The 57304-nt window shown below is 72.2% G+C and carries 45 protein-coding genes and 1 pseudogene (1 of these 46 only partly in view); 21 read left to right on the top strand and 25 right to left on the bottom strand.

Annotation, left to right across the window (positions count from 1 at the left end; genetic code table 11):
• Positions 1-38 precede the first annotated feature (38 nt).
• The 4 genes from ABZU32_RS08655 to ABZU32_RS08640 are packed head-to-tail and all read left to right on the top strand — an operon-like array spanning position 39 to position 4660.
• Positions 39-1025, top strand: coding sequence for an aldo/keto reductase (locus ABZU32_RS08655; protein WP_354919048.1), 987 nt, complete (start codon positions 39-41; stop codon positions 1023-1025).
• Between the two features lie 41 nt (positions 1026-1066).
• The gene (locus ABZU32_RS08650) at positions 1067-2419 is read left to right on the top strand and encodes an MFS transporter (RefSeq protein WP_354919045.1); all 1353 of its coding nucleotides are present in this window, start codon (positions 1067-1069) and stop codon (positions 2417-2419) included.
• Positions 2420-2453: 34 nt separating this feature from the next.
• A complete protein-coding gene (locus ABZU32_RS08645) occupies positions 2454-4085 on the top strand; it encodes a long-chain-fatty-acid--CoA ligase (protein WP_354919043.1) in 1632 nt (543 codons plus the stop codon).
• A 53-nt stretch (positions 4086-4138) separates the two neighbouring features.
• Positions 4139-4660 (top strand): RidA family protein, encoded by a 522-nt coding sequence (locus tag ABZU32_RS08640; protein ID WP_354919040.1) that lies wholly within the window; start codon positions 4139-4141, stop codon positions 4658-4660.
• A 230-nt stretch (positions 4661-4890) separates the two neighbouring features.
• Here the strand turns inward: ABZU32_RS08640 and ABZU32_RS08635 are convergent, their stop codons facing one another.
• From ABZU32_RS08635 to ABZU32_RS08625, 3 genes are all read right to left on the bottom strand, one after another.
• Entirely contained in the window at positions 4891-6060 is a 1170-nt protein-coding gene (locus ABZU32_RS08635) for a class I SAM-dependent methyltransferase (protein WP_354919037.1), read from the bottom strand.
• 97 nt (positions 6061-6157) lie between these two features.
• Positions 6158-7126 (bottom strand): formyltransferase family protein, encoded by a 969-nt coding sequence (locus ABZU32_RS08630; protein WP_354919034.1) that lies wholly within the window; start codon positions 7124-7126, stop codon positions 6158-6160.
• A complete protein-coding gene (locus ABZU32_RS08625; RefSeq protein ID WP_354919030.1) occupies positions 7123-7998 on the bottom strand; it encodes a ThiF family adenylyltransferase in 876 nt (291 codons plus the stop codon). The genes ABZU32_RS08630 and ABZU32_RS08625 overlap by 4 nt, the downstream gene beginning before the upstream one ends.
• Positions 7999-8346: 348 nt before the next feature.
• Here ABZU32_RS08625 and ABZU32_RS08620 point away from each other — a divergent pair, with 348 nt between their 5' ends.
• Together ABZU32_RS08620 and ABZU32_RS08615 are read left to right on the top strand one after the other, a co-directional pair.
• The gene (locus ABZU32_RS08620) at positions 8347-9558 is read left to right on the top strand and encodes a CapA family protein (RefSeq protein ID WP_354919027.1); all 1212 of its coding nucleotides are present in this window, start codon (positions 8347-8349) and stop codon (positions 9556-9558) included.
• Between the two features lie 49 nt (positions 9559-9607).
• The gene (locus ABZU32_RS08615) at positions 9608-10372 is read left to right on the top strand and encodes a helix-turn-helix domain-containing protein (RefSeq protein ID WP_354919025.1); all 765 of its coding nucleotides are present in this window, start codon (positions 9608-9610) and stop codon (positions 10370-10372) included.
• A gap of 89 nt (positions 10373-10461) precedes the next feature.
• On the opposite strand, the gene ABZU32_RS08610 is transcribed toward ABZU32_RS08615, so the two are convergent.
• Complete coding sequence (locus ABZU32_RS08610) at positions 10462-11760, bottom strand: right-handed parallel beta-helix repeat-containing protein (RefSeq protein ID WP_354919022.1); 1299 nt, start codon at positions 11758-11760, stop codon at positions 10462-10464.
• Positions 11761-12105: 345 nt separating this feature from the next.
• On the opposite strand from ABZU32_RS08610, the gene ABZU32_RS08605 reads away from it, so the two are divergent.
• The 3 genes from ABZU32_RS08605 to ABZU32_RS08595 all read left to right on the top strand — a co-directional run bounded on the left by ABZU32_RS08605 (position 12106) and on the right by ABZU32_RS08595 (position 15339).
• On the top strand, positions 12106-12774 hold the full coding sequence (locus ABZU32_RS08605; RefSeq protein ID WP_354846277.1) for a lytic polysaccharide monooxygenase: 669 nt from the start codon (positions 12106-12108) through the stop codon (positions 12772-12774).
• Positions 12775-13195: 421 nt separating this feature from the next.
• Positions 13196-14962 (top strand): SpoIIE family protein phosphatase, encoded by a 1767-nt coding sequence (locus tag ABZU32_RS08600; RefSeq protein ID WP_354919019.1) that lies wholly within the window; start codon positions 13196-13198, stop codon positions 14960-14962.
• Positions 14962-15339, top strand: coding sequence for an anti-sigma factor antagonist (locus tag ABZU32_RS08595; RefSeq protein ID WP_354919016.1), 378 nt, complete (start codon positions 14962-14964; stop codon positions 15337-15339). Before ABZU32_RS08600 ends, ABZU32_RS08595 begins: the two co-directional genes overlap by 1 nt.
• 138 nt (positions 15340-15477) lie before the next feature.
• Here ABZU32_RS08595 and ABZU32_RS08590 read toward each other — a convergent pair whose 3' ends face one another.
• The 3 genes from ABZU32_RS08590 to ABZU32_RS08580 form a co-directional block, all read right to left on the bottom strand.
• The gene (locus ABZU32_RS08590; protein ID WP_354919013.1) at positions 15478-16227 is read right to left on the bottom strand and encodes a lysophospholipid acyltransferase family protein; all 750 of its coding nucleotides are present in this window, start codon (positions 16225-16227) and stop codon (positions 15478-15480) included.
• Between the two features lie 102 nt (positions 16228-16329).
• Positions 16330-18069 (bottom strand): thiamine pyrophosphate-binding protein, encoded by a 1740-nt coding sequence (locus ABZU32_RS08585; protein WP_354919010.1) that lies wholly within the window; start codon positions 18067-18069, stop codon positions 16330-16332.
• The gene (locus ABZU32_RS08580; RefSeq protein ID WP_354919007.1) at positions 18066-18839 is read right to left on the bottom strand and encodes a cyclase family protein; all 774 of its coding nucleotides are present in this window, start codon (positions 18837-18839) and stop codon (positions 18066-18068) included. Before ABZU32_RS08580 ends, ABZU32_RS08585 begins: the two co-directional genes overlap by 4 nt.
• Positions 18840-19002: 163 nt before the next feature.
• On the opposite strand from ABZU32_RS08580, the gene dhaK reads away from it, so the two are divergent.
• The 3 genes from dhaK to dhaM are packed head-to-tail and all read left to right on the top strand — an operon-like array spanning position 19003 to position 21132.
• Complete coding sequence (gene dhaK / locus ABZU32_RS08575) at positions 19003-19995, top strand: dihydroxyacetone kinase subunit DhaK (protein ID WP_354846260.1); 993 nt, start codon at positions 19003-19005, stop codon at positions 19993-19995.
• 3 nt (positions 19996-19998) lie between these two features.
• Positions 19999-20736, top strand: a complete 738-nt coding sequence (locus tag ABZU32_RS08570; RefSeq protein WP_354919004.1) for a DAK2 domain-containing protein — start codon at positions 19999-20001, stop codon at positions 20734-20736.
• Between the two features lie 3 nt (positions 20737-20739).
• The gene (dhaM, locus tag ABZU32_RS08565) at positions 20740-21132 is read left to right on the top strand and encodes a dihydroxyacetone kinase phosphoryl donor subunit DhaM (protein ID WP_354919002.1); all 393 of its coding nucleotides are present in this window, start codon (positions 20740-20742) and stop codon (positions 21130-21132) included.
• A 79-nt stretch (positions 21133-21211) separates the two neighbouring features.
• Here dhaM and ABZU32_RS08560 read toward each other — a convergent pair whose 3' ends face one another.
• Positions 21212-21565 (bottom strand): DoxX family protein, encoded by a 354-nt coding sequence (locus ABZU32_RS08560; protein ID WP_354846252.1) that lies wholly within the window; start codon positions 21563-21565, stop codon positions 21212-21214.
• A 96-nt stretch (positions 21566-21661) separates the two neighbouring features.
• Here ABZU32_RS08560 and ABZU32_RS08555 point away from each other — a divergent pair, with 96 nt between their 5' ends.
• Together ABZU32_RS08555 and ABZU32_RS08550 are read left to right on the top strand one after the other, a co-directional pair.
• Positions 21662-22009 carry a helix-turn-helix domain-containing protein gene (locus ABZU32_RS08555; RefSeq protein ID WP_354918999.1) on the top strand — a complete coding sequence of 116 codons (348 nt, stop codon included), beginning with the start codon at positions 21662-21664 and terminating at the stop codon, positions 22007-22009.
• Positions 22010-22858: 849 nt separating this feature from the next.
• Positions 22859-24706: a beta-ketoacyl synthase N-terminal-like domain-containing protein gene (locus ABZU32_RS08550; RefSeq protein WP_354918997.1), complete on the top strand. Its 1848-nt coding sequence runs from the start codon at positions 22859-22861 to the stop codon at positions 24704-24706.
• Positions 24707-24863: 157 nt separating this feature from the next.
• Here ABZU32_RS08550 and ABZU32_RS08545 read toward each other — a convergent pair whose 3' ends face one another.
• The 3 genes from ABZU32_RS08545 to ABZU32_RS08535 form a co-directional block, all read right to left on the bottom strand.
• A complete protein-coding gene (locus ABZU32_RS08545; protein WP_354918994.1) occupies positions 24864-26789 on the bottom strand; it encodes an acyclic terpene utilization AtuA family protein in 1926 nt (641 codons plus the stop codon).
• A 131-nt stretch (positions 26790-26920) separates the two neighbouring features.
• Positions 26921-29152, bottom strand: a complete 2232-nt coding sequence (gene katG, locus ABZU32_RS08540) for a catalase/peroxidase HPI (protein WP_354918991.1) — start codon at positions 29150-29152, stop codon at positions 26921-26923.
• A 35-nt stretch (positions 29153-29187) separates the two neighbouring features.
• Positions 29188-29592, bottom strand: coding sequence for a Fur family transcriptional regulator (locus tag ABZU32_RS08535; protein WP_354846515.1), 405 nt, complete (start codon positions 29590-29592; stop codon positions 29188-29190).
• Positions 29593-29934: 342 nt separating this feature from the next.
• Here ABZU32_RS08535 and ABZU32_RS08530 point away from each other — a divergent pair, with 342 nt between their 5' ends.
• Positions 29935-30660: a GntR family transcriptional regulator gene (locus ABZU32_RS08530; protein WP_354846239.1), complete on the top strand. Its 726-nt coding sequence runs from the start codon at positions 29935-29937 to the stop codon at positions 30658-30660.
• A gap of 116 nt (positions 30661-30776) precedes the next feature.
• On the opposite strand, the gene ABZU32_RS08525 is transcribed toward ABZU32_RS08530, so the two are convergent.
• From ABZU32_RS08525 to ABZU32_RS08515, 3 genes are all read right to left on the bottom strand, one after another.
• Positions 30777-32489: an AMP-binding protein gene (locus ABZU32_RS08525; RefSeq protein WP_354918988.1), complete on the bottom strand. Its 1713-nt coding sequence runs from the start codon at positions 32487-32489 to the stop codon at positions 30777-30779.
• 353 nt (positions 32490-32842) lie between these two features.
• The gene (locus ABZU32_RS08520; protein WP_354846512.1) at positions 32843-33511 is read right to left on the bottom strand and encodes a pyridoxamine 5'-phosphate oxidase family protein; all 669 of its coding nucleotides are present in this window, start codon (positions 33509-33511) and stop codon (positions 32843-32845) included.
• Between the two features lie 156 nt (positions 33512-33667).
• Complete coding sequence (locus tag ABZU32_RS08515) at positions 33668-33922, bottom strand: Smr/MutS family protein (protein WP_354846233.1); 255 nt, start codon at positions 33920-33922, stop codon at positions 33668-33670.
• Between the two features lie 291 nt (positions 33923-34213).
• On the opposite strand from ABZU32_RS08515, the gene ABZU32_RS08510 reads away from it, so the two are divergent.
• Positions 34214-37600 (top strand): S8 family serine peptidase, encoded by a 3387-nt coding sequence (locus ABZU32_RS08510; RefSeq protein ID WP_354918986.1) that lies wholly within the window; start codon positions 34214-34216, stop codon positions 37598-37600.
• Positions 37601-37719: 119 nt separating this feature from the next.
• Here ABZU32_RS08510 and ABZU32_RS08505 read toward each other — a convergent pair whose 3' ends face one another.
• The 3 genes from ABZU32_RS08505 to ABZU32_RS08495 form a co-directional block, all read right to left on the bottom strand.
• Positions 37720-38391, bottom strand: coding sequence for a lytic polysaccharide monooxygenase auxiliary activity family 9 protein (locus ABZU32_RS08505; protein WP_354918983.1), 672 nt, complete (start codon positions 38389-38391; stop codon positions 37720-37722).
• Positions 38392-38600: 209 nt separating this feature from the next.
• Entirely contained in the window at positions 38601-39905 is a 1305-nt protein-coding gene (locus ABZU32_RS08500; protein WP_354918980.1) for an aspartate aminotransferase family protein, read from the bottom strand.
• Between the two features lie 131 nt (positions 39906-40036).
• Positions 40037-40519 (bottom strand): anthrone oxygenase family protein, encoded by a 483-nt coding sequence (locus tag ABZU32_RS08495; protein WP_354918978.1) that lies wholly within the window; start codon positions 40517-40519, stop codon positions 40037-40039.
• Positions 40520-40733: 214 nt separating this feature from the next.
• Between ABZU32_RS08495 and ABZU32_RS08490 the strand changes: the two genes are divergently transcribed.
• A complete protein-coding gene (locus ABZU32_RS08490; RefSeq protein WP_354918975.1) occupies positions 40734-41909 on the top strand; it encodes a histidine kinase in 1176 nt (391 codons plus the stop codon).
• 52 nt (positions 41910-41961) lie between these two features.
• Complete coding sequence (locus ABZU32_RS08485; RefSeq protein WP_354918972.1) at positions 41962-42624, top strand: response regulator transcription factor; 663 nt, start codon at positions 41962-41964, stop codon at positions 42622-42624.
• Positions 42625-42720: 96 nt separating this feature from the next.
• Here the strand turns inward: ABZU32_RS08485 and ABZU32_RS08480 are convergent, their stop codons facing one another.
• Positions 42721-43206, bottom strand: coding sequence for a GNAT family N-acetyltransferase (locus ABZU32_RS08480; RefSeq protein WP_354918969.1), 486 nt, complete (start codon positions 43204-43206; stop codon positions 42721-42723).
• Between the two features lie 410 nt (positions 43207-43616).
• Between ABZU32_RS08480 and ABZU32_RS08475 the strand changes: the two genes are divergently transcribed.
• Positions 43617-45995, top strand: coding sequence for a PHB depolymerase family esterase (locus ABZU32_RS08475; RefSeq protein ID WP_354918966.1), 2379 nt, complete (start codon positions 43617-43619; stop codon positions 45993-45995).
• 293 nt (positions 45996-46288) lie between these two features.
• Here ABZU32_RS08475 and ABZU32_RS08470 read toward each other — a convergent pair whose 3' ends face one another.
• Both ABZU32_RS08470 and ABZU32_RS08465 read right to left on the bottom strand, forming a co-directional pair.
• A complete protein-coding gene (locus ABZU32_RS08470) occupies positions 46289-46957 on the bottom strand; it encodes a hypothetical protein (protein ID WP_354918963.1) in 669 nt (222 codons plus the stop codon).
• Positions 46958-47086: 129 nt separating this feature from the next.
• Positions 47087-47851, bottom strand: coding sequence for a MerR family transcriptional regulator (locus ABZU32_RS08465; protein ID WP_354918961.1), 765 nt, complete (start codon positions 47849-47851; stop codon positions 47087-47089).
• 158 nt (positions 47852-48009) lie between these two features.
• Between ABZU32_RS08465 and ABZU32_RS08460 the strand changes: the two are divergent.
• Positions 48010-49185 (top strand): annotated as a pseudogene (locus tag ABZU32_RS08460) (amidohydrolase family protein); the annotation flags it as partial.
• A 465-nt stretch (positions 49186-49650) separates the two neighbouring features.
• Here the strand turns inward: ABZU32_RS08460 and ABZU32_RS08455 are convergent.
• Positions 49651-51066, bottom strand: coding sequence for a PLP-dependent aminotransferase family protein (locus ABZU32_RS08455; protein ID WP_354918958.1), 1416 nt, complete (start codon positions 51064-51066; stop codon positions 49651-49653).
• 47 nt (positions 51067-51113) lie between these two features.
• On the opposite strand from ABZU32_RS08455, the gene ABZU32_RS08450 reads away from it, so the two are divergent.
• On the top strand, positions 51114-52283 hold the full coding sequence (locus tag ABZU32_RS08450) for an MFS transporter (protein ID WP_354918954.1): 1170 nt from the start codon (positions 51114-51116) through the stop codon (positions 52281-52283).
• 85 nt (positions 52284-52368) lie between these two features.
• On the opposite strand, the gene ABZU32_RS08445 is transcribed toward ABZU32_RS08450, so the two are convergent.
• From ABZU32_RS08445 to ABZU32_RS08430, 4 genes are all read right to left on the bottom strand, one after another.
• Complete coding sequence (locus ABZU32_RS08445) at positions 52369-53310, bottom strand: aldo/keto reductase (RefSeq protein WP_354918951.1); 942 nt, start codon at positions 53308-53310, stop codon at positions 52369-52371.
• Between the two features lie 49 nt (positions 53311-53359).
• Positions 53360-53701: a helix-turn-helix domain-containing protein gene (locus ABZU32_RS08440; RefSeq protein ID WP_354918948.1), complete on the bottom strand. Its 342-nt coding sequence runs from the start codon at positions 53699-53701 to the stop codon at positions 53360-53362.
• A gap of 165 nt (positions 53702-53866) precedes the next feature.
• Positions 53867-56758, bottom strand: coding sequence for a glycoside hydrolase N-terminal domain-containing protein (locus ABZU32_RS08435; protein WP_354918945.1), 2892 nt, complete (start codon positions 56756-56758; stop codon positions 53867-53869).
• A 426-nt stretch (positions 56759-57184) separates the two neighbouring features.
• Positions 57185-57304, bottom strand: partial view of a helix-turn-helix transcriptional regulator gene (locus ABZU32_RS08430; RefSeq protein WP_354918942.1) — the 3' portion only. 99 nt of this gene lie beyond the right edge of the window; the window shows 120 of its 219 coding nt (coding positions 100-219); its start codon lies off the right edge, out of view; its stop codon occupies positions 57185-57187.

Genomic DNA, 57304 nt, shown 5'->3' with positions numbered 1-57304 from the left:
GGCCGGAGAAACACCCGGCGGACCACAAGGAGAAACCGATGGAACACCGGAAGCTCGGGGAATTGGACGTGTCCGCGATCGGCCTCGGCTGCATGGGAATGTCGCAGTCGTACGGCCCCTATGACGACGAGGAGTCCATCGCCACCATCCGGGCGGCGCTCGACCTCGGCATCACCCTGCTCGACACCTCGGACATGTACGGATACGGCAACGGCCACAACGAGTCGCTGGTCGGCCGGGCCATCGCCGGCCGGCGCGACCAGGCGGTCGTGGCCACCAAGTTCGGCATCAAGGGCTGGACCGGCGACGGGAGTTTCGTCCTGGACTCCAGCCCCGAGTACGCCCGCGAGGCGTGCGAGGCCTCGCTGCGCAGGCTCGGCGTGGACGTCATCGACCTGTACTTCCTGCACCGCCGCGACCGCGAGATGCCCATCGAGGAGATCGTGGGCGGGATGGCCGAGCTGGTCACCGCGGGCAAGGTGCGCTACATCGGGCTGTCGGAGGTCAGCACCGACACCCTTCTGCGCGCGCACGCGACCCATCCGATCACGGCGCTGGAGAGCGAGTACTCGCTGTTCGAGCGGTACGTGGAGAAGGACGTGCTGCCAGCCTGCCGCGAGCACGGCATCGGCCTGATGGCGTTCTCCCCGCTCGGGCGCGGCTTCCTCACCGGCACCGTGCGCGACATGGGCGCGCTGTCGCAGGACGACTACCGGCACACCGACCCCCGGTTCAAGGGCGCCAACCTCGCCCGCAACCTCGCGCTGGTGGACCGTGTGCAGAGCATCGCGGCGGAGCTGGAGATGACCCCCTCCCAGATCGCCCTGGCCTGGATGCTCGCCCAGGACGAGCACATCGCGCCCATCCCCGGCACCAAGCGGGTCACCTACCTGCGGGAGAACGTCGCCGCGGCGCAGGTGCGGCTCACGCCGGAGCAGGTGGGCCTGCTCGAGAGCGCCGTCCCCGCCGGTTCGGTGTCCGGCGAGCGCTACCCCGAGGGGATCATGCGCACGGTCGACGCGTGAGCTTCCCGCCGCACCGAGTCCACCCGCCACCGGAGGGCGACATGTCCGTTCCACCCGCCGGGTCCGAGGAGATCGAGACCCGGACCGTACGCAAACTCGTCCGCAGGCTCATCCCCCTGATGATCGTGCTCTATTTCCTGAACTTCCTCGACCGGGTGAACATGAGCTACGCCGCGCTCGACATGAACGCCGAGCTCGGGCTGACCGCGTCGATGTTCGGCCTGGCCGCCGGCGTCTTCTTCATCGGGTACGTGCTGTTCGAGGTGCCCAGCAACATCGCGATGCTCAAGTTCGGGGCCCGGGTCTGGATCGCCCGCATCGCCGTCACCTGGGGCCTGTGCAGCGCCGCCCTGGCCTTCGCCCAGGGCCCCGGCAGCCTGTACGCGCTGCGCGCGCTGCTCGGCGTCGCCGAGGCGGGCCTGTACCCCGGGCTGCTGCTCTACGTCGCCCTGTGGTTCCCGGCCCGCCGTCGGGCGCAGATGCTGTCGATGTTCCTGCTCGGCATCCCGCTGTCGTCGGTGCTCGGGGCGCCGCTGTCCACGGCGATCATGCAGTACGGCGACGGCCTGTTCGGCATGTCCGGATGGCGCCTGCTGTTCCTGGCCGAAGGCATCCCGTCGGTGATCGTCGGCGTGTGGGCGTTCTTCTGGCTCACCAGCCGCCCGCAGGAGGCCCGCTGGCTGGCCGACGACGAGCGCGAGTGGCTGGTCGGGACGCTGGAGGCCGAGAATCAGGCGCCGCCCCACCAGAAGGGGGCGCTGGGCCGGACGGTGCGCAACCCGCGCGTGCTGCTGCTCGGCGTGGTGCTGTTCGGCCAGGCGTTCGGGCTGTGGGCGCTGACCTACTTCCTGCCACAGATGATCAAGGGGCTCGAGACGGCCTTCGGCACGAGGTTCTCCTACCTGCAGGTGGGCCTGGTCACGGCCATCCCCTTCGCCGTGGCCACGGTGGGCTTCGTGTGGTGGGCGCGCCACTCCGACCGGACGGGCGAGCGGCGCCTGCACTGCGCCGTGCCTCTGCTGCTGGGCGCCGTCGCCGTGGTCGCGTGCGTGCTGGCGAGCAACCCGTACGTGCTGGTCGCCGGCATCGCGCTCGGGCTGACCGGCATGCTCAGCTCCACCGTCGCCTTCTGGCAGCTGCCCGCCCGGGTCGTCGCGGGGACGGGCGTGGCGGCCGCGGGCGCGATCGCCCTGATCAACTGCATCGGCGCGGCGAGCGGCTACCTGGGCCCCCACCTGTTCGGCCTGCTGAAGGACTGGACGGGCTCGTTCGGCGCCGGCCTGTACGTCGTGGCCGGCTTCATGATCCTCTCCGCGGTGACGGTGCTGCTGGTGGTCCCGGCGCGCCACGGCGCCCCGGAGACGGCCGAACCGTCGCGCGCGGTCGTCGCGTGACGGGCACATCTCGACCCACAGGGAGAAAGATCGCATGCGAAGCGGGATGATGGAATCTCCGCTCACCATTCCCGGGATGGTCACCTCGCGCGCCGAGCGGCTGTTCGCGAGGCGGCCGGTGGTCACCCGGTCACGGGCCGGCGTCACCCGCCTCACCTGGGGTGACGTGGTGGCCCGTGCCCGCCGGCTGGCGGGGGCGCTCGCCGCGCTCGGGGTCGGCCCGGGCGACCGGGTGGCGACCTTCGCCGGTGGCACGCACCGGCACGTGGAGGCCTACCTCGCCGCCACCTCGATGGGGGCGGTGCTGCACACGGTCAACGTCCACCTGCCGGCCGAGCACGTCGCCTACATCGTCGACCACGCCGACGACACGCTCGTGCTGTGCGAGGCGGGCCTGCTGCCCGCCTGGGAGGAGGCGGAGTCCCGGCTCACGCGCCGCCGCCCGGTCGTCGTGCTGCCCGACGGGGACGGCGACGAGCCGCCCGCCGGCGGGCGGCTGGGCTACGAGCGGCTGCTGGCCGAGGCCGACCCGCTGAAGGCCTGGCCGGAGGTGGAGGAGGCCGCGGCGGCGCACGTCAGCTACACCACCGGCACCACCGGACGCCCGAAGGGCGTGGTCTTCAGCCATCGCAGCACGGTGCTGCAGAGTTTCTGCGCCGGGCTCGCCGACGCCGAGAGCCTGTCGTCCGGCGACACGCTGCTCGCCCTGGTGCCCCTCTCTCTGAGCCAGGTGGGGTTGCCGTTCAGCGCGGCCATGCACGGCTGCGGCCTGCTGCTGCCCGGAGGCGACCTGACCCCGGCCGGGGTGTGCGAGCTGATCGAGCGCGAGAGGCCGACGGTGTCGGTCGGGTTCGGCGCCGCCCTCACCGGCCTGCTGGACCACTGGCGCCGCCACCGGCCCGACCTGTCCTCGCTGCGGCGCATGGTGTGCGGCGGCTCCCCCGTGCCGCGCGCGGTCTCGCGCGCCTTCGAGGAGGAGGTCGGCGTCCCGATCGTGCAGGTGTTCGGCATGACCGAGACCAGCGGGCACGGCAGCTTCAGCCGGCCGCCCGCCGAGGCCGGGGAGCGGCCCTCGGAGGAGACCCGCGCCTACTACGCGGTCTCGCAGGGCAGGCCGCTGGCCATGGTCGACATGCGCATCGCCGACGACACCGGGGGCGAGGTGCCGTGGGACGGCGCGTCCATGGGCGAGCTGCAGGTGCGCGGGCCATGGGTGGTGCGCGAGTACTTCCGCGACGGGTCGCCGCCGGACAAGTTCCAGCAGGGCTGGCTGCGGACCGGCGACGCGGCCCGCATCGACGAGCTCGGCTACATCCGCATCGTCGACCGGATGAAGGACCTCATCCGGGCCAACGGCGAGTGGATCTCGACGGTCGAGCTGGAGGAGCACCTCATGGCGCACCCGGCGGTCGCCGACGCCGCCGTGGTGGGGGTGCCCGACGCCGAGTCGGGTGAGCGCCCGCTCGCCTGTGTGGTCCTGCGTGAGGGCGACGGCGCGCGGCCCGCCCCCGAGGAGTTCGCCGCCCACCTCGCCGGCCGGGTCCCGCCGTCGTGGCTGCCGACCGTGCGCGTCGTCACCGAACTGCCCAGGACCGGCGTCGGGAAGGTCGACAAGCGGGCCCTGCGGGAGCGTTTCGGCGCCGCGCGCCCCGCCCCCGAGGCCTGACCGCCGCGGGCGTCGCCCTTCGCCCGCCGACAAGAAGAGAGAGAACCGATCACATGAACGTCCGGAATATTTACGGCCCGGCCGTCAGCAGCCAGGAAGTTCGCGCCCGCTTGGCCGCCCAGGGCAGGTCGCTGCCCAAGCCCTGGCAGCTCCCCAACCAGATCAAGATCGCTCCGAGCCTCGTCCGCGTGCTCGGAAAACGGGTCCTGGTGTCCGGGCACGTCCCCATCGGCGAGGACGGCACGGTGGCCGGGCCGTCGGGCAAGGTCGGCTCCGAGGTCGACCTCGCCACCGCGCAGGAGTCGGCCAGGCTCACGCTGCTGGGCATCTTCGCCGACCTCGAACGGGAGCTCGGCGACCTCGACCGCGTCGGGGCGTGGTGCCGCCTGAACTGCATGGTCAACGCCTCCCCGGACTTCATCGACTTCCCCGCCGTGTTCAACCCGGCCTCGCAGCTCCTCCTCGACGCCTTCGGCGACGAGGTGGGCGGGCACTCTCGGGTGGCCGTCGGCGTCGCGGGCCTGCCGTGGAACATGCCCGTGGAGATCGAGGCGGAGCTGGAGCTCCGCGGCTGAGAGTGGCCGGCCACCGGCCGCGCCACCGGCGAGGGAGGAAAGAAGGCCGCGGTGGTCGCGTCCCCACGAGGACGGGACCGCCGCGGCCCCTCACGTCCGGCCCGGCTCACGCTCCGGCCCGGCTAAGAACCCACCGGTCTCACGCAGGGTTCGGCGCGCGTCCGGCCGGGCTCAGGGCCGGCCGAGCCAAGCGTCGGCCGGGCTGAGCGTCGGCCCGGGCGCCGCCGCCGTCAGAAGGTGTTGTCCGGACGGGTGGCGATGAGGATGCGGTGCATGGGCGCGTCGATCAGGGCCACCCGCCTCAGCCCCGCCGACTCCAGCCACCGGTCGTAGCGGCTCAGGCGGTAGGCGTCGCCGCCGCCGGTCGCCAGCATCGAGGCCGCGAAGAGCCGGGCGAACCGGTCCTGCTCGGACTCGCCCCGGCCGGTGTCGTCCACGATGTGGTCGGCGATGCAGATCAGCCCGCGCTCCGACAGGGAGCCGGCGGCGGTGGCGGTGAGCTTCGCGGCGCTCTCCGGCGTCTGCAGGTGGAAGATGTTGGCGAAGAACACCAGGTCGAAGCCGGCGCCCCAGGCGTCGGCCCAGAAGTCGCCGACCATGCCGCTGAAGCGGCCGTCGACGCCCAGCCGCCGCGCCTGTGCGCGGGCCAGCTCGATGATGCGCGGCGCGTCCACGCCGGTCACATGCCAGTTCTCCCGCCGGCGGAGCATGAGCTGGCCGTACAGGCCGCTGCCGCAGCCGACGTCGAGCACCCGCGCGGGGACGCTCGCGTCCCATCCGGAGGCGTCGAGCCAGTCGTGCAGCCGGGCGACGATCGGCGGAGCCCAGAAGTTGATGCCCAGGGCCAGCGACTCGTAGTCGGCCTCGGAGATCTGGTTGGCGCGGTCGTGACCGGCGGCGTCGCGCGAGCCGTGCCGCACGGCCTCGGCCAGGCTCCGCCACGCCGGCCAGGCGACCGCCCGGTCGTAGTCCATCTTCCCGGTCAGGCTGTAGACCCCGCCGGGCAGGACGGACGGGAGCATCCGCTCGCCGAGCACGTAGCGGGTGATGCCGTCCGGCGGCACGACGGCGTCGACCATCGCGTAGGCGTGCAGGGCGTCCAGCATGATGCGCGTGGCGCGTTCGTCGGTCTTGAGCGTCTCGGCGACCTCGACCGCGGAGGCCGCGCCCTTCGCCAGCTCGGCGAACATGCCGAGGTCGTGGGCGGCCTCGATCACGCCGGGCGCCCACAGGCCGATGAGGTGCTCGTACAGCCGGTGCGCGGCCTGGATCCGCCGGTCCTCGTCGGTGTCGCCGTCCAGCCGGGTGTGGTCCACCAGTGGCTGGACGCCGACCTCCGAACCGGGTGTCGGCGCCCGGTCAGGGCGCGCGGCCATCGCTTCGGAAAACCCATAAGACATGAGTACTCATTTCTCGGGGATGGATGATCGGTTCCCGCGGCGGGCGTGCCGGCGCGCCTGGCACCGGCACGCGCGCCGGCCGCCCGGTCTCGGGTGGTCAGGCGGAGGGGCGCGGCGCGAACCGCGTGCTGACGGAGGTGTGCGAGCGCGGCAGGTGGCCGAGTTGCTCCTCGCCCTCCACCTCGATCGACCACAGCCGCAGCCACCCGTCCTTCGCCGCGATGAACACATCGTCGTTCTCGTGGCGCACGGTCCCGGGGGTGACGGAGGCGGGGTAGCGCGTCCCCACCGCCTCCATGGACAGCACGACCATCACCTCGCCGTCCTCGGTGAGGACGTAGGCTCCCGGGCGGCGGTAGCCGGCCCGGACGGTGCGCAGGATGGTCTCGGTGTCCTGGGTGAAGTCGAGCCAGTGGTCCTGGTCGCCGGGTTTGCTGAAGTAGGTGCGCTCCCCCGGGTCCTGCGGAGTGAGGGGCAGCCGTCCCGCGGCCAGGCGCGGGATCAGCTCGCGCAGCAGCGCCACGTTGGCCACCGTGTGCGACTCCCTGATCTCCAGGGCCGTCTCGGTGCCGCTGAGCATGATGGGTTTGGCGGCGATGACCGGTCCCCCGTCGATCTGGGTGGTCATGGCGATGGCCGTGACACCGCTGCGGGTCTCCCCGGTGCGCGCCATCCAGAAGAACGGCGCCCAGCCGGCGTACTTGGGCAGCGGGCTCGGGTGGAAGTTGACCGAGGTGATGCGGGGCACGCCCAGCAGGTCCGCCTTCAGGATCTGCTGGTAGTTGCCCACGATGATGTAGTCGGGCTTCAGGGCCGCGATGGCGGCGACGCTGCCGGGGTCGTTGACGTTCGCCGGGCGCATCGGCGGGATGCCCCATCCGCGCCCCTGGGCGTCGAGGTCGACCTGGTCCTCCTCACCCAGGAAGTACGGGCAGAGCCGGCCTCGCGGGCTGGTCACCACCCCCACGAGCTCGACCAGGGGATGCTCGGCCAGGATGGACAGGAACGGCGCCCCGAGCTTCGAGTTGACCTCCGACATCAGGACGACGCGGACGGGGAGGCTCACCTCTCCCACCACTTGCCCGGCACCATGCGGGCCGTCCAGTTCTTGGAGTCGAAGATCGCGTAGCCGGGCTGCACGGGCAGCGGGGCCACCCCCGGCAGCTCCATGATCTCCATGGCCAGCCGCTCGACGAGGATGCCCTCGGCCATGGGCGGGCAGGCGCCGAAGATGGGCATGCGGCGCATGTCGAGGAACCAGCGGTCGATCTCGGCCCGGTCGGGGTAGTCCGGCATCACCGCGATGGCGCGCTCGACGAGCTTGCGCACCACGTCGTCGGTGAACTCGGCGTCCTCGGGGATGTCGTAGACCTCCTCGATGGTCATCGAGTCGTGCGTGTACTTGTAGACGATCACCGTGTGGCCGACGGTGGGGATCTTGAGCATGAACTTGCAGCGGTCGGAGGCCCGGAACGCCCTGTGCAGCGCGTAGCGGTTCTTGACCTGGTAGAACTCCATCTGGTCCATGACGTAGTCGCAGCCGTCCATGAACTCTTCCGCGCTGCCGGGGGTGATCCCCTCGGGGTAGACGTCGATGTTGACGTCCCGCGTGAGGTCGAAGGCCATCTGGGCCACCACCTCGGCCTTGTTGCGGCCGACGGTCGCCAGGTCGGCCCCCATCTGCCGCTGGATGTTCGTCACGTCGAACTCGTCGGGATCGGCCAGCTTCAGGTTGCGGGCGCCCATGCGGACCAGCCGGAGCGCGACCGCCCCGCCGATGCCGCCGGTCCCGACGATGCCGATCACCGAGTCGCGCAGCTTCTCCTGACGCTTGCGCTGCTCTTCCGGGGTGTCACCGAGCCATCCCAGATTACGATCCACCCGCTCCCAATAGAGAGCCTCGTCGTACTCGCCGCGGTATGTTTTCCGATCGGCCATGACGTCCCCTCACGAGTGAAATCCGGTTCTCGAAACCGCGCCCGATATGCCCGGATCGCGGTATATCGAAGGACGCCGCGAAGCTTAGCAAGCCGACCGTTAGGTATCGGCCTAACTATTGATGGCACAGTCCGGACAAGGCGGGCGTCAAATACGGTTCAGCCGTACCGAAAGCAGCAAATGATGAACGCCGAAAACAACGGGGACGTCCAATGTGCCGGCCGCGTGCGAGAACGTTTCGGCCGTGACCGAATCAACCGCTCGTTATTGTGCATCGTGGATCCGCGGCGGCGCCGGCCACGCCGCCACATCGGCACGTCATCCATAATCGATTGTCAGGAGCCGACGATGACCACAGAGGCCTCGATTTTCGCCGTCGGGGACGTTTTCATCGACCGCGACGACCCGTCGACCGCGTTCCACTCCGCCAAAGAGTTCCTGCGGGGCGGCGACGTGCTATTCGGCAACTGCGAGGGCGCGTTCAGCGACGTCTGGGAGCGTGCGCCGAGTTCGGGCTCGCCGGTCGTGGCACCGACCGTCAACGCCCGCCCGCTGGCCGAGGCGGGGTTCGACGTGGTGTCGCTGGCGAACAACCACAGTGTGGACGGCGGGTACGGCGCGCTGCTGAACACCTGCGCAACTCTCGCCGAACTCGGCGTCTCGCCGGTCGGGGCGGGAGCCGACATCGCGGCGGCCCGCCGGCCGGTCGTGGTCAACCGCGGCGGCCTGCGCGTCGCCTTCGTCGCCTACGCCTCGGTCTTCCCCTACGGCTACGAGGCCAAGGCGGCGGTGCCCGGGCTCGCGCCGCTGCGCGCGCACACCAGGTACACGCCGTGGGAGCCGAACGAGTGGCAGCCCGGCCTGATCCCCCGCGTCACCACCGAGACCCTGGCGCAGGACCTCACGGCGCTGCGCGAGGACCTGCGGGCGGCGCGGGAGCGCGCGGACGTCGTGGTGGCCAGCTTCCACTGGGGCGACTTCACCCGCCCGTACGTGCTCACCGACCACGAACGGCGCTGCGCCCGCGTCGCGGTGGACGCCGGCGCCGACATCGTGCTCGGCCACCATCACCACATGCTGCGCGGCGTCGAGTTCTACCGCGGCAAGCCCATCTTCTACGGCCTGGGACACTACCTGTTCGACCTGCCCCGGCTGCGGGAGCGGCTGGCCAAGGACGGATACCTGAGCGCCACCGGCCCCGAGGACGAGATCGCGCTGAGCCGCCGGTTCGGGGAGTACCGCATCCAGCCCAAGGAGGGCTACCCGCTGCTCCCCTTCCACGAGGACTCCCGGCTCACCGGCGTGGCGGTGGTCAGGGTCTCGGCGAACGACGGCCCAGTGGCGGTCGGCTTCCGCCCGGCCGTCATCGGCCCGGACAACGAGCCGGTGCACGCGTCCCCGGGCAGTGAGCAGTGGAAGAGCGTCGTGACCTACCTCGAGCGATGCTGCGCCGAGGAGCGGCTCGCGACGCGGTTCGTCCCGCGCCAGGCCGGCTCGGGGCTGCCCGAGGACTGCGTGCAGATCCTGCCGGAGGACCGCGGCGAAGGCGGAGGCGCATAATCGAGTGACGGCCAGGGGTCGTGCGCTTCGCAGCGGGGAACGAGGAGACATGACCAGGACGGTTGAGAACAGGATCGACGCCGGTCCCGACATCGCCGCGGTGGCAGGGCTGCTGGGAGACCGCACCCGGGCCACCATGGTCAAGGCGCTGGTGGCCGACCGCGCCATGCCGGCCAGCGAGCTGGCCGCCCTGTCGGGGGTGTCGCGCCCGACCGCGAGCGAGCACCTGGCCCGGCTGGTCGAGCACGGCATCATCAGCGTCGAGCGCTGCGGCCGCCACGCCTACTACCGGCTGGCCGGCCCGGAGGTCGCGACCGCCCTGGAGGCGCTGGCGGTGCTGGCGCCGATCCACCCGCCGAGGTCGCTGCGCTCCTCCTTCCACCTGGACAACCTGCGGCGCGCGCGCACCTGCTACGACCACGTCGCGGGCCGGCTCGGCGTCGCCATCGCCGACGTGCTGCAGAGCCGGGGGCTGGTCAGGCGCACCGGGGACGGGCTGGAGCTCGACGTCCCCGTCTGGCAGGACCTGCGCCCGCTGGACATCGACTGCCGGCCGTCGCTGAAGGGCCGCCGGCCGGCGATCAGGGCGTGCGTCGACTGGAGCGAGCGGCGCCACCATGTGGCGGGCGCCCTCGCCGGCGCCATCACCCACCGGCTGTTCGAGCTGGGCTGGATCGTCCGGCCTCGCGACGGCGAGCGCGTGGTGAAGGTCACCGACGAGGGCTTCGACGGGCTGGCGCGGTCCTTCGGCCTGCCGGCGTCGGTGCTGAGGACCGACTCCGCGGACGAGGAGCGCGGCGCCGCCTCGAGCTGACGAGCACGCCCCGGCCGGCCCGCCGCGAGGGCCGGCGCCGCTCCTGACCCTCCCGGCGCGGGCCGGGAGGGCCGGCGTCGATGGGCCGGTCAGTACCCGTGCGACAGCCGCACGCCGGGGCCGGTGACGCGCGGATCGTCGATGTTGTCGACCAGGTTTCCGCTGGTGACGACGGACATGCCCTCGCCCTGGCCCTTCTTGAACAGCATGCCGGTCTCGCGCTTGACGCCCTGGCCGAGGATGGTGTTGCCGGTCACCGCGGCGTGCCCGGTGCCGTAGTTGACCTCGTCGAGCGCGAGGTAGACGTACTTGGCGTCCCGGGGCGGCGCGCCGGTGAGCCGGCGGGCGCGCGGGAAGGGCCCGATGCCGAGCTTGCGGGCCTTGCCATAGGTGGCCAGCACGTCCGGCGGCGGCAGGAAGCGGTGGACGCGATTGCCGGTGACGGTCGTCGCGGCCTCGCCCTGCAGGTCGCAGCGGATGCCGTAGTAAGTCTGGCCGGCCGTCCCCTCGGCGCCGAAGTCCTCGATGTAGTTGTTCTGGATCGAGGTGCCGAAGCAGCGGTGGGCGTCGATCGCGTGCTTGGGGGTGGCGTACAGGTGCAGGTCGCTGAAGGTCCACCCGGCCGCGTTGTCGGACTCGATGGCGCTCGCGCCGCTGAAGCCGATCCAGGAGCGCTGGAAGGTCCAGTCGGTGACGGAGTTGCCGGGGTCCACCACCCGCAGGCCCGCGCCGCCCGACCCTTCGATGTCGGCGTCGCTGATGATGCTGTTCACCATCGTGTTCTGCAGCAGGGTCCCGTTCTTGGAGGGGTTGCTGATGCGGATGCCGTCGGAGGGCGCGCCGTAGACGTCCACGTCGTAGATCCTGGCGTTCCACGACCGCAGCATGAGACCGACGGTCCCGGTGTTGTTGTCCCGGTTCCCGTCGAGGGTGAGCCGCTCGACGCGCACGGTGTCGGAGCTGTACTCGGCGTCGTTCACCCAGGACTCCGAGGCGAGCATGGCGGGCAGGTTCGCGCCGTCGGCCTGCTTGATGACCGTGCCGGCCTTGCCGTCGCCGCGGTAGGTGCGGCGGTCCAGGAGGGTGATGGTCGCGTTGATCAGGCACGGGCCCTTGAAGACGACCTCGTCGCCATCGTGGGAGCCGTCGATCGCGGCCTGCATGACCGCGGCGTCCTGGCCGGCAGCGGCGCAGGTCACCTCCACGCGGGCGGCGGAGGCGGGAGCGGTCGGCAGGAAGGCCGCGACACCGGTCGCGGCCAGGGCGAGGGCGGCGGCGCCCGCCAGAGTGCGGGCGCGCGGCCGGGCGCCGGGCAGGAGTCGTAAGCCGGTCAGCGACCGGAGTCGTAAGCGGGCCGCCGGGCGGTGTGGCGCGTTGGTGGAAGACACTTCCGTCCCCTTCGGAGTTCCGGTGGAGGTGCGTGGAGGCACGCGGCGCGACGATTTCCCCGTATCCCCGCATGCCGGGATCATCATGACAGCTACCGAAAACAACCGACGATCTTCACCGGCCCGGCGGCGGTGGCGCCCCGGCCCGCGTCGGCGGCGGGAAGCAGGTCCTATGAGCTGCGGAAAGTCCGCCGCATCGCATGAATGCGATATGTCGCGGCTACTGAAACTTTCAACTCTCTGGCGTAATGTTTCATTACTCGGACATGTCAGGTAATATCCCCTTAACATATGGGAGCGCTCCCACCCACCGGAACCCCCCACCGGAAGACGGAGAACGCAACGATGCAACGTCCTGACCTGGCGCGGCACCCTCGCTGGACGATCCGTGCCCTCGCCCTGCTGACCGTGGCCGTCCTCGCCCTGGTTCCCTGGTTCGACACCGCCTCCGCACACGGGTCGGTCATCGACCCCGCCTCCCGCAACTACGGCTGCTGGCAACGCTGGGGCAACGACTTCCAGAACCCCGCCATGGCGCAGCAGGACCCCATGTGCTGGCAGGCCTGGCAGGCCAACCCCAACGCCATGTGGAACTGGAACGGGCTCTACCGCAACGGCGCCGCCGGCAACTTCCAGGCCGTGGTGCCGAACGGGCAGCTCTGCAGCGGCGGCCACACCGAAGGCGGCCGGTACAACGCGCTGGACACCGTGGGCGCGTGGAAGACCACCAACATCTCCAACACCTTCACCATCAAGCTGTACGACCAGGCGAGCCACGGCGCCGACTACTTCAAGGTCTACATCACCAAGCAGGGCTTCGACCCGAGCACGCAGCAGCTCGGATGGAACAACCTGGACCTGGTGACCACCACCGGCAGGTACGGCCAGAGCCAGAACTACTCGATCAACGTCAGCACCTCCGGGCACCGCGGGCGCGCGGTCGTCTACACCATCTGGCAGGCCTCGCACATGGACCAGGCGTACTTCATCTGCAGTGACGTGAACTTCGTCTGACCCGCCGCACCGGATCCGGCAGGCCCCGACGCCCGACCGCCGGACCACCTCTCCGCCCCGACCGCTCCGCCGGACGCCGCCGCGTCCGGCGGAGCTCGCGTCCGGGGGGTCGCCCGCCACCGCGTTCCGCGCGTTAGGCTGGTCACGCACCCCCGTGCCCTGGCGCGACACCCTGCCCCCGTGAAGGCGGCCAGCGACCCTTCACCCGAGACGCATCGTGAGCGCCACCGGCTCCGGCCGACGCTCGCGAAGCCGCGTTCCACCCGGATGAAGTGCCGGCGGGTGTCTCGAGTCGCGGGCTTCGGAGAGTGGGCAGGGCGTTGGTAAAGTCACTGGGTAGTCGTTCCGCGTCCTGGAGCGCCGTCCTGCCGAGGCGGGCTCCACGGCCGCCGGGCGGCGCGCGCCCTGGGAAAGGTGGCTGATGGGGACGGACGGCGGCGAGCGCGGGCGGCGATCCGCCCCCGTGACCACCTCGTCGGACGGCGCGGGACCGCCGCACACCGGCTCCGACGGCGCCGGACCGCGGCACACCGGCCCGATCACCGGCCTGGACGGCGCGGGACCACACACGGGGCCGGACGGCGTAGGACCACACACCGGCCTGGACGGTGCCGGACCGCACACCGGCTCGGACGGCCAAGGACCGCGCACCGGCTCGGACGGCGTGGGACCGCGTACCGGCTCGGACGCCTTGATCCAGGCCGTGCTGGACGGCGTCCCCTCCCAGACCGCCTGGTACACCCCGATCCGCGACCAGGCGGGGGCGATCGTCGACTTCGAGATCCGCGCGGCCGCCCCGCAGGCCAAGGACGTGTACGGGCGCGCCGGCAAGGAGCTCGTCGGCCTGCGCACGGTCGCCTCCTATCCGGCCGTCGCCGGCAGCCCGTTGTGGGAGGGCTACCTGCGGGCGATGGAGACCGGCGGCCCGGAGGAGATCGCCCGGTACGTGCACGTGGACACCGTCGAGGGCGTGCCGCACCGGTCCAGCTTCACGGTGAAGGCGACGCGCGTCGCCGGAGGGCTGCTGGCCTCGTGGGTGCGGGACGACGACGAGCAACGGCTGTTCGCCCGCCTCGCCCACACCGAGCGGCTCGGGCACCTCGGATGGGGTTACTGGAACATGGAGACCGGCGACATCGAGTGGTCGCACCAGATGTACGCCATCCACGGCCGCGACCCGGACGACGGGCCGCTCGACCTGCGCGGCTACGCGGCCATCACGCACGCCGAGGACCAGCCGGTGCTCCACCACGCGCTGGCCACCATCACCAACGCGGCAGGGCCCCACGAGTTCGAGATCCGCGTGTACGTCGGCGACGCGCTGCGCCACCTGCGCATCGTGGGCGAGGCCGGCCGGGACGGCTCGGGTCAGGCCGTCGAGGTCCACGGCGTGGCTCAGGACGTCACCGAATGGCGGTACGCGCACGACCAGCTGGCCCAGACCCGGCGGCGGCTGGAGGAGGAGCTGCGGCTCACCGCGGAGCTACAGCACATCATCATGCCGGTGCAGGAAAGCCTGATCCACCTGCCGGGACTGCGGGTCGGCGTGCGCTACGACGCCGCCCAGACGGCTCTGCTCGGCGGCGACTGGTACCAGGCGATGCCGCTGAGCGGCGACCAGGCGCTGCTGGCCGTCGGCGACGTCGCCGGGAGCGGGCTGCCGGCCGCGTCGGCGATGGCGAAGCTGCGGCACGCGATCACCGGGCTGGCGTTCGCCGACCACGACCCCGACCGCATCCTCGGTGCGCTGAACCGCCTGCTGCGCGCGGTGCGCCCTGACGTGCTGGCCACCGCCGTGGTCGGCCGGTTCGACCGGCGCGACCGCACGCTGACCTTCACCCACGCCGGCCACCCGCCGATGCTGCTGGTGCGCGGGAGCACCGTGCACCGGGTGCTGCATCCCGGAGTGCTCCTCGGGGTCTTCGACGACGCCAGTTATACTCACGCCGGCATACGACTGGAACCCGACGACCTTCTGGTGATGTACACCGACGGTCTGATCGAGAGGCCCGGTCGTGACCTCTATGAGGGGTTGGACATCTTGGCGGCCACCATCGCCGAGGTGATGCGCTCCGGGCCCCCGGACCGCCTGTCCGCCGTCATGGAGGCTCTGGTGCCCAGCAACACCAGCGACGACACCTGCATCCTCGTCGCGCACGTGACGCCGAACGTCCAGGAGAGCACCTGATGTCCGATCTGTACGTCTCCACCGATGCCGCCCAGTTCGCGGCCGAACGCCGCGGCGCCGTCGGACTGGTGACGCTCAAGGGCACCCTGGACTACACCGTCCGGCTGACCTTCGAGGACTTCCTCGACCAGGCGTTCACCCGGTGCGGGCCCGACCTGGTCATCGACCTGCTCGACCTGGACCTGCTCGACTCGCGGTCCACCGGCCTGCTCGTCAACTGCTGGAAGCGGTCGGTGGAGGCGGGCGGGTGGCTGGCGCTGGCCGCGGTGCAGCGCAGCGCGGCGCGCGTGCTGTGGATCACCGGCCTGGCCGCCCGCATCCCCGTCTACCCGACCGTCGAGGAGGCCCTGGCCGCCGCTCCCGCCACCGGCGGCTGACGCCGTCGCGCGGAGTTTCGCGGCCCGCGCGTCACGCCGTCGTCGTACGGACTCCCATGGCCGGCGTCCGCGACAGGACTCGCTCGACGTCCGCGGTCAGCGCCGGCGACAGGGCTCGCTCGTCGGCGGCGGCCGCGGTCAGCGCCGGCGACGGGACTCGCGCTCGGCGGCGTCCAGGGCGGCGGCCTGCTCGGGGGTCGGGGCCGCGCCGCCGAGGTGGGCGGGCTGCCACCACGCGCCGGCGGCGTCCGCGGCGCCGGGGTAGGCCCGCTGGACGCCGTCGAGCCGCCGCTCCATCGTGGCCCGCAGGGCGGCCGTCAGCTCCTCGGTGTCCTGGCCGGGCTTGGGGTACAGCGGCTCGCCGATGTCGATGGTGACCGGGATGTGCCGCTGGGTGAGGCGCTTCGGCCGGCCCTTGGTCCACATGCGCTGCGTGCCCCACAGAGTGACCGGGATCAGCGGCACCTCGGCCTCGGCCGCCATGCGCACGGCGCCGTTCTTGATCTGCTTGACGGTGAAGGAGCGGCTGATGGTGGCCTCGGCGAAGACGCCGACGACCTCCCCCGCCCGCAGGCGCGCGACGGCCCGGCCGTAGGCCCCCGCGCCCGCCGAGCGGTCGACCGGGATGTGGCGCATCGCGCGCATCAGCGGACCGGAGACGGGATGGGCGAAGACCTCCTTCTTGGCCATGAACCGGGTGAGCCGCCCGGCGGGCAGGGCGCCGTAGCCGACGAAGAGGAAGTCGAGGTAGCTGATGTGGTTGCTCACCAGGACCGCTCCCCCGCGCGCCGGGACGTGCTCGGCCCCTCTCACGTCGATGCGCACGTCGAGCGCCTTGAACAGCCCGCGCGCGGTCGTGATCACCAGGGGGTACACGATCTCAGCCATGCCTGCACCGTAACCTACGGACGGGTAACCTGCGGTGCCGGCGGGACGGCGGCGCCCGGCCGGCGCCCGGCCGGCGCGGTGGGCGAGCCGTCCGGGACCGGGTCAGTGGCCGCGGAAGGCCTCCTCCAGCCACCACGAGCCACGGTCGGCGGTGATCTTGGCGTGGACGAGCAGCGGGCGGTCACGCGGGCCGTCCAGCCAGCGCGACACCCCGGCCAGGCCTGCGGGCTCCCGCACGGTCACCGTGTCCCAGCCGTACCCGCGGGCGACGGCGGCGATGTCGCACGGCGGGAACCGCACCCGGTCCAGGGCGTGCCCCTGCGGGCCGAAGTGGTGGACCTCGGCGCCGTAGGCCTCGTCGTCGTACACCACGACCACCATGGGCAGGCCCAGCCGGACGACGGTCTCCAGCTCGGCGACGCCCATCAGCGCGCCGCCGTCGCCGAGCGCCGCGACGGGAAGCAGGTCGGGACGGGCCAGGGCGGCGCCCACCGCCGTGGCGAGGCCGAGCCCGACCGACTGGAACGCCTGGGTGAAGCAGAAGGCGTTCTCGTCGGGCACCGACAGGTACATCGACGGGTAGCCCATGAAGTTGCCGGAGTCGACGGAGACGAGCCGCCCGGCGGGCAGCAGGTCGTCCAGGGCGATCGACAGCGTACGCGGGTCGATGCGGCCGCCGCCCGAGCCGTCGGTGTACGGGACGTCCCGCCAGGCGACCTCGCGGGCGATCCGCTCGGCCAGGGCAGGGATGCGCCACCCCTCGCCGCCGCCCCGCGAAGCCACGGCCCCGCCGCCGGCCCCCGAACCCGGCGTCTCTCCGCGTGCACGCGAGCCCGGGCTCTCGCCGCGGGGGCGGGGCCCGAGGGCCTCGGCGACCGCGCGGGCGGTGGCGGCCACGTCGCCGGCGACGCCGAGGGCGACCGGGCGGTGCGCGCCGAGGGCGTCGTGGTCGAGGTCGACCTGGACGACGGTCGCGGAGGGCCCGATGAGCGCGCCGTGCCGCGTGGTCCACATGTTCAGCCCGCACCCCCAGCCGACGACCACGTCGGAGTCGCGGATCAGCTCGGCGGCGAGCGGCGAGGCGAACCCGCCGCTGACGTCCAGGCTCCACGGGTTCCCGACGAACAGGCCGCGGGCGACGGCCGAGGTGGCGAGCAGCGCGCCGGTGCGTTCGGCCAGCCGTTCCAGCTCGCGCCGAGCCCGCCTCGCCCCGCGTCCGGCGACGAAGACGGGACGGCGGGCCCCGGCGAGCACCTTGGCCAGCTCGGCGGCCGCCTCGGGCGAGGGCCGCGCGCCGTGCTCGCCCGCGCCGTGACGCGGGATCGTGACGCCGTTCCCGGCGGGAGTCTCCACGTCGTCCACCCGCGCGTTCTGCAGGCCGAGCGGAAGGTTCAGCAGGACGGTCGCGCGCCGGTCGGCGGCCAGGCGGAAGGCCCGCGCGGTGTCGGCGACGGCGGTGGCGGCCGACTCCACCCGCGCGGGCACGGCTCCGACGGCGGCGGCCAGGGCGCTCTGGTCGATGTGGAAGTTGGAGCGGGGTTCGAGCGCCTCGGCGGCCAGGACGAGCAGCGGGGTTCGGCTCTTGGCCGCCTCGGTGATGCCGGTCATCGCGTTGGTCAGCCCCGGCCCCTGGTGCACGCTGAGGACGCCGACGGTGCCGCTCATGCGGGCGTAGGCGTCGGCCATGGTGGCCGCGCCGCCCTCGTGGCGGGCGGCGACGAACCGCACGCCGTGCTCGGCCAGCGCGTTGACCAGGTGGAAGTTGCCGCTGCCGACCAGCCCGAAGGCGGTGCGGACGCCGAGCTCCGCGAGGGCGCGGCCGACGGCGCGAGCGACGGTCATCGCTCGACGAGCGCCAGGACGCGCACGGGGCTGCCCGAGCCGCCGACGATGGGCAGCGGCGGGGCCAGGACGACCGATCCGGTGACCGGGAGCCGGTCGAGGTTGCGGAGCTGGGTCAGCCCGTACTTCCCCGCGCCGAGCATGAACGAGTGGCAGGGGAAGGCCGGGTCGAAGGAGTGCCCGGCCCCGGCGTCGGTGCCGACGGTCTCCACGCCGATGCCGCGGATCGGGGTCTCCTCGGCCAGCCATCGCGCGCACTGCGCCGAGATGCCCGGGGTGTGCGAGCCGGTCTCGTCGGCGTTGAGGAACTCCGCCTGGTCACCCGCGCGGGCGTCCCAGCCGGTGCGGTAGAGCAGCCAGCCGCCGTCGGGCAGCGCCCCGTTGGCCTTCTCCCACTCTTTGACGTGCTCGATCTGGAGCAGGAAGTCATGGTCGGCCGCGGCGTGGGCCACGAAGTCCAGGACGACGGCGGGGCCGATCAGGTTCGGCGGCGGCACCTGCGCGACGTCCTCGCCCTCGCGGCCGGTGACCCAGTGGATCGGGGCGTCGAAGTGCGTGCCGACGTGCTCGCCGGTCACGATGTCGTTCCAGTACCAGGCGGGGCCGCGGTCGTCGTACCGGCTGATCTCGGTGAGCCGGAAGGGGGCGGTGTTGGCGAACGGCTCGGGCAGCATGAGGATCGGGGTGTCGGAGCTCAGTGGGGCGGTGAGGTCGACCACCTCGATGGCCCCGGTCCGGATCCCCTCGACGAGACTGCTCAACACCGACATCCTTGCCTCCCGCTCGTGACCGTAGGAACCGATACTCCTCCCTCCGGCCGCCCCGCGTCATCACCCGCGGCGCGGTCCGCGCCGGATCGCCCGGCGCTTGCCGGATGCCGCGAACGGGGAGAGATTTGCCGAAAGACCACCAACGCGAGTCGAAGGCCGGGTCATGAAGAAGCTCATCAACAGCACCGACTCCGTCGTCACCGACGCGCTCGCCGGGATGGCCGCGGCCCACCCCGACCTGCGGGTCGACCTGGCGCACAAGGTCGTGTACCGCCGGGCGGCGCCCACGCCGGGCAAGGTGGGGCTGGTCTCGGGCGGCGGCTCGGGCCACGAGCCGCTGCACGCGGGCTTCGTCGGCCACGGCATGCTGGACGCCGCGTGCCCGGGAGAGATCTTCACCTCCCCCGTCCCCGACCAGATCATCGAGGCCTCGCACGGCGTGGACGGCGGCGCGGGGGTGCTGCACATCGTCAAGAACTACACCGGCGACGTGATGAACTTCCAGATGGCCGCCGAGGTGTGCGCGGAGGAGGGCGTCGAGGTCGGCACCGTCCTGGTGAACGACGACGTCGCCGTCAAGGACTCCCTCTACACCGCCGGGCGCCGCGGCACGGGCGCCACCGTCTTCGTCGAGAAGATGACCGGGGCGCTCGCCGAGACCGGGGCCCCGCTGGGCGAGGTGGCGAAGCTCGGCGGGCGGGTGAACGCGCGCAGCCGGTCGTTCGGCGTCGCGCTGTCGTCCTGCACCGTCCCGGCGGCGGGCGGGCCGACCTTCGACCTGGGGGACGCCGAGGTGGAGCTGGGCATCGGCATCCACGGCGAACCGGGCAGGACGCGCGCGCCCGCGGCCCCGGCGCGCGAACTCACCCGCGTCGCCATGGACGCCGTCCACGACGACCTGCCGTTGTCCGGAGAGGTCCTGGTGATGGTCAACGGCATGGGCGGCACCCCGCTCGTGGAGCTGTACGTCGTGTTCGCCGAGGTCGCCGCCTACCTGCGCGAGAAGGGGGCCGTTCCGGCGCGCAGCCTGGTCGGCAACTACGTCACCAGCCTGGACATGCAGGGCTTCTCGGTCACCGTGTGCCTGCTGACCGACCAACTGACCCAGTTGTGGGACGCTCCGGTGCAGACCCCGTCCCTGCGCTGGGGCCGCTGACCCATGGACGCCCGGTTCTTCACCGCCTGGGTCGAGGAGACGGCTCGTGCCGTCGCCGCCGACCGTGACCGCCTGACGCGGCTCGACGCCGCGATCGGCGACGCCGACCACGGAACCAACCTGGACCGCGGCTTCACCGCCGTCCGCGAGGCGCTGTCCGCCGCGTTCCCCGGCACCCCCGGAGCCGTTCTCACGCTGACCGGCACGACCCTCATCCGCAAGGTCGGCGGCGCCTCCGGCCCGCTGTACGGCACCGTCTTCCGGCAGATGGGCGCCGTCCTCACCGCCGCGCAGCGCGAAGGGCCGGGCGAGCCGGCGGGTCACGGCCCGGCGGGGCGGTCGTTACCGCCGTCGGCCGGGGACGCTCCCGGGCCCGAGGAGCGCGAGGAGCTCGAGGAGGAGGTCACGGTGACGCTCGCCGATCTCGCCGCCGCGTTCGAGGCGGGGCTGGCCGGGGTGCGCAAGCTCGGCGGGGCGCAGGAGGGCGACAAGACCATGGTCGACGCCCTGGCGCCCGCCACCCGTGCCCTCTCCGGCGCCGTGAGCGCCGGCCGCGGAGCGCGGGAGGTGTTCGACGCCGCGCTCGCCGCGGCTCGGGAGGGGGCCGTGGCGACCGTCCCCCTGATGGCGCGCAAGGGGCGGGCCAGCTACCTGGGTGAGCGGAGCATCGGCCACGAGGACCCGGGCGCCGCCTCCACGGTCCTGCTGTTCGCCGCCCTGCGCGCGGCGGCGGGCGGCTGACCGATGAGCATCCCCGAGCGGCGGGTCGGCATCGTCCTGGTCTCGCACAGCGACGCCCTGGCCAGGGAGGCGGCGGCGCTTGTGCGGCAGATCGCGGGCGCGCACGCGCGCGTCGCGCCGGCCGGGGGGACCGACGAGGGCGGCTGCGGCACCAGCGCCGACAAGATCGCCGCGGCAGTCGAGGAGGTCGACCAGGGAGGCGGCGTGGTGCTGATCCCCGACCTCGGCAGCTCGGTGCTCACCGCCCGCCTGTTCGAGGAACCCGGCTCGGTGGTCATCGCGGACGTGCCGTTCGTCGAGGGGGCCATCTCCGCCGCCGTCCTGGCCGCCACCGGCGCCCCGCTCGCGGACGTCCTGGCCGCGGCGCAGGAGGCGAGGACCTACCGCAAACTCTGACCGGCGGCGGGCTCTCCCGGCCGGCCGGGGCGACAGGCGCCGGCCGGGAGAACAGGCCGCCGGCCGAGAGAGCAGACCGCTAGGCCGCCATCGGCAGCAGGACGGCGAGCACGACCGACAGCAGGCAGAGGACCGCGGCGGGCGCGGTCTTGTCGAACTTGTCGCCCGTCCGCACGTGGACGACCACCGCGCCCGCCATGAGCAGAGCCAGGCCCACGGCGGCGGCGATGCCCAGCGGCACGACCCACAGGCCGATGACCAGACCGGCGGCGCCGGCGACCTCGGGCACTCCGATCAGGCGGTACTTGGGGTAGTCGATGCCGAGGTGCTGCGCGCTCTCCCGCATCGCCGCCGCTCCGGCCAGCTTGGCTACGCCGGAGGCGGCGAAGGTCGCCGCGAGCAGGATGGTGAGGACGATCACGGCGATGTTCATGGGAGCGGCTCCAGCTCTGGGAGTTCAAAGAACGGATGAAGTGCAGGAAGAGTATCTGCTTCAGATTTGGAACCCACAAGGGGTTAGACTCCGGACATGGATGCGGACGGGGCGGACCACCTGGTCTGCGATCATCTGTTCCACGTCTTCGCGCTGCTGGGCAAGCGGTGGAACGGCCTGATCATCGGAGCGCTGCTCGGCGGTCCCGCCCGCTTCAGCGAGCTCGAACGGGGCATCCCGGGCATCGGCGGTCCCATGCTGTCGCGCCGGCTGGTCGAGCTCGCCGAGGTCGGCCTGGTCGAACGGCACGTCGAGACCGGCCCGCCGATCGAGGTGTCCTACCGGCTCACCCCGGCGGGCGAGGGCCTGCGCCCGTCGGTGGAGGAGCTGCGCCGATGGGGAGAGAGGTTCTGCGGCTCACCTCCCCCGCCCGCCTGCTCCTGACCGTTGACGGCGGCCGGCCGGGCGCGCCGATCGCCCAGCGCCCGGAGGCGGGCGCGCCGGCCGCGCTCGCGAAACGCTTCGATACCGCGGAGCGAAACCTTTGCGACGCAGGTGGGAACGGGGAGCTAATCGGCCGCCCGGGCCGCGGCGGGCACGGGGACGACCCCGGACGGCTCCACGTGAACCGGGGCCCAAAACGCCGTGACCGTGTCGCAGGGAATGGCCGATTTCATAACTCGTTGCAAACCCTAACGGCGCCGGCGGCGCCGGCGGCCGGTGGAGGAACGCGACCGGCCCGCCCGGCATTCCCGGACGCCCGTACGCCCCGCCGGGCGCGTACCTCGCATGAGGAAGCGCACGGCGATGCCGCGACAGGCCGCGCCCGAGCACCACGGCGGCACCCCCACCAGGTCCGCGGGCATCACCGTGGCGCTCCCACCGGGTCCGCGAGGATCGCCGTGGCGCCCGCGCCGGATCCGCGGGACGAGCCGTGGTGCCCGCCGCGAACATGAATATTCATCGGGATATCACCCCGGATATTCCGGCGTTGATACAAGTGTACCGTGATGGCCGTCTTGACGTATCCGGCGGGCGCATCTTAGAGTTTCGACGGGATTAGGGGCAGGGAATGGGGCTTCCTGCGCACGGGGAATCACCATACGCCGGGCGACCGGCCGCGTACTCGACACTTCGCGCGCACTGTTCCGGTATTCAATTATTTAATTCCGGCCGTCGCACATGAGAGTGACTCATGACATACTCCGCCGCGTACTTCGCGGGCCCCCGGCCGTTGGCGGCCGGCATCCGCCGCACACCGCACCGCGCCCCGGCCGGTGAGGGGGGGCGCCGATGAACGACCCCATCGCCATCATCGGAATGGGGTTCAGGCCCCCCGGCCCGTCCGGCCCCGGCGACCTGGGAGGGCCGCTCGAAGACGCCCTGGTCACCGCCGTCGAGCCCCCCGGCCCCTCCTCCAGGAACGCGCCAATGCCCGACCGGCTGTACCTCGACACTCACGCGCCCCCCGTCGGCAGGGGCCGCACCCATCTCGGCGTGGGGGGGCCTTTCGCGCGCGCGGACAGCGTGTACGCCGAGGCGAGGAGGCGCAGGCCCGGCAGGAGGGGGCGGCCTCGGGACGCGCGGGGATGGCTCCCGGACGCGGAGGGGCTCCTGTCGCACGCCGACGGGCTCCTCCCCCACGCGCAGAGGCTTTCTCCGGACGCGGACGGTCTCCTCCCGCACACGGAGGGGCTCGTGCCGGACATGCACGGCTTCGACGCGGTGCTCTTCGGCATGGACGCCGACCAGGCGGCGGGCCTGGACCCGCGCCAACGCCTGCTGATGATGACCGCGTGGGAGGCGCTGGAGGACGCCGGCCTTCGCCCGAGCCGCGTCGCGGGCGACCGCACGGCCGTCTTCATCGGAAACGCGCACATGGACGAGCCCGAACGTCCCTCCCGCCCATCCCGTGCCCCCCTCAGGACGCTCACCCCGCGCGACCACCGCGGCACGCTCTCCCGGCGGTTGTCGGCCACCTTCGGACTGTGCGGGCCGAGCGTGACCCTGGACACCGCCTGCACGTCCTCGCTGACCGCCGTCCATCTGGCCTGCCAGAGCCTGCGCACCGGCGATGCCGGCCTGGCGCTCGCGGGCGGGGTCGACCTGCGACCGCTCGCCGACGACGGCGCCCCAGGTCCCTGGGACGCGCTGACGGTCCAGGACGCCCGCCGCGGGTTCGCCCGCGTGCCGGCGCGCGGACGCCGCCAGGGGGACGGCGTCCGGGTCGTCGTGCTCAAGAGGCTCGACCGCGCCCTCGCGGACGGCGACGCGATCCGCGGCGTCATCCTCGGCACGGCGGTCTCCAGCGACGGCGCGACGGACGGTCCCGTGCTCAGGCCGGCCGCGTCCGGCATGATCGACGCGCTCCGCTGGGCGTACCAGGACGCCGGAGCCGACCCCACGGCCGTCGACCACCGCGAACGGCCGCCGCTCGCGGGAGCGGACGGAGGTGAGGACGGCTCGGGGCACGTGCGGGCGGACTCCGGCATGGCCGGGCTGATGAGCACCGTCCTGCGCCTGGAGCAGGAGCCGCGGCAGAACCTGGACCTGGACCTGGAGTACGGCATGGCGCCGCCGACGCCCGCTCCCGACGGCCCAGGGACGCCCGTCCCGTGGCACCGGCCGGCCGTTCCCGCGTCGCCCGCGCCACACGACCTGCCCGAGGGGGCCGTCGCCAGGGTGAGCGGCACGGGGTTGTCGGCGGTGAACGTGCACGTCGTGCTCGGCCGGGCACCGGCCGCGCCGCACCGCCGCTCCCCCGCGTCGCGGCGCCACCACCTGTTCACCATGTCCGCCCTCAGCCAGGAGGCGCTGGCCCGGCTGGCCCGCGCCTACCTCGACCTGCTCGAAGGCGACGACGCCCCGCCGCTGAGCGACCTGTGCTACAGCGCGGCCGTCCGCCGCGATCACCACCCACTCCGGTTCGCCGCGGTCGTGGAGTCGGCGGGAGACCTGCGCGAGGCGCTGGCCGCTTTCCCTCAGCCGCGCCCCTCGACCGGCGCGCCGCTCGACGGCCTCGCCGCCAGGTACCTGCGCGGGGAGGAGCCCACCGACTGGGAGGGCGCCTTCGACGTCGGAGCGGTGTTCGTCCGTCTCCCCCTCTACCCGTGGCGAGCCGCCCCTCACTGGTCCGGCTGACCCGCCACCACGGCCGGCGCACGCCATCGCGGCGCTTCCGCGATCGCGGCCACGGGACGGACGCCCTCGCGGACAGGGGTGGACGCCTCTATGGTCAAGGGGCGGGCGCCTCTGTGGTCAGGGACGGACGCCCCGCGATCAGGGGCGGACGTTCCGGTCAAGGGGCGGACGTCCTCGCGGCCTTGGCGGCGAGGACGGCGGACGGCGGGACCTCGACCAGGCGGGACAGGACGAACTCCCCGAGTGCCTTGGCCTGGGCGTCGAAGCGGCTGGTCGCCGTCGCCCCCTCCCCCAGCAGGCCGTGCACCACGAAGTTCAGCGCGCGCAGGTTGGGCAGCTCGTGGCGGTCGATCGGCAGGCCGGCGGCCTCGGGGAGCAGTTCGCGCAGCCGGTCGACGGTGAGCGCGCGCCGCATCCAGCCATAGGACTCCTCGTCGCGCGCCCACAGGCCGAGGTTGGCGTTCCCGCCCTTGTCTCCCGACCGCGCGTCGGCCACCTCACCCAGCGGCACCCGCACCGGGGAGTTGCCCGCGTCCCCCGGCGTCACGGCCCGCCCGCTCACGGTCGGCCGCCCGGCCCGCCCCTCCACAGCCGGTTCACTCGGGGGCGGTTCACCCAGGGCCGGCCCGCTGCCGGCCGGGGAACCGGCCGGTCGGCGCACAGTCGGGCCGGTCAGAGCGGGGCCGGTCAGGGCGGGGTCGGTCAGGATGGGGTCGGCGGTGGGGGGCCAGGGGACGGGCTCGACGGTGCCGTCGGGCAGGACGACGCGGTGGTCGACCTCGGTGATCGGGACGGTCGCCGGCCAGTACGTGCCGTAGCTGCGCGCTCCCTGGGGCGTCCCTGTGGCGTAGAACCCGGGATAGCTGCCGAGTGCGAGCCCGACGACCAGGCCGGAGAACGCCCGTCCGACGGCCTTCTCCTGCGGTCCCTTGACCGCGACGCGCAGCAGGCACGAGGCGGCGTTCTGGTCGGCGGCGTCCGGCGCGGCCGTGCCGACGCGCTGGAAGTCGGCCGAGCACCCCTCGCCCAGCCCCTCCCGCACCGCGCGCTCGGCGAGCGCGGCCTTCTCCTCGATGTGGCGGCCGGTCAGCACGAGGGTGATCTCGTTCTCGTAGCCGCCGAGCGCGGTGATCGCGACCTTGGCGAAGGGCGGCGGGGGCGCGCCGCGCGTCCCGCTGATCTCGACGCGGTCCGGGCCGGCCTGCCTCAGCGTCACGGTGTCCAGGAGCGTGGTCACGTCCGGGTTCAGATACCGGGTGCCCTGGATCTCGTAGACGAGCTGCGCGGTGACCGTGCCGACCGTCACCGCTCCCCCGGTGCCCGGGTGCTTGGTGATGACCGCGCCGCCGTCGGCCGCGACCTCGGCGATCGGGAAGCCGGGACGGGTCAGGCCGGGGAGCTCCAGGAAGGAGGAGTAGTTGCCGCCGGTGGCCTGCGCGCCGCACTCGATGACGTGCCCGGCGGCGACGGCCCCGGCGAGGCGGTCCCAGTCGTCGCGGGCCCAGCCGTGCCACCACGCCGCCGGTCCGGCGGTGAGCGCGGCGTCGCTGACCCGGCCGCAGACGACGATGTCGGCGCCGGCCGAGAGCGCGCGGGCGATGCCCCATCCGCCGAGGTAGGCGTTGGCGGTGAGCGGCGTGAGCCCCGACCCGGCGAGCGGGGTGCCGCGCTCGGCGTGCGCCAGCGGGTGGCCGGCGGCCTGGAGCTCGCCGAGCCGGTCCAGCAGGTCGTCCCCGGTGACGCAGGCGACGCGCGGCGACAGACCGGCGGCGTCCGCCAGGGTGGTGAGACGGGCGGCCAGGCCGCGCGGGTTCAGCCCGCCCGCGTTCACGACCACCTTGGTCCCCCGGTCGAGGACCGCGCCGAGGACGGGGGCGAGCTGCGCAGGAAAGCTCGCGGCGTAGCCGGCCTCGGGGTCGCGGGCCCGCCCCTTGGCCAGGACGAGCATCGTCACCTCGGCCAGGTAGTCGCCGGTGACGACGTCCACCTCGCCGCCGGTCACCATCTCGGCGAAGGCCGTGTGCCTGTCCCCGTAGAACCCCGAGGCGTTGGCGATGCGGACCGGCCGGCGCGCGGCGTCCATCGCGCCCTCCTCACCTGCTCACCCGAACGATCTTTCCGCCTACTGTGCCACGCCGGCGGCGTCCGCCGTACAGATCGCCCGGAGGAAGCGCGTGCGGGCCGGCCGGAGCCCGGCCGGCCCGCACGTCGCGATCAGACGAGGTCGAACCGGTCGAGGTTGGACACCTTGACCCACGCGGCGACGAAGTCCTTGACGAACTTCTCCTTCGCGTCGTCGCAGGCGTAGACCTCGGCGAGCGCGCGCAGCTCGGAGTTGGACCCGAACACCAGGTCGGCGCGGCTGCCGATCCACTTGACCTGGCCGGTGGCGTCGTCGCGGCCCTCGAAGGTGCCGGCGTCCTCGGAGGTCGCCTTCCACGTCGTGCCCAGGTCGAGCAGGTTGACGAAGAAGTCGTTGGTCAGGGTGCCGGGGGTCCGGGTGAAGACGCCGAGCGGCGACTGCTGGTAGTTCGCGCCCAGGACGCGCAGGCCGCCGACCAGGACGGTCATCTCGGGGGCGCTGAGGGTCAACAGGTTGGCCCGGTCGAGCAGCAGGTACTCGGCCGGCAGCCGGTTGCCCTTGCCGAGGTAGTTGCGGAAGCCGTCGGCGGACGGCTCGAGCGCGGCGAACGACTCGACGTCGGTCTGCTCCTGCGAGGCGTCCACGCGGCCCGGCGTGAAGGGCACCTCGACGGCGAAGCCGGCGTCCTTGGCGGCCTTCTCGACGGCGGCGGCGCCGGCCAGCACGATGAGGTCGGCGAGCGAGATGCGCTTGCCGCCGGTCTGGGCGGCGTTGAAGGACTCCTGCACGCCCTCCAGGGTGCGCAGCACCGTCGCGAGCTGGTCGGGGTCGTTGACCTCCCAGCCGTTCTGCGGCTCGAGGCGGATGCGCCCGCCGTTGGCGCCGCCGCGCTTGTCGCTGCCGCGGAAGGAGGAGGCCGACGCCCAGGCGGTGGACACCAGCTGCGACACCGGCAGGCCGGAGTCCAGGACGCGGCTCTTGAGGAAGGCGACGTCCTCGGCGTCGACGAGCTCGTGGGTCACCGGGGGCAGCGGGTCCTGCCAGAGCAGCGTCTCCGAGGGGACCTCCGGGCCGAGATAGCGCACGACCGGGCCCATGTCGCGGTGGGTCAGCTTGAACCACGCGCGGGCGAAGGCGTCGGCGAACTCGCCGGGGTTCTGCAGGAACCGCCGCGAGATCTGCTCGTAGATCGGGTCGACGCGCAGCGCGAGGTCGGTGGTGAGCATCGTCGGGGCGTGCGTCTTCAGCGGGTCGTGGGCATCGGGCACGGTGCCAGCCCCGGCGCCGTCCTTCGGCTTCCACTGGTGGGCGCCGGCGGGGCTCTTGCTCAGCTCCCACTCATAGCCGAACAGGATCTCGAAGAAGCTGTTGTCCCAGGTGATCGGGGTGTTGGTCCACGCGCCCTCGAGGCCGCTGGTGATGGCGTCGCCGCCCTTGCCGGTGCCGAAGGAGTTCTTCCAGCCGAAGCCCTGGTTCTCCATGGGAGCGGCCTCGGGGTCGGGGCCGACGTGGTCGGCCGGGCCGGCGCCGTGGGTCTTGCCGAAGGTGTGGCCACCCGCGATGAGGGCGACGGTCTCCTCGTCGTTCATCGCCATCCGGCGGAAGGTCTCACGGATGTCGCGGGCCGAGGCCAGCGGGTCGGGGTTGCCGTTCGGGCCCTCGGGGTTGACGTAGATCAGACCCATCTGCACCGCGCCGAGCGGGCTCTCGAGCTCGCGGTCGCCGGTGTAGCGCTTGTCGTCCAGCCAGGTCGACTCGGGGCCCCAGTACACGTCCTCCTCGGGCTCCCAGACGTCCTCGCGGCCGCCGGCGTAGCCGAAGGTCGTGAAGCCCATCGACTCAAGGGCGACGTTGCCGGCCAGGATCAGCAGGTCGGCCCACGAGAGCGCCTTGCCGTACTTCTTCTTCACCGGCCACAGCAGGCGGCGGGCCTTGTCCAGGTTGCCGTTGTCGGGCCAGCTGTTGAGCGGGGCGAAGCGCTGCTGCCCGGCGCCGGCGCCGCCGCGGCCGTCGCTGATGCGGTAGGTGCCCGCGCTGTGCCACGCCATGCGGACCATGAACGGGCCGTAGTGGCCGTAGTCGGCCGGCCACCAGTCCTGCGAGGTGGTCAGCACCTGGGCGATGTCCTGCTTCACGGCCGGGAGGTCCAGGGACTTGAACGCCTCGGCGTAGTCGAACTCCTCACCGAAGGGGTTGGCCACGGCGGGGTTCTTGGCGAGGATCTTCACATTCAGCCGCTCCGGCCACCACTGGCGGTTTCCGCCGCCCTGGGTCGGGTGCGGGGCGCGCTCGTGCGCGACCGGGCAGCCACCTCCGCCCTCCGCCTTGGCGTCGGTGACGATTGCATCATGGTTCTCGGACATGGAGATCCTTAGGGACTAGGCGAATATCAGGGTGCTCAGGAACTGCGGGCGGTGGAACAGTCGTGGCACAGGCCCCAGTAGGTGACCTCGGCCTCGTCTATCGAGAACGCGTGGTCGTCGGAGGCGGTCAGGCACGGCGCCTCGCCGACCGCGCAGTCGACGTCGGCGACGACGCCGCACGAGCGGCACACGACGTGGTGGTGGTTGTCACCGACGCGCGACTCGTAGCGGGCCACCGAGCCGGACGGCTGGATGCGGCGCACCAGGCCCGCGGCCGTCAGCGCGTGCAGCGAGTCGTACACGGCCTGGTGGGACACCTCGGGGAGGTCGCGGCGCACGGCGCGGATGATCGAGTCGGTGTCGGCGTGCGGATGCGCGTACACCGCGCTCAGCACCGCCACCCGTGGACGGGTCACACGCATCGCCGCGCCGCGCAGCATCCGCTGGTATTCCGAGGTCGTGGCCACCGCAAAAGACTGGCCTATTTTCTTGAATCAGTCAAGAATACGCGCCGCCGGGTCGGACGATGTTCACCCGGCGGACACGCGGAGTCCCCGGGCCGGGAGGCTGAGCGGGTCACCTGGCACGGCGGGAAGGATGCGCGGGTCACCCGGCACGGCGTGGAGGGACGGCCGGTGACCGGTGCGAGCACAGGACGCCTCAGACCCGGAATCCGGTACGTAGCATGCTGCATGTCAACATTCGGGACGGCAAGGGGTGTTCCGGTCATTCAGCGGTAGAGTCCCCCAGGAGTCGAATCACAGCGGAAAGGTCCCCCCTCGGTGCGAACGGTCGGCGGCGCGTCCAGCCTCACGGAGCAGGTGATCGCGGCCGTCCGTGAGGCGATCCACTCCGGCGAGCTCCGTCCCGGCGAGCTGTACTCGGTGTACCAGCTCGCCGCGCAGCTCAACGTCTCACGCACGCCCGTGCGCGAGGCCATGCTGCGCCTGGCCGAGGCGGGCATGGTCCGCTTCGAGCGCAGCCGGGGCTTTCGCGTGCTGCGGCGCGACCCCAAGGAGATCGCCGAGGTGTTCCAGCTCCGGCTGCTGCTGGAGGTCCCGGCGGCGCGCGTCGCCGCCCGCCGCGCCGGTCCCGAGGTCGTCGAGGGCATGCGCGGCGAGCTGGCGCTGATGCGCGCCGCCGCCGAGCAGGACGACGAGCCGCGTTTCATGCGCCACGACCGCGCCTTCCACGACCTGCTGCTGAACGCCGGCGCCAACCGCAGGCTCGTCGGCATCGTCGGCAACCTGCGCGACGCGACGATGACGCTGGGCGCCTCCACCGTCGACCGCTCGCGCTCGCTGGTGGACATCGCCGCCGAGCACGAGCCGATTTTGGCCGCGGTGGAGGCCGGCGACGCCGCCGCGGCGGCCGCGGCGATGCGCGCCCACGTCGCGCGCAGCGGCGAGCTGCTGCTGGCGCAGGTCGCGGCCGAGAACGGGGTCGCCGCCGACCCCGAGGACGTCGACCTGATCCGCGCCCCCGGCGTCGCCGAGGCCGAGTCCTAGCACGCCGGTCCGCCGGCCCGCGATCCCCGGGCCGCGGATCGCCGGCCCGGGGATCGGCGGGCCGCCCTGCCGAGGTCCCGCGCCTCCCGTGCGCGCCGCCGGCGGTGCGGGGAAGGCTACCGGGGCGGTTCGGCGGGGAAGTCGGTGTCGCGGTACTCCCCGGCGGGGCGGTCGCCGGCGGCGGCGTGCTTGTCCCGTTCGCCGTCGCGCAGCTCCACCCGCCGGATCTTGCCCGAGATGGTCTTGGGCAGCTCGCCGAACTCCAGCCGCCGCACCCGCTTGAACGGCGCGAGGTGGGCCCGGCAGTGCGCGAAGATGGCCGCCGCGGTCGCGGCCGTCGGGTCCCACCCGGCCGCCAGGACCACGTACGCCTTGGGCACCGCCAGCCGCACCGGGTCGGGGGACGGGACGACGGCGGCCTCGGCGACGGCCTCGTGCTCGATCAGCACGCTCTCCAGCTCGAACGGCGAGATGCGGTAGTCCGAGGCCTTGAACACGTCGTCGGTGCGGCCGATGAAGGTGATGTAGCCCTCGGCGTCCCGGGCTCCGATGTCGCCGGTGTGGTAGTAGCCGCCGGACATGGCCTCGGCCGTGCGCCCGTCGTCGCCGTGGTAGCCGGCGGTCAGCCCGAGCGGGCGGCGGGCCAGGTCCAGGCAGATCTCGCCCTCCTCGGCCGGCTCTCCGGTGATCGGGTCCACCAGGACCACCCGGTACCCGGGCGCGGGACGTCCCATCGCGCCCGGCTTGAGCTGCTGCCCGGGCGTGTTGGCCACCTGGACGGTGGTCTCGGTCTGCCCGTAGCCGTCGCGGATGGTCAGCCCCCAGGCGGCGCGCACCTGGTCGATCACCTCGGGGTTGAGCGGCTCACCCGCGCTGACCGCCTCGCGCGGCGGGGTGCGCAGGCACGACAGGTCGGACTGGATGAGCATCCGCCAGACCGTGGGGGGCGCGCAGAAGGCGGTGACCCCGCAGCGGTCGATCTCGCGCAGCAGCCGTGCCGCGTCGAAGCGGGTGTAGTTGAACACGAACACGCACGCCTGCGCGTTCCAGGGCGCGAACACGTTGCTCCAGGCGTGCTTGGCCCACCCCGGCGAGGAGATGTTCAGGTGCACGTCCCCGGGCCGCAGCCCGATCCAGTACATCGTGGACAGGTGGCCGACCGGGTAGGAGGCGTGGGTGTGCTCCACGAGCTTGGGCCGGGCCGTGGTCCCCGAGGTGAAGTACAGCAACAGCGGGTCGTCGGCCGCGGTGGGCCCGTCCGGCTCGAAGGCGGGGCCGTGGTCGTAGGCGGCGGCGTAGTCCAGCCAGCCGGGCACCGGCCCGCCGACGGCCACGCGGGTGTAGGCGCCGGGCACGCCGTCGAACTTGGCGGCGTCCGCCGCGCCCGCGACCACGTGCCGCGCGCCGCCGCGCTCGACGCGGTCGCGCAGGTCGGCGGGGCCGAGCAGCGGCGCCGTGGGGATCAGCACCGCCCCGAGCTTCATCGTCGCCAGGATCGTCTCCCACAGCTCGACCTGGTTGCCGAGCATGAGCACCAGGCGGTCGCCGCGGCGCACGCCCTGGGCGCGCAGCCACCCGGCCACCTGCGAGGAGCGGCGGGACATGTCGGCGAAGGACAGCCTGCGCTCGGAGCCGTCCTCCTCGACGATCCACAGCGCGGGGTCGTCGTTGTCCCGGGCGATGACGTCGAACCAGTCGAGCGCCCAGTTGAACCGGGCCGGCGCCGGCCATTCGAACTTCTCGTAGGCGGTGGCGTAGTCCTCGCGGTGGGCGAGCAGGAAGTCGCGGGCCGCGCGGAACACCTCCGTGCCGTCAGTGGTCTGCACCATGTCGTTCTCCTCCCGGCGCTGCCGTGCCTGCACGATGGTGGACCCGGACGGCCCCCTCGTGCCACCCCCGGACGGCGCCGGACGCCGCTCCCGCCCGGCCCGCGCACCGCGTGCACGGCCGTGACCTGCGCTTTCGGGCGGAGTTATCATCGAAGAGAGGAAGCGATCGAACGCCTGAACGCCTTCGGCCTCGCGGCGCCGCCCCGCTTGGGCGGCGCTTGGACCCGGCTCTGCGCATGGCCGACCGCTTCCTCCATCTCTGCCCGCCGCTCCTCGAGGTGTGCGGCGCCGGCGGGGGCGGCGTCCACGGCGAGGTGACGCTCGGAGCGAGGACGACAGCTGAGGAGAGGCGTTCAGCTCCGGTAGAGGCGCTCGGCGTACTGGGCGCCGTAGTAGCGCTCCAGCTCCGCGAGGCTCTCCTCGGTCGGCTGGATGGCCTTGACGATCTGCGCGTGCGGCGGCAGGACGCCCGGGTCCCAGGTGGCGGGCTTCCAGAGCGACGAGCGCATGAACGCCTTGGCGCAGTGGAAGAAGATCTGCTCGATCTCCACGACGAGGGCCAGTTGCGGCCGGTGTCCCTTGACGACCATCTGGTCGAAGAACGGGGCCTCGCGCAGCAGGCGGGCGCGGCCGTTGATGCGCAGCGTCTCGTTGCGGCCGGGCACGAGGTAGATCAGGCCGACGTGCGGGTTGGCCAGGACGTTGAGGAAGCCGTCGGCCCGGCGGTTGCCCGGGCGCTCGGGGATGGCGATCGTGGTGTCGTCCAGGACGAGCGTGAACCCGGGCGGGTCGCCCTTCGGTGAGACGTCGCAGGCGCCGTCCGCGTCCGCCGTGGCGATCAGGCAGAACGGGGAGGCCGCGAGCCACTCCCGGTCGAGCTCGTGCAGGGCCGTGCGCTCCTTGGTGACCGCCCGGGGCATCACCTCGCCGAGCAGCGCGCGCAGCTCGGCTTCGGAGGTGACCTCGGCGTATCCCTCCCGCGAGGCCCGCGTGCCGGACGCCGCGCCGGACGCGCGCCCGATGGCCTCCTCCAGCCGGTCGGCCGCACAGGCGGCCCCGCTCTCCTCGACGTCCTGGACGTTCTCCGGCACGGTGTCCCCTTCCGCTACCCGATCATGACCGAGGTCAGCCTATTTCATCGGTCTTAAACGCTTTTGCGGGGGTCGTCACCCTTTGCGTCACTTCCAGCGGAAGTAGACGAACAGGCGGCCGTGGTTCTTGGCGTCCTTGTCGATGCGGTGGTAGAGGGCCTTGACCTCCTTCTGGTCGAGGAAGCGCAGCACCTTCTTCTTGAGCTGGCCGGACCCCTTGCCGGGGATGATCTCGACCTCGGTGGCCTTCTTCTGCACCGCCTCCTGGATGATGCCGCGCAGCGCCCGGTCGATCTCGCCGCCCTTGTTGTAGATGTCATGGAGATCAAGCTTCAGCTTCACGCCCGTGATTGTACGCGGCCCGCTTTGGAACGGTCCGCTAACTGCGACGATCACAGCATTTAACCGTTCCATGTCCACATTTGGTCAGATATTGCTGCTGATCGGGGCTTACCACGATCTAGGCGGAAAAGTGGCGCGCATCTAGACTCCGTCTGAGTTCGGCGACCCGGAGACGGCTCGCCGGCCAGTGTCGCCCGACGGGGAGGGTGGGGTCCTTTCCCGTGCGCACGGGTGACGCGACTCCTCCATGCCCGCCGGGCGGCGAGTCCAGGTGGTTCACCAGGAGGTGTCGTGCCACGCAAGCCCCTTCCCACCCTCTTATCCCGGTCGCGCCGCGTCGCGGCGGCCGGAGCGAGTCTCGCGGTCATCGCGGTGATGAGCCCGGCCGTACCGGCGTCCGCCGATCCCTCGCCGAGCACGGCGACGGGCTCGGCGAGCCCCGCGACCGGTTCGACCAGCAAGTGGAAGGCCACCGCGCTGACCCCGGCCGACCGCGTCCAGGGGGCCAGGTCCCCGAGCGGCAAGCTGGCCAGAAGTGACGCATCCCTGTTCGGGGCGACGTCGGCCAAACCCGTCAACGTGGTCGTGAAGCTCGACTACGACTCCCTCGCCGCCTACAAGGGCGGAGTGGACGGGCTCAAGGGCACCAGCCCCTCGGTCACCGGCAAGAGCCTGGACGTCACCAGCACGGCGGCCAAGCAGTACGAGAAGCACATTGAGGGCGTCGAGAACGCCTTCCTCGGCGAGCTCGGCAGGCGCCTCCCCGGCGCCAGGGCGGGCCAGAAGCTGCGCACCGTCTACGGCGGCATCGCGCTCAGCGTCCCGGCGAACAAGGCCGCCGACCTGCTGAAGCTGCCCGGCGTGGCCGCCGTGCAGAAGGACGACCTGCAGCACCCGCTGACCGACGCCAGCTCCGACTTCATCGGCGCCCCCACGATCTACAACAAGCTCGGCGGCACCAACTCCTCCGGCAAGGGCGTCATCTTCGCCAGCCTGGACTCGGGCGTCTGGCCCGAGCACCCCTCCTTCGCCGACCCCGGCGGCCTGCCCGCTCCCCCGCCCACCAAGGACGGCACGCCGCGCGTGTGCGACTTCGGCGACAACCCGCTGACGCCCGCCGCCGACCCGTTCGTCTGCAACCACAAGCTGGTCGGCGGCCGGCCGTTCATCGACACCTACAACGCCGTCTACGGCGGCGAGGTGTACCCCGACAGCGCCCGCGACTCCAACGGGCACGGCACCCACACCGCCTCCACCTCGGCCGGCGGGCCGGTGGCGGACGCCAACCCGCTCGGCATCAGCCGCGGCCCGATCCACGGCATCGCCCCCGCGGCGGCCGTGTCGGTGTACAAGGTCTGCGGCGCCGAGGGCTGTTTCTCCTCCGACTCCGCCGCCGCCGTGGGCCGCGCCATCCTCGACGGCGTCCGCGTGATCAACTTCTCGATCTCGGGCGGCGCCGACCCCTACAGCGACCCGGTCGAGCTGGCGTTCCTGGACGCGTACGCGGCCGGGGTCTTCGTCTCCGCCTCGGCCGGCAACGCAGGGCCCGGCGCCGGGACCACCGACCACGCCTCGCCGTGGGTGACGACCGTCGCCGCCTCCACGCAGACGCGCACCTTCCGCTCGACGATCACGCTCAACGGGACCGGCGGCGCCAAGGCCACCATCTCGGGCGCCTCCATCACCCAGGGTGTCACCACCGCCCGGCCCGTGGTGTCGGCCGCCGCCCCGCCGTACTCCGACCCGTTGTGCCTCACCCCGGCGCCTCCGGGCCTGTTCAGCGGCAAGATCGTCGTCTGCCAGCGCGGCCCCAACCGGGTGCTCAAGGGCTTCTCGGTCCGGCAGGGCGGCGCGGCGGGCATGATCCTCTACAACGCGACGCCGCTCGACGTGATGACCGACAACCACTGGCTGCCGGCCGTCCACATCGACCAGCCCGAGAGCACGACCCTGCTGAACTTCCTGGCCGCCAACCCCGGCGCGACGGCGTCGTTCACCCAGGGCGCCAAGACCACCTGGCAGGGCGACGTCATCACGACGTTCTCCTCGCGAGGGCCGGCCGGCGACTTCCTCAAGCCGGACGTCACCGCGCCGGGTCTGCACATCCTGGCCGGGCAGACCCCGACGCCGGAGTCTCCGCTGGAGGGCCCGCCCGGCAACCTCTACCAGGTGATCGCCGGCACTTCGATGTCGTCGCCGCACGTGGCCGGGGCCGGCGCGCTGCTGTTCGCGCTGCACCCGGACTGGACGCCGGGCCAGGTCAAGTCGGCGCTGGAGACCACGGCCAAGACCGCGGTCACCAAGCAGGACCGGGTCACCCCCGCCGACCCGTTCGACTACGGCGGCGGCCGCATCGACCTCACCAAGGCCGGCGACCCGGGACTCACCCTGGACGAGACGGCGGTCAACTACGCGGCCTCGGCGGCCGACCCGCTGAACCGCATCGACCTCAACGTGCCGTCGGTGAACGCGCCGGTCATGCCCGGCATCATCACCGCCAAGCGGACGGTCACCAACGTCACCGACAAGACGCTCACCTACACCGCGACCGGCACCGCGCCCAGCGGCGCCAACGTCACGGTGCTGCCCCCGCTCTTCAGCGTCAAGCCCGGCAAGAGCGCCAAGCTGACCATCGTGGTCACCGCGCCGGACCTGCCCGAGGGGCAGTACTTCGGCCAGGTGAACCTCAAGCAGGTCGGCGGCTCGCGCGACCTGCACCTGCCCGTCGCGTTCTACCGCAAGGAGGGCGTCGTGCCGGTCGACCAGACCTGCGCGCCGGCCACCATCGCCAAGAACACCGGCGAGTCCACGTGCACGGTGACCGTGGAGAACACCACGCTCAAGGACACCGAGGTCACCGCGCTCAGCACCCTGGACGCGCGGCTGCGGCTGAACGGCGTGACCGGCGCGACCAAGGTGGGCACGCAGATCGCCACCACCAAGGCCACGCTGGCCGGGCGGCAGCCCGACCGCCCGTCCATCGCCCCCGGCGCCAGCCCGGCGGGCTACCTGCCGCTGGACGCGTTCGGCATCGCGCCGACCCCGATCGGGGACGAGGAGTCGGTGAACTTCAACGTCCCGGCCTTCACCTACGCGGGCAAGAGCTACACCCGTATCGGCGTGGTCTCCGACGGCTACAGCGTCGTGGGCGGCACCAACGGGTCGGCGGACGTCTCCTTCAGCCCGCAGACCCTGCCCGACCCGGCGACGCCGAACAACGTGCTGGCGGCCTACTGGACCGACCTGGACGGCGGCGGCGCCCCCGGCGTCTACGCCGGCACGCTGACCGACGGCGTGTCCACCTGGCTCGTCATCGAGTGGCGCGTCCACCTGTACGGGACCTCGAGCCTGAAGGTCTTCCAGCAGTGGATCGGCGTCAACGGCGCCGAGGACATCACCTACACCTACGACCCGTCCAACCTGCCCGGTGACCCCGGCGCCTCCTACGGGCTGACCGTGGGCGCCGAGAACTCCGACGGCACGGCCGGCGCCCAGATCTCCGGGCCGCCGACCGAGGACTACCGGGTCAGCAGCACCCCCGGCGCCCCCGGCGGCAAGCTGACCTACACCATGAAGGTCAAGGGCGTGAGCTCCGGCGTGGGCTCGGTCACGACCGCCACCTCCACCGACGAGGTGAAGGGCATCACCATCGAGGTGGACAAGATCACCGTGCAGTGACCCGGTCGCCTCGGTGCTCACTCAGGTGAGCACCGAGGCGATCTCGGCAAGGGCCCGGTCTCCTCCGCACGGGGCCGCGTGCGGAGGAGACCGGACGGTCGCGGGCGGCGGGCCGTTCGTCAGACGAAGTTGACGTCGCTGCAGAAGTAGTAGTTCTGGTCCGCGTGTGAGGCCTTCCAGATCGTGTAGATCACGTGCCGGCCGGTGCGGGACCCGCGCGAGATGTTGTTGATCATGTAGGTGTTGGCCTGCGCGTACCTGCCGGTCTCCCGGACCAGTTCCAGGTTGTTCCAGCCGAGCGGCGTGGTGAGGGCGTTGTAGCCCTGGCGGGTGATGTAGACCCTGATGTAGTCCGCGCCGTGGGCGGCCTGGTCCATCAGGTTGATGTTGAACGTGCTGCCCAGGTTGGTCATCTTCCACGCGCCGGGCCTGTCCATGGAGCGATAGCGGCCGTTCTCGGTCAGACCGGCGCTGCAGAGCTGGCCGTTGGGGATGACGCCCTGGTGGTTGCCGGCCACGTTCTCGCGGTAGAGCCCGTTCCAGTTCCACATGGCGTTGACGTTGTCCTGCCACGCCTGCCAGCACATCGGGTCCTGCTGCTGCATCGAGGGGTTCTGGAAGTCGTTGCCCCAGCGCAGCCAGCAGCCGTAGTTGCGGGAGGCGGGGTTGACGACCGACCCGTGCGCCGACGCGGTCCCGGTGAAGGGGACCGAGGACAGCAGGACCGCGCACATCAGGACGGCCAGCGCGCGCAGGGCGCGACGGGGTGAGCGAAGAATGCGGTGGGACATCGTGCGGTCTCCGTGTTCCGGTCGGGGGGATTCCGGGGAAGGGGAGCGCTCCCGCACCCGCGACGCTATCTGACGCCCCACCCCCACACAAACGACCCGGGCAGGTCAACCCCGGACTGACCAGCGAAGATCGCCCTATTAGTTTGGCGACCAGCCGAAAGACGCGGCCCCACGGCCATCGGCCCCCCTGAAAATTTCAGCGGGCCGGCTCAGAACCGCCGGAGGTGCACGGCCTTGATGGACGCCTCCAGAATGTCCACGCCGGCGTGCAGTTCGTCCTCGCTGATCGTGAGAGGCGGGGCGATGCGGAAGATGCCGCCCATCCCCGGAAGCTGGACGATGTTCATGTGCAGCCCCCGTTCGAGACAGGCCGAGGTGACCGCCTTGCCCAGCGCGTCGGCGGGCGCCTTGCTCTTCTTGTCCTCGACAAGCTCGACCCCCTGGAGCAGGCCCCGGCCGCGGACGTCGCCGACCACCTCGTACTCCTCGCGTAGCGCCAGCAGCCGCTCGGCGAGCAGGCCGCCCAGCGTCGCGGCACGCCGCGGGAGGCTCTCGCGCTCGATGACGTCGAGGACCGTCAGGGCCACGGCGGCGGCCAGGGGGTCGGAGACGTGGGTGGTGTAGAACAGGAAGTCCCGGTCGTGGCAGACCTGCTCGATCTCGGCGGTCGTGACCACGGCCGCCACCGGCAGCCCGGCTCCCAGGGTCTTGGACAACGTCAGGATGTCGGGCGCGACCCCGTCGCGCTCGAACGCGTACATCAGCCCGGTGCGGCCGAGAGCGGTCTGCGCCTCGTCGAGGATGAGCAGCATGCCGCGTTCGTCGCACATCTCTTTGAGGCGGCGCAGATACCCGGGCGGCAGGTCGATGATGCCGCCCGAGGACAGGATGGGCTCGATGAGGCAGGCGGCGAGACTGCCGGCGGACTGCCGGTCGACCAGGGCGAAGCCGTAGTCGAGTTCGGCCTCCCAGTCGTGCGACCCGTCGGAGGACCGGAACGGCGAGCGATAGGCGTTCGGCGCGGGCAGCGCGAGGTTTCCCGGCATCGGGGGACCGTAGCCGCGCCGCCCGGCGGAGAAGGTCGCGGCGGCGGCCCCCTGCGTCATGCCGTGCCAGGAGCGGTCGAATGAGACGATCTCGAAGCGGCCGGTGGCGAGCTTGGCCATCTTGATCGCTGCCTCGTTCGCCTCGGCTCCCGTGGTGAGCAGCAGCATCTTGGCGAGCGACTCGGGCAGGGTCGCGGTGAGCCTGCGGGCCAGCTCCAGCACCGGAGCGCTGAGCATGCCACTGAAGAGGTGGTCCAGCGAAGCGACCGCCGAGGAGACCGTCGCCACGATGTCCGGGTGGGCGTGGCCGAGGATGGCGCTCATCTGCCCCGAGGTGAAGTCGAGGATCGCCCGGCCCTGGCGATCGTAGACGTACGCACCGGCGGCACGCTCGATGACCCGTGGGGTGAAGCCGCCTCCGTACCGGACCAGAAGGCGGTCCGCATCATCCCAGAACGCCGAATCCATGCCAACCCTCTCACCGCGTCCGAAGACGACGCGGGATCTTCCCCTCCACGCCGTCCCCGATCGCGAAACTCGCAACCAGCGAACGAACACGACGCATCATCCTCTTCGGCGGCGTCGGCCGCATCAACGGCTCACCTCTTGGCGCCGGGCGGGCGTCGTCGTTCGGCGGTGACCAGGAGGAGGACGACGAGGGCGAAGGCGGTGAGGACGGTGCCGGTGCGGATGAGGTTGAACATCTCCCACCGGTCGAGGACCGCGGCGTACCCGGGCGGCGGCGAGGTGACCGCCCACTTCTCGATCAGCGGGTGGAGGGGGACGTTGCCGAACCGGGTGATCAGGAACGTGGTGAGCACCAGCGCCGCCGAGGCCGCGGCCAGCAGCCTCGGGACGCCGGCGGCCATGACGGCCAGCGCCAGCGTGCTGAGCAGCGTCAGCCCCATCAGCGCCTGCATCACCACGCCGTTGACCTGCATCAACGCCGCGTGGAAGGTCAGGCGCACCGGGACGGGCACGGCGTGGAAGGCGTAGACCACGTTCACGACGCCGTAGCCGAAGGCCCCCGCGAGCAGGCCCGTGGTGACGGCGGTCAGCGCTTTGACGAGTCGGAAAAGCACGATTGGAAGCTCCTGCCGAGATGATGTCGCCCGGACGGCGATCGTCGTCCGAGCGGCGATCGTCGCCCGTCCGGCGCCCGCCCGTCGTCCGGCCGCGGGAGATGCCCCGGTACGCCCCGGAGCGCACGGGCCGGCGGATGTACCACGGCGGGAGTAGGCCGGGTTACGCCCTGAAGCGGAGGAGGCGGGGCGCGGCGGGCTCTACCGTGCTGGGATGGGGTTCGCGCACGAAGGCCGGGCACCGGCCGTGTCCTCCGGGCGGCCGTGGCGCCCGCTCGCGATCGACGTCCTGCTCGCCGCCGTGGTCACCCTGCTGTCGGTGGCCGACGCCGTGTCGCTCCCCCGCGCGGAGCCACTGGACTACCTGATCCTGCTGGCCGGCACCTGCTCCGTCGTGGCCTGGCGCAGGGCTCCGGCGGCCGCCCTGGTCGTCGCCACGACGTTCATGCTGGTCTACGCGCTGCGGACGCACCCGGGGCCGTCGGCGGCCTTCCCGGTGCTCATCGCGGTGTTCGCCGTGGTGCGGTCGGGCCGCCGGATCCTGCCCGCCGTCGCCGGCGCCGCGTTCCTGCTCGGCATCGTGGCCGACAACGTGCTGACCGCCCCCGTGCAGGACCGCCAGCACCTCAACCAGTCCGCCGTCCTGCTGCTCGGCTGGTTCCTCGCGGCCGGCGTCGGGGGGACGGTCACCCGGCACCGCCAGGCCTACCTCGAACAGGCGCGGCAGCGGGCCGCCGAGGCCGAGCGCACCCGTGAGGAGGCCGCGCTGCGGCGTGCCGGGGAGGAGCGCCTGCGCATCGCCCGGGAACTGCACGACTCGCTCACCCACAGCATCTCCATCATCAAGGTTCAGGCCGGCGTGGCCGTCCACCTCGCGCGCGGGCGCGGCGAGGAGGTTCCGGAGGCGCTGGTGGCCATCCAGGAGGCCAGTGGCGAGGCGATGCGCGAGCTTCGCGCCACCCTTGAGGTGCTGCGCGACTCGGCCGGGGACCCGCCCGGCACCGGGCTGGACCGGCTGGACGACCTGGTGGCCCGGGCGCGCTCGGCCGGCCTGCCGGTCACCGTGGAGATCGCCGGTGAGCCCCGCGCGCTGCCCGCCGGCGTCGACCGGGCCGGCTACCGCATCGTCCAGGAGGGGCTCACCAACGTGACCCGGCACGCCGCCGGGCACACCGGCGCACGGGTCCACGTGGGCTACGGCCCGGCGGCGCTGACCGTGCGGGTCGAGGACGACGGCGTCCCGCCGGCCGGCCCGCCGCCCGTGCCGGGCGTGGGACTGATCGGCATGCGGGAACGGGTCGCCGCCCTCGGCGGCCGGCTGCACGCCGGGCCCCGCCCCGGCGGCGGCTTCACCGTCCGCGCCGAACTTCCCTTGCAGGACCGCCCGTGAGCGGTTCCCGCGCGGCACCTCCCGGGCCGCCCCTCCCTCCGCGGGACCGCCCGTGATCCGTGTGCTGCTCGTCGACGACCAGGCGCTCATCCGCGCGGGTTTCCGCGCGCTGCTCGCGCCCGAGAAGGACATCGAGGTGGTGGGCGAGGCCCCGGACGGCAGGCAGGGCGTGGCCCTGACCCGTGAGCTGGTCCCGGACGTCGTGCTCATCGACGTGCAGATGCCGGTGATGGACGGCATCGAGGCGACGTGGCGCATCGTGGCCGACGAGCGGCTGCCCGGCGTGCGCGTGGTGATCCTCACCAACTTCGGGCTGGACGAGTACGTGTTCGACGCGCTGCGCGCGGGGGCCACCGGGTTCCTGGTCAAGGACGCCGACCCCGCCGACCTGCTGCACGGCATCCGCGTCGCGGCGCGCGGGGACGCGCTGCTCGCCCCGTCCATCACCCGCCGCCTGATCGGCGAGTTCGTCGCCCGCCGCCCGCGCGCGGTGCCCGCCGGGCTGTCCTCGCTCACCAACCGGGAGCGCGAGGTGGTGGCGCTGGTCGCGCGGGGCATGACCAACGACGAGATAGCCGCGCACATGGTGATCAGCCCGCTGACCGCCAAGACCCATGTGAGCCGTGCCATGGTCAAGCTCCACGCCCGCGACCGCGCCCAGCTCGTCGTCTTCGCCTACCAGTCGGGCCTGGTCACCCCGGACGGCACGGCCTGAGCACGGCCTGAGCACGGCCTGAGCACGGCCTGAGCACGGCCTGAGCACGGCCTGAGCACGGCCGGACGGCTGGCCGGCCGGCCTGCGCGCCGTCCGTCAGGAGGTGAGAGGCTTGGCGAAGCAGCGGCTGTTCTCGCTGTTTCGGTAGTGGCCGAACTTGACGCAGAGTTCGTAACCGCTGGAGGCGTAGAGCGCGATCGCCTCGGGCTGGGCGTCGCCGGTCTCGAGCACCATGCGCGTGCGCCCCGCGGCGCGGGCGTCGGCCTCCAGGTGGGCCAGGATGCGGCGGGCCAGGCCCCTGCCGCGCAGCGCCTCCACCACGTACATCCGCTTGATCTCGGCGTCGCCGTCGGAGTAGTTCTCCTGGTCCGCCTCGTCCCGGGCGCGCCAGCCGCCGGTGGCGACGGGGAGGCCCTCCTCGTCGTAGGCGATGACGTACAGGCCGTTCGGGGGCTCGAACATCGAAGGGTCCAGCGGCGTCGCGTCGCCGTCGCTCTGGTAGCGGCGGCCGTACTCGGCCTGTACTTCCTTGTTCAGCCTGACCGCGTCCGGGTGGTCGAACGAGACACGGCGAATCTCCACTGAGGCGCCTTTCTGGGGGACGAAACGCTCGCGGCAAAAATACCGGCCGGTCGGCGGCGGCCCTGCGCCGGGGCGCATGCGGACGGGGACCAGGCGGCCTCGGCGATGAGCGGACCGCCGAGACGGATGAGCGGACCGTCGAGACGGAGGGCGGGAGCGGCGATCCGAAAGCTTTCGGGTCTTTCACCGCCGTTTCAGCAGAACAGGTGTTCCTTAAGCGGTTAATCGGGGCGAAACGTTCCTGATGTTTGTTGACACGTTTCAAGGGTCTTCTCACAATGAGTCCACATCTCGGCCCCATCCCGTACCAGCCGGGCGAGCGACGGTGAAACCGCAGCTCACCCGCGCTTTCGCGCGCCCGCGCGCACCCCCGGCACGTCCTTGGCTTGATCTAGGAAGGGATCAAGTACGTGAAACGATTCCTCAGGGCCCTGCTGGCCCTCGCGATCGTCCCCGCCATCGCGGCGACCTCGATCGTGCTCACCAGGCCGGCCTCGGCGGCCTCGCTCACCCGGGTGACGAGCTTCGGGAACAATCCCACCAACCTGAACATGTACATCTACGTGCCGGACAACGTGGCACCCCGGCCGGCGCTGCTGGTCGCGATCCACTACTGCACCGGCTCGGCGTCGGCCGTCTTCAACGGCTACGCCCGCGACTACGTCACCGCGGCCGACCGATACGGGTACGTCATCGTGTTCCCCGAGGCCACCCGCAGCGGGCAGTGCTTCGACGTCTACTCCCCGCAGGCGCTCAGGCGCGGCGGCGGCAGCGATCCCGTCGGCATCATGTCGATGGTCGACTACGCCAAGCAGCGCTACAACGTCGACCCGGGCCGCGTCTTCGTCACCGGCTTCTCCTCCGGCGCGATGATGACCAACGTCATGGCCGCCGAGTACCCCGACGTCTTCGCCGCCGGCTCGGCCTTCATGGGCGTGCCCGCCGGGTGCTTCGGCACCACCGACGGGTCCACCTGGAACAGCCAGTGCGCCAACGGCCAGATCACCAAGACGGCCCAGCAGTGGGGTGACCAGGCCCGCGCGATGTACTCCGGCTACAGCGGCTCCTACCCGCGCATGCAGTTGTGGCACGGCACCGCCGACGACACGCTGCGCTACCCGAACTTCGGCGAAGAGATCAAGCAGTGGACCAACCTCCAGGGCGTCGGCCAGACCCCGGTGTTCACCACCACTCCGCAGTCGGGCTGGACGCGCACCCGCTACGGGTCCAACCTCACGCAGGCCCCCGTCGAGGGCATCAGCGTCCAGGGCGTCGGCCACTCGCTGCCGCAGAGCGGCATGGTGCAGTACGCCATCGACTTCCTCGGCCTCAACGCCGCCGCACCCACGCCCACACCGACCCCGACTCCCACCCCCACGCCCACCCCCACTCCGACGCCCACCCCCACTCCGACGCCCACCCCGACTCCGACACCGACCCCGACTCCCACGCCGACCCCCACTCCCACGCCGACTCCGACTCCCACTCCGGGCGAGCCCGGCACCACCCTCGGCGCCGCGGCGGCCCGGACCGGCCGGTACTTCGGCACGGCCATCAGCGCGAGCAAGCTGGGCGACTCGCAGTACACCACGATCGCCGGCCGCGAGTTCAGCATGGTGACGCCCGAGAACGAGATGAAGATCGACGCCACCGAACCGAACCAGGGGCAGTTCAACTTCACCAACGCCGACCGGGTCTACAACTGGGCGGTGCAGAACGGCAAGCGGGTGCGCGGCCACACCTTGGCCTGGCACAACCAGCAGCCCGGCTGGATGCAGTCGCTCTCGGGCAGCGCGCTGCGCCAGGCGATGATCAACCACATCAACGGCGTGATGGCCCACTACAAGGGCAAGCTCTACGTGTGGGACGTGGTCAACGAGGCCTTCGACGACAGCAGCGGCGGCCGGCGGGACTCCAACCTGCAGCGCACCGGCAACGACTGGATCGAGGTCGCCTTCCGCACCGCGCGCGCGGCCGACCCGGACGTGAAGCTCTGCTACAACGACTACAACATCGACAACTGGACGTGGGCCAAGACCCAGGGCGTCTACAACATGGTCAAGGACTTCAAGTCCCGCGGCGTGCCGATCGACTGCGTCGGGCTGCAGTCGCACTTCAACAGCGGTAGTCCCTACAACTCCAACTACCGCACCACGATCTCCAGCTTCGCCGCCCTCGGCGTGGACGTGCAGATCACCGAGCTGGACGTCCAGGGCGCGTCGGCCACCACCTACGCCGCCATCGTCAACGACTGCCTGGCGGTGTCCCGCTGCGCCGGCATCACGACCTGGGGCGTGCGTGACAGCGACTCCTGGCGCTCGGGCGACACCCCCCTGCTGTTCGACGGCAACGGCAACAAGAAGGCCGCCTACACCTCCGTCCTCAACGCGCTGAACGCCGCGGGCGGCCCCGGACCCGACCCGACGCCCACCCCGACGCCCACGGTGACCCCCACCCCGACGCCCACGCCCACCCCGACGCCCACGCCGGGCACCGGGGCGTGCTCGGCGACGATCAGCACGGTCAACAGCTGGCCGGGCGGGTTCCAGTCGACGGTGACCGTCACCGCGGGCTCCTCGGCGGTCAACGGGTGGACCGTGCAGTGGACCTGGCCGGGCGGGCAGACCATCAGCAGCCTTTGGAACGGCACGCAGACCGTGTCCGGGTCCAGCGTGACCGTGCGCAACGCCTCCTACAACGGCTCCATCCCGGCGAACGGGTCCACGACCTTCGGCTTCACCGCCAACGGCTCCGCGGCCACCCCCACCGCCACCTGCACCAGCCCCTGACCCATCGACCAGGCGAGTCCGGCCGGCGTCCACGCCGGCCGGACGGCCGTTCCCCCACACGACCGTTTCCACCACGGTGGCACAGCGGTTCCCGACCCCGGCACGACTACCACCGCGTCAGCACAGCGGTTCCCGACCCAGCATGACGATCACCCCCTCGGCACAGCGGTTCCCGACCCCCGCACGACGATCACCGCCTCGGCACAGCGGTCACCGACCCGGCACGACCTCTCCACCAACTCTGCACAGCCGTTCACGTCGCTCCCGGCGCGACCGCGACCATGGCGGGCGGGTCACAGTCGCGTCCGGGCCTCCTCGATCTGCCGCAGGATGGCCTCGGCGCCGGCGGCCTCGGCGATCGCCGAGGCCTCGTCGAGGAGCGTGAGCGCGTCGTCGCCCCGTTCCTGCCCGGCGGCGACGTAGGCCAGCCCGACCAGGTTGGCGGCCACGCCGGGCAGGAAACCCGCCTCCCTGCGCAGCCGGGTGGACTCCTCCAGCCGCTCGCGCGCCACCTCCAGGCGACCGGCCATGTGCTCGGCGAAGCCGAGGTGACGCAGCGCGTACGACATCGTCAGCGCGTCGCCGGCCTCGGCCGCGAGCGCGCGAGACCGCTCGAACCAGACCACGGCGGCCTGCAGATCGTCCAAGACGACCTGGTGGCAGGCGCCGACCCAGAACAGCGCCTCCGCCTCGCCCCGCACGTCCCCGAGCCCGTGGTACAGCTCCACGGCCCGCTCGAACAGCGCCATCTCCTCGGCGCCGGTCAGGGCCGCGGCGTCCGGCGACTCCTCGCCGCGCCGGTCGACGAACCGGGCGTGGAGCACCTTCCCCCGGGCCAGCGCCAGGTCGGCCTCCATCGCGTCCAGCAGGCGCTCGACGCTGACCAGCGCATCCGCGTCCCCGCCGAAGACGGCCCTGTCGTACAGCGCCCGCGCCCGCTCGACTCGATCTTCCACGCTCATAGGTAGCCAAGTGTCGGGCCCCTCCGCCACACGCGCAACAGCAACCGTCCGCGACGCCTCCTGCGCCGCCACGGCGACGCCGCCGGGCAGGTCCTCACACACGGACGAGCGCGCGACCGGGCGGGCGCCTCAGGCGTGGCCGAGCCGGTGGACGGCGTACGCCTGGACGGCGCGCGCCAGCCAGGACGGCAGCTCCGGGTCCTCGGCCGCGACGATGGCGCGCTGTTCGGGATTGTCCTGGATGAGCTCGCCCAGGGCGTGGTAGGCGGCGGCGTCCGCCGGCCACAGGGCGCGCACCGCCGCGTAATGCCCGGCCACCAGGTCCAGTGCCTCCGGCGCGTCGGGGGCCACGCCGCGCCGGCGCGCCGCGGACAGGCGTGCCAGCAGGCGTCGTCCCTCGTCGGCGGCGCGCTCGTACTCCCGCCTGGTCCACTCGCTCGTGGAGCGCTCGGCGACGGCGACCTGCGCCTCGGCCTTCGCGCCGTACCGGGCCCGCAGGTCCTCGCGCAGGCGGCGCCTGCCCTCGGCCAGGCCGGTGAAGAAGTCCTCGTCGCTGATCGGCCGCTCCCCCGAAAGGCCGGCGATCGTACGGTCGACGGTGTCCAGGATCCGGTCCAGGCGGTCGCGCTCGGCCGCCAGCCGCTCGCGGTGCCCGCGCAGCGCCACCAGCTCGTCGGTCTCGCCGTCCAGGGTCGCGGCGATGAGGTCCAGCGGCATTCCCAGCTCCCGCAGCAGCATGATGCGCTGCAGGCGCAGCAGCTCGGGGCGCCCGTACCAGCGGTACCCGTTCGCCGAGACGCGGGCCGGCCGCAGAACGCCGATCTCGTCGTAATGGCGCAGCGCCCGGGAGGAGATGCCCGCCATCTTGGCGACCTGGCTGATCGAGTGCTCCATGCCGCGAAGGTTAGCCCTCCGCCCCGATACCGGCGCCGTCGCTCACCGGGGCTCATGCCACCCTCGCCCATGGCCGGCGCCTGACCCGGCGAGCGTTCGGGACGGCGCGCTGTTCATGGGTTGACCTTCTCGTTGCGTCAACTTCTACCGTCGGGCGCATGAGCGCGCACCAGCCCTTCACCATCAGCGGCGTCCGCGTCTTCGACGGCGGCGACGTCATCGCGGCGACCCATCTGCGGGTCGTGGACGGGCGCGTCGACGCGGTCGGCGACGCCGCGATCGCCCGGCCCGGCGACGCCCTGGTCCCCGGGAACGACGGGACGCTCCTGCCGGGGCTGATCGACGCCCACGTTCACCTGCTGCCCGGATGCACCCAGCTCGCGGCCCTCTTCGGCGTCACGACGGTGATCGACCAGTTCAGCAAGCCCGAGGTCATCTCCCCCGAGCTGGCGGCGGTCGCGGCCTCGGAGCAGGGCGCCGGGCCGGTCCGCGCGGGCCTGCGCACCTCGGGCATCGGGGCGACCGCACCGGGCGGCCACCCGACGCTCGCCTACGCCCCCATCCCCTACGTGACCGGGCCGGCCGACGCCGAGCCGTTCGCCGAGGCCCGGCTGGCCGAGGGCGCCACCCACCTCAAGGTCATCCACGACGACGGCTCCGGCGCCATGCTCGACATCCCCTCGCTGGACCCCGCGACCATCGAAGCGCTCGTCGGCGCGGCCCACCGACGCGGCCTGCCGGTGGTGGCGCACGTCTCGACGGCGGCGGGTGCGGTCACGGTCGCGCGGTGCGGGGTGGACGTGCTGGCGCACGTGCCCTTCGACCGCATGTCCGACCGCGAGATCGGTGAGGTGGCCCGCACCGGCGTGGCCGTGATCACGACGCTGTCGGTGATCGACGGCTTCCCGGGCCCGGACGGCGTCATGCCGCTGCTGGCCGAGCCCGCGCTCGCCGCCCGCCTGACGCCCCGGTGGCGCAAGGTGCTCACGGCCCAGTCGAGACGGTGGATGCCTCCGCACCCGCCGGACGGCGCCGCGGCGCGGTACAACGCGGTCGCCCTGCTGGAGTCGGGGGTGCGGCTGCTCGCCGGCACCGACACCCCCAACCCGGGGCTGGTGTTCGGCGCGAGCCTGCACCGCGAACTGCGGCATCTGGCCCGGGCGGGCCTGCGTCCGGCCGAGGCGCTGGCCGCGGCCACCTCCGTCCCCGCGGAGGTCTTCGGCCTCGCGGACCGGGGCAGGCTGCTCCCGGGCCGCCGGGCGGACCTCGTCCTGGTCGACGGGGACCCGACGACGGACCTCGCCGCGACCGGGTCGCTCCGTCAGGTGTGGGTGGCGGGACGGCCCGCCGACCCCGGCGCCTACGCCGGGAGCGCCGTCGAACGCGAGGGCGTCGCCTGGCTCAGGGACTCCAACGAACGGATCATGGAGGCGATCCGTCGGACGTGGCCGGACGTCCCGGCGCCGGAGGAGGTCCGCCGCGACGACGGCGAGGTGCTGGGACGGCTGGTCCCGACCGCGGGCGGCTGGCAGGCCACCACCGTGTTCGGCGCGCCGCTCGGAGAGGTCACCGACCGGGATGGGGCGCTGGAGACCCTGCACGAGACGGGGCTGGCCTGCCTCGCCGAGCCGTGGTGGGTTCAGACGATGGACGACACCCGCCGGCGGGAGGCCCTGCTGGTCGAGGTCCGCCCGCACCGCGTCCGCCTCCGCTGGACCGACCCGCTGCTCGACCAGCCCCCCTCAGGCCGGTGGTACGACCTGGCCGACATCGACCTGTCCCAGCACCGCCCGGTCACCTCATCCCACCTGGAGGAGGTCGGCGATGGCGGCGATGCCGGCTTCGATGGCGGGTTTCGGGGTGTCTCCGAAGCCGAGGACGAGGCGCGGGGCGGCCGGGGGCGCCGCGCGGTGCATCCGGGCCATGCCGTAGAGGCCGACGCCGCGCCGCCCGGCCTGCCTGACCAGCTCGTCCTCGTCGGCGCCTGCGGGCAGGTGGAGAACGGCATGGAAGCCGGCGGCGAGGCCGGTGACGCGCAGCGCGGGGGCGTGGGCGGCGAGGGTGGCCAGCAGGGTCTCTCTGCGGGCGGCGTACTCGGCGCGGGCCCGTCGCAGGTGCCGGTCGTAGCGGCCCGACTCGATGAGCGTGAGCAGCGCGAGCTGGTCGAGGGACGGGCTGCCGCGGTCGGCGACGCGCTTGCCGCCCGCCAGCGCGCCGAGCAGCCGTTCGGGGGCGATCACCCAGCCGAGGCGCAGCGCGGGCGCGAGTGACTTGCTGACCGTCCCGAGCGAGACGACGCGGTCGGGCGCGAGCCCCTGGAGCGAGCCCACCGGATCGCGGTCGTACCGGAACTCGGCGTCGTAGTCGTCCTCGACGATCACGCCGTCGCGGCGCCGCGCCCACGCGATCAGCTCCTGCCGGCGGTGCCCGGCGAGCACCACGCCGGTCGGCCACTGGTGGGCCGGGGTCACCAGCACGGCCCGGGCCGGGGTGCGATCAAGCGCGGCGACGTCGAGCCCGTCCGCGTCGACCGGGACGGGCACCGCGGCCATCCCGGCGGCGACCGCCTGCTCGGTCGTCGAGACGCCGGCCCCCGGGTCCTCGAAGGCCAGCGTGTCCACGCCGTCGCCGGCGAGCACGCGCAGGACGAGCCCGAGCGCCTGGGCCATGCCGGTGCAGACGACGACCTGGTCGGCGGTCGCCGCCACCGCCCGCACCCGCCGCAGGTAGGCGGCCAGCACCTCGCGCAGCCGCGGCTCGCCGATCGGGTCTCCGTAGTCGAAGGCGGAGTTCGGGGCCGTGCGGCAGACCTCCCGGACCGCCCACGCCCAGTCCTCACGAGGCGCGAGGCGAAGGTCGGGGACGCCGTGCCGGAAGTCGGCGACCGCGTGACGGGGCCGGGCCGGCCGGCTCGCCGGCGACGGCGCTCCCGGGCGGACGACCGCGCCCGCCGCCACGCGCGTGGCCGACCCGGGCCTGCTGGTCAGGTAGCCCTCGGCCTGCAGCTGCGCGTAGCAGTCCTGGACCAGGCCGCGCGACAGCCCCAGGGCGCGGGCGAGCTCGCGCGAGGACGGCAGCCGCTCGCCGCCGGCCAGACGACCACTGCGGACCGCGTCGCGCATCTGGTCTTCGAGCTGCGAGCGGAGCCCGGCGCCGCTGTGCCGGTCGATCGTGACGAGTAGTTCAGGACCCGAAGCGGCCCACTCCACGGGCATGGAACTGGACCTTATCACTGGCCCAGTTGCCGCATAGCGTTCTCAGCATGACCACTGACCTTCGCCCCCGCACCCGGCCGGCCCGCACCGGGCTGGTGTCCCGGGCGCTCGTGCTGCGCTTAGTCTCCATCGTCGGCTCGTCGATCGGTTTCTACCTCCCGCTGTCGGTCGTGCCGCTGTACGCGAAGCAGGCCGGTTCGGACGGCAGTGCCGGGCTGGCGACGGTCGCGCTGCTGCTGTCCACCGTGGCCTGTGAGCTGGTGACCCCCCGGCTGATCGTCCGGCTCGGATACCGGTGGGCGCTGACGCTGGGGCTGTTCCTGCTCGGCGCGCCGACCATCGTCCTCACCATGAGCGACGGCATCTGGGTGATCGTCCTGGTCAGCGTGGTGCGCGGGGCCGGTTTCGCGATCGCCGCCGTGGCCGGAGGGGCGGTCACCGCCCTGCTGATCCCGGCGGACCGGCGCGGTGAGGGGCTCGCGCTCGTTGGGATCGTCAGCGGGGCGACCAGCATGCTCGCGCTGCCCGCCGGCGTGTGGATGGCGGCCCACTGGGGTTACTCCCCTGTTTTCGTCATGACGACGGTGGCCACGCTGCTCGCCATGCTGCCGGTGGCCGCTCTGCCGAGGCGCGCCGCGACGGCGCAGGCCGGTGATCACCACGGCGTGGTCGCCGGTCTGCGCAACCCGGCCCTGACGAGGCCCGCGACGATCTTCGCGGCGTCGACCGCGGCAGTCGGGGTGCTGGTCACCTTCCTGCCGCTCGCCACCTCCGGGCAGCCGGCCTGGGTCGCCGCGAGCGCGTTGCTCGCCCAGCCCGCGGCCGCCACCCTGGCCCGCTGGGTCGCCGGACGGCTCGGCGACCGCCACGGTTCCGCGTTCCTGCTGGTTCCCGGGCTGGTGCTGTCCGCCGCCGGCATGGCCGCGATCGCCGCCACCGGCACACCGTCGGCGGTGATCGGCGGGGCGCTGGTGTTCGGCCTCGGGTTCGGCGCCCTGCAGAACGCGACGCTGACGCTGATGTACGCCCGCGTGCCGTCTGGCGGCGAGAGCGCGGTGAGCGCGATCTGGAACGCCGCCTACGACCTCGGCATGGCCGCCGGCGCCCTCGGCGCCGGCCTGGTCATCGCCTCGATCGGCTACCCCCTGACCTTCGCCCTCACGGCCGCCGCGATCCTCCCCGCCCTCAAAGTCGCCCACCGCGACCGCCGCCCATGAACGGGGCCTTCAGATGCCGCGTGACGGAGGCGACGGTGAAGGGCGCCCACGGGCGCCTCCGTCTGGAGAGCCTCTTCTTGAGTTCTCACCCTCCCCAGGCACTGACCCGGTCCAGCAGAGCGATCTCGTCGTCGGCGAGCCGCAGGGTCAGGTACGGCAGCAGGTCGGCGAGCTGGGCCGGGTTGCGGGCTCCGGCAAGGGGAACGGCGACGGTGGGCTGGGCGACGAGCCAGGCCAGCGCGACCGCGGCCATCGTGGTGTGATGCGCCGCGGCGACCTCTTCCAGGGCGGCCAGTACGGCCGGGCCGTTGCCGTCCAGGTGAGCGCGGGCCTGATCGGCGCGGGGACTGTCCACCCTGGGTCCGCCGGGGCGGTACTTGCCGGTGAGGAAACCACGTGCCAGCGCGACGTAGGGCAGGCAGACCAGTCCGGTCCGCGTCACGGTGGGCGCGAGGTCCCGTTCGTAGGTCTCGCGCTGCACCAGGTTGTATTCCGCCTGCAAGGCGACGTACCGGGCGAGCCCTTCGCGGTCCGAGGTCTCCAGTGCCGCCGACAGCCGCGCCGCGGTGTAGTTCGACGCCGCGATGTACCGCACCTTGCCGGACCTGACCAGTTCGTCGAACGCCCCGAGGGTCTCGGCCAGCGGGGTGTCGGGGTCGTCCACATGCGCGTAGTACAGGTCGATGTGATCAAGCCCGAGCCGCCGCAGTGAGTCATCGGCGGCGCACCGGATCGTCTCCGGCCTCAGGCCGTCGAGCCCCGGGAGCGCACCCACCTTCGTGGCGATCACCATCTGGTCCCGGTTGCCGCGGGCCTTCAGCCAGCGGCCGATGATCGTCTCGGACTCACCGCCCCTGTTGCCGGGCACGCGGAAGCCGTACATGTCCGCGGTGTCGACGAAGTTGCCACCCGCCCCGGCGAAGGCGTCCAGCACGGCGAACGAGGTCCGCTCGTCCGCCGTCCAGCCGAAGGGATTGCCGCCCAGGCACAGCGGTGACACCTCCAGATCGCTGCTTCCAATCTTCATGGCCGCAACGCTAAAGGTCTACAGGGAACCATCTGGTGCCCTGCGGAGGTCAGCCTCCGTCGGCGTCCGCGAGTTCGCCGGCGTGTTCCTCGGCCCAGCGGGCGAGCACCGACACCGGCTCAAGGAGGCTTTCCCCCAGGGCGGTCAGCCGGTACTCCACACCCGCGGGCGCGGTGGGCAGGGTCCGCCGCTCCACCAGGTTGCCGCGCTCCAGCTTGCGCAGCGTCTGGGTCAGCATCTTGTTGCTGATCCCGCCGATCCGGTCGCGCAGCTCGGTGTACCGCAGCGGACCACGTCCGAGCCCGAACACCACGACGACGGACCAGGCATCGGCCACCAGATTCAGGGTGGTACGAGCCGGGCAGTCGGCCAGGAACACGTCGGATCTCATGCCTGCTCGCCGGCCGTTGTGGTGGAGAGGCGATCGCATCCGAGTTCCATCCCCCCGCGGGGATGATCACTGCTCTTGCCCATCCTCCGATCGTACTGAGATGGGCTCCGCGCCACCCTTTCTGAACGGTGATCGTGCGTCGTCAACACGGCCGGGTCCCCGGTGTCACAGGGCGATGATCTGCCATTCCTGGTTGGCGCCGCTGTTGCCGCCCCATTGGATGACCCGGGCGCCGTCGGCCGTGGAGCCTCCTTCGACGTCCGCGCACAGTCCGTTGCCGACGTTGACGAGTTGGTGGTAGCCGCTTGTGGCCGCGGGGACGAGTTTCCACCGCTGGTTGGCGCCGTTGTTGGCGGTCATCTGGACCAGGGCGGCCCCCTGCGTGGCGTTCGGGCTGGTGAGAACCTTGCCGCTGCCGACAGCGGCCAGCCGGACCGAGCCGTCGGCGTTCTGCGACATCTGCCACTGCTGGTTGGTCCCGCCGGTCCAGGGCCACTGGACGATGGCGGCGCCGTCGGCGGTGGAGCCGCCGTAGACGTCCAGCACCTTCCCGCTTTTGCGGTTGACCAGGCGGACGACGCCGGTGGACGGGCCGCCGCCGCCCAGCTCGACGGTGATCTGGGTCGTGGTGCCCGCGGTGAGTGACACCTGCCGGGCGTGGCCGCCCAAAGGTGACGCGGTGACGCCCGCGCCGGTGGTGATGGAGGTGATCCCGCGCCGGCAGATGAGCGTCACGGTCTGGGTGATGTCGGAGACGACGGTGGCGGTGACGGTTCGGGCGCTGATATCCCAGGTGAGCGAGTCGATCCGGATACGGTTGCGGCCGCGCACGCCGGTGATCGTGCCCTTGGTGAACTGATCGGGCAGCGCGGGCAGCAACTCCAGGATGCCGGGCCTGGTGTAGATCAACGCCTCGGCGAGGATCGCGGGCAGGGAGTTGGCGGCATCGGCGTTGTAGATCGCCAGGTTCGGATTGTGCGAGGTCATCAACGACCGGAAGACCATGTTGTTGCCCAGGATCTTCCGTAGGTTGCCGTACACGCCGGCGCCGTCCTTCAGCCGGGCCCGGGCGAGGCTGCGGTGGATGGCGCCGTGGGCCTCTCCTGACTCGTCCCCTCGCAGATCAAGGGCGCGGCTCGCGTAGCGGATAAGGTCGGGCTTGTCCTCGGGGTTGATCTCGTGCAGCGGCCAGAGGGGGTACATGTGCTGCACGTGACGGTGGTTGTACCGGTCGGTCAGGCTGGGCCACGACCATTCCGCGAGCGCTCCGTCGCCGTTGATCCGGTAGTCGGGCATCTTGGCCAGCAAGGCGGTCCAGCGTTGCACGCCCTGGCCTGCGCCCTGCTCGGTGCCGAGGAAGTCAGCGGCCTCGATGGCGGCCTGCAGCGCATGCTTGCCCGCGGCGATCTCGCCGGTCGCGTTGATCGACAACTGCCTGCCGGTGTTGCCGGGGCTGTTCTCCATGGAGAAGCAGGGCACGAAGATGACCTTGCCACCCGCGTCGGTGCGGGTGAGGAAGTCCTCATAGAACAGGGCGAGTTCGATCAGGACCGGGGCGAGCCTGGTGCGGTAGAAGGTGGCGTCCCCGGTGACCTGGTAGTACTCCAGCAATGGATAGAGCAGCCAGTCGGCGCCGCCGATCCAGGTGTGGCCGGGGAACCCGCCGTCGAAGTGCAGCATCTTGCCGTACTCGCCGTCGGTCCGGGAGGGAGCGAGCAGGCCGCGGGTGCCGTAAAGGTTCCTGGCGTTGGTGCGCCAGTCGTTGATCTGGCCGAGGATCAGGGTGAAGTAGCCGTCCATGGCTTCGGTGAGGGACAGGATGTTGCCGCCGGCGACCTGGAAGTTGACGTTGGCGTCTGTGGTGAAGTCGCCGGCCCACGCCGCGTCCCACGCGCCCGTCCACAGGCCGGTCAGCCGCGGCGGCAGTACGCCGCTGGAGGACAGGAACAGGTAACGGCCGGAGTCGTACATCCGCTCCAGCAACGCCGGGTCGATGACGTTGCGGTTGGAGTTCTGCCGCGCGATCAGCTCACTGGTCGACAGTCGCCGGTCGGCGGCGCTGACGTTGAGGTCGAGGCGTGAACGGTCGTACAGCGGGGTGTGCAGGGCGGTGTGCCGCGCGAGCAGCGCCGCGTAGTCGGTGTTCAGCGCGGCCAGTGCCGCGTGCAGCGGTCTGGCGTCCCACGCGGTGGAGGACTCGTAGCGGTCGAGTCGGGTCAGCAGCACGAGTTTGGTCGCCGCGGCCACGACGATGGCCGACCCGCTCACCCGAACGGAGCCGCCGGACGCGACCACCCGGGTGACGCCCTCATAGCCGAAAGCCCCCTGGCCGGCGGGGTACCTCCCCCTCAAGTTCAGGTAGCCGTCACCATTGTCGACCGTGGCCAGGGTGGTGAAGCCGACCGACCCCGGCACGCCGCTCAGGCCCGTGTTGACGCTGAGCGTGGTGTCGATCGTCCGGCCCGGCGCGGGAGAGAGTTCGTGGACGATCACCCGGTCGGCTCGGGAGACGAAGGCCCGGCGCGTCCACGCGCCGTTGCCGTCGGTCCACGTCGAGGTCACCTCACCGGTCCTGAAGTCGGTGATCCGGGCGTAGTCGCCGGCCGCCGTCATCCCCGGAGTGCTGATCTGCAGCTCATAGCCCGGATGGAAGGTCTGGGTCCAGCGCAGCGACCAGCCGGAGGTGAAGTCGCCGGTGGCGCCGTTGAAGTCACCGGCGAGCGCCTTGTCCCTGACTCCCGCCAACCGGCCCGACAGCACCGGCGGTGTCACATTACGGGTGCCGTTGGGCATCACGAACCGGTGATGGGTGAAGACGATCTTCTCCAGGGTGGGCGCACCGTAGAACATGGCCCCGTACTCACCGTTGCCGGTCAGGAAGGCATCGGTCCAGCTCGTCGCGGCGGCCGTGTCGTAGATCCCCCGCTGCGGCAGTGACACCTGCGGCGGGACAGCGGCGGCCGCCCGGTCGGCGAAGATCGCCGGAGGCAGCGCGGCGGCACCGACGGCCGCCGCGGTGGTCGCGATGAAACGCCGGCGGTTCAGCGGCATGTTCATAGAAGCTCCTGGTGACGAGCCGGGGGTGATGGTCGCGGCCACGCGCCGTCCTTGCCGCCACGGCTCACCGCCTTGGCGGTGGCCGTCGTTCGACGAGGCATCTTGATGCGGAGCACTCGGTCAAAGGTGCCTCCGACGGCAGGACACCATGCGGTTATATTGAACAGACATCCCATGATTGAAGCGTGCGTAACGTACGACGTCTCATGTCTACCGTCAAGACCGATCGCGTACGCCGGGTCACCTCCGACCTCTGATCTCCAGGACGACCGACGACTCTCTCAGGAGATTCGTGCAACTTTCATGAACCGGAAGGCCGGGATCCAGGCCTGTGACCGCGAGGTGCGCCCGCCGTCCATTTCCCCTTCATCCTTTCGCCGCCAACGAAAGTCATCCCATCTTGATGGACGAGCGTGGACGCTTCCGTCACGCCGGGTCGCCCGTGTCTTCCGTCCCTTCAGGGAGGAAGATCTGCTCGATGGTCAGGCCGAAGACGTCGGCGAGGGTGAACGCCAGAGGCAGACTGGGGTCGTACCGCTCGGTCTC

Origin of the sequence: Sphaerisporangium sp. NPDC005288 (assembly GCF_040607475.1) — a bacterium.
Lineage (GTDB): Bacteria > Actinomycetota > Actinomycetes > Streptosporangiales > Streptosporangiaceae > Sphaerisporangium > Sphaerisporangium rhizosphaerae.
The sequence above is the reverse complement of the archived record's forward strand: the minus strand, read 5'-3'. Positions and strand labels throughout refer to the sequence as shown.

Bases quoted from the DNA above. Each gene is read 5' to 3' on its own strand.
- ABZU32_RS08545 (WP_354918994.1), bottom strand. From the start codon at position 26,789: ATGGACGCCGCGCGCCGGCCGGTCCGCATCGCCAACGCCTCGGGGTTC.
- ABZU32_RS08550 (WP_354918997.1), top strand. From the start codon at position 22,859: ATGAACGACCCCATCGCCATCATCGGAATGGGGTTCAGGCCCCCCGGC.
- ABZU32_RS08470 (WP_354918963.1), bottom strand. From the start codon at position 46,957: ATGAGCGTGGAAGATCGAGTCGAGCGGGCGCGGGCGCTGTACGACAGG.
- ABZU32_RS08440 (WP_354918948.1), bottom strand. From the start codon at position 53,701: ATGAGATCCGACGTGTTCCTGGCCGACTGCCCGGCTCGTACCACCCTG.
- dhaM (WP_354919002.1), top strand. From the start codon at position 20,740: ATGAGCATCCCCGAGCGGCGGGTCGGCATCGTCCTGGTCTCGCACAGC.
- ABZU32_RS08590 (WP_354919013.1), bottom strand. From the start codon at position 16,227: ATGGCTGAGATCGTGTACCCCCTGGTGATCACGACCGCGCGCGGGCTG.
- dhaK (WP_354846260.1), top strand. From the start codon at position 19,003: ATGAAGAAGCTCATCAACAGCACCGACTCCGTCGTCACCGACGCGCTC.
- ABZU32_RS08490 (WP_354918975.1), top strand. From the start codon at position 40,734: ATGGGGTTCGCGCACGAAGGCCGGGCACCGGCCGTGTCCTCCGGGCGG.
- ABZU32_RS08655 (WP_354919048.1), top strand. From the start codon at position 39: ATGGAACACCGGAAGCTCGGGGAATTGGACGTGTCCGCGATCGGCCTC.
- ABZU32_RS08435 (WP_354918945.1), bottom strand. From the start codon at position 56,758: ATGAACATGCCGCTGAACCGCCGGCGTTTCATCGCGACCACCGCGGCG.
- ABZU32_RS08455 (WP_354918958.1), bottom strand. From the start codon at position 51,066: ATGCCCGTGGAGTGGGCCGCTTCGGGTCCTGAACTACTCGTCACGATC.
- ABZU32_RS08500 (WP_354918980.1), bottom strand. From the start codon at position 39,905: ATGGATTCGGCGTTCTGGGATGATGCGGACCGCCTTCTGGTCCGGTAC.
- ABZU32_RS08625 (WP_354919030.1), bottom strand. From the start codon at position 7,998: ATGGCCGATCGGAAAACATACCGCGGCGAGTACGACGAGGCTCTCTAT.
- ABZU32_RS08640 (WP_354919040.1), top strand. From the start codon at position 4,139: ATGAACGTCCGGAATATTTACGGCCCGGCCGTCAGCAGCCAGGAAGTT.
- ABZU32_RS08525 (WP_354918988.1), bottom strand. From the start codon at position 32,489: ATGGTGCAGACCACTGACGGCACGGAGGTGTTCCGCGCGGCCCGCGAC.
- ABZU32_RS08595 (WP_354919016.1), top strand. From the start codon at position 14,962: ATGTCCGATCTGTACGTCTCCACCGATGCCGCCCAGTTCGCGGCCGAA.
- ABZU32_RS08560 (WP_354846252.1), bottom strand. From the start codon at position 21,565: ATGAACATCGCCGTGATCGTCCTCACCATCCTGCTCGCGGCGACCTTC.
- ABZU32_RS08450 (WP_354918954.1), top strand. From the start codon at position 51,114: ATGACCACTGACCTTCGCCCCCGCACCCGGCCGGCCCGCACCGGGCTG.
- ABZU32_RS08535 (WP_354846515.1), bottom strand. From the start codon at position 29,592: ATGCTGCGCGGCGCGGCGATGCGTGTGACCCGTCCACGGGTGGCGGTG.
- ABZU32_RS08555 (WP_354918999.1), top strand. From the start codon at position 21,662: ATGGATGCGGACGGGGCGGACCACCTGGTCTGCGATCATCTGTTCCAC.
- ABZU32_RS08585 (WP_354919010.1), bottom strand. From the start codon at position 18,069: ATGACCGTCGCTCGCGCCGTCGGCCGCGCCCTCGCGGAGCTCGGCGTC.
- ABZU32_RS08600 (WP_354919019.1), top strand. From the start codon at position 13,196: ATGGGGACGGACGGCGGCGAGCGCGGGCGGCGATCCGCCCCCGTGACC.
- ABZU32_RS08635 (WP_354919037.1), bottom strand. From the start codon at position 6,060: ATGTCTTATGGGTTTTCCGAAGCGATGGCCGCGCGCCCTGACCGGGCG.
- ABZU32_RS08445 (WP_354918951.1), bottom strand. From the start codon at position 53,310: ATGAAGATTGGAAGCAGCGATCTGGAGGTGTCACCGCTGTGCCTGGGC.
- ABZU32_RS08645 (WP_354919043.1), top strand. From the start codon at position 2,454: ATGCGAAGCGGGATGATGGAATCTCCGCTCACCATTCCCGGGATGGTC.
- ABZU32_RS08505 (WP_354918983.1), bottom strand. From the start codon at position 38,391: ATGTCCCACCGCATTCTTCGCTCACCCCGTCGCGCCCTGCGCGCGCTG.
- katG (WP_354918991.1), bottom strand. From the start codon at position 29,152: ATGTCCGAGAACCATGATGCAATCGTCACCGACGCCAAGGCGGAGGGC.
- ABZU32_RS08650 (WP_354919045.1), top strand. From the start codon at position 1,067: ATGTCCGTTCCACCCGCCGGGTCCGAGGAGATCGAGACCCGGACCGTA.
- ABZU32_RS08580 (WP_354919007.1), bottom strand. From the start codon at position 18,839: ATGTCGGTGTTGAGCAGTCTCGTCGAGGGGATCCGGACCGGGGCCATC.
- ABZU32_RS08615 (WP_354919025.1), top strand. From the start codon at position 9,608: ATGACCAGGACGGTTGAGAACAGGATCGACGCCGGTCCCGACATCGCC.
- ABZU32_RS08605 (WP_354846277.1), top strand. From the start codon at position 12,106: ATGCAACGTCCTGACCTGGCGCGGCACCCTCGCTGGACGATCCGTGCC.
- ABZU32_RS08570 (WP_354919004.1), top strand. From the start codon at position 19,999: ATGGACGCCCGGTTCTTCACCGCCTGGGTCGAGGAGACGGCTCGTGCC.
- ABZU32_RS08465 (WP_354918961.1), bottom strand. From the start codon at position 47,851: ATGGAGCACTCGATCAGCCAGGTCGCCAAGATGGCGGGCATCTCCTCC.
- ABZU32_RS08620 (WP_354919027.1), top strand. From the start codon at position 8,347: ATGACCACAGAGGCCTCGATTTTCGCCGTCGGGGACGTTTTCATCGAC.